Origin of the sequence: Sphingobacterium sp. DR205, assembly GCF_011064245.1 — a bacterium.
GTDB lineage: Bacteria > Bacteroidota > Bacteroidia > Sphingobacteriales > Sphingobacteriaceae > Sphingobacterium > Sphingobacterium athyrii.
In genome coordinates this window covers 1-57,671 of record NZ_CP049333.1, presented here as the reverse complement: position 1 = coordinate 57,671, position 57,671 = coordinate 1, and the positions used below count along the sequence as shown (strand labels likewise).

Below are 57,671 nucleotides of genomic sequence, written 5' to 3'. Positions count from 1 at the left end.
ATATATTGGCGAACTGATCACAAAATTAGGGGATTCGGCCCAATATCTAGCCGGTGGAGAGGAAAGTTATGGCTACCTCGTCGGTGACCTGGTCAGAGATAAAGATGCGCCTAATTCCTGTGCTTTCCTGGCTGAAATGACCGCATATTTTAAATCAAAAGGCAAGACTGTCTATGACGTATTGTTGGAGATCTATCAGGAATTTGGCTGCTATCAAGAAAAACTGATCTCCTTAACGAAAAAAGGAAAAGCCGGAGCCGAGGAAATTCAGGCTATGATGGCCGGCTTGCGTCAAAATTTACCAACGAAACTCGGCGGAATCGAAGTCAAGGAAATTCGGGACTATCAACTTTCCCAAGCTACTGACATGAAAACAGGAGATAAGAAAGAGATTACACTTCCCAAGTCGGACGTCCTGCAATTCATTACGACCGATGGTGACGTGATTTCGGCAAGACCTTCAGGTACGGAACCCAAAATCAAATTTTATTGCTCCGTTAAGGGGATACTTCAGGATAAAAAGGACTATCTGAATCTTCAACATATATTGGAAGAAAAAGTGGACCGCATGATGAAAGATATTGTTGGTTAAATGGAGAAGTGGAAACTACTATCATCTGAATATATCTGCAAAGAGCCCTGGGCGACATTACGGCGGGATACATGCGAACTGCCCGATGGACGCATCAACGACCATTATTACGTGCTGGAATATCCAGATTGGGTCAACATGGTCGGGATTACGGCACAAAACGAGTTATTGGTAATCAGGCAATACCGTCATGGAGCAGGGATCCTTTCTTTGGAAATTCCGGCTGGCACAATGGAGCCGGGTGAAAATCCCCAAGAAGCCGCTATACGGGAAATGCTCGAAGAAACAGGGTATCAGTTTGAAAAAATCGAAGAGATCGCTACGCTCTATGCCAATCCGGCAACAAGCGGAAATGTTACGTATACCTATCTCATGACCGGAGGACAGAAAGTTCAGGAACAGGAACTGGATGAACACGAGGAGATCGACGTTTTCCTTATACCGCTTAAGGAAGCAAAAGCCATGCTGCTGGACAACAAATTTAGCCAAGCCCTGCATAGCAGTGCATTGTTCTATGCTTTTAATAAATTAGGCTTGTTTTAAAACAAGCCTAATTTTATTCTGTTTTTTCCGTTCATACTTTAATTTTCACTAGACTTTTGATTTTTGTACCTTTGTGCCATGGCAAGAGAAATTTTTGAAACCAAGCGAAAGGCCCTGAAGATAAATCTAAACCCCGAGATTTACGGAACCTTCGCGGAGATCGGTGCTGGACAGGAAGTCGCACGTAACTTTTTCAATGCAGGCGCTGCATCAGGTACCATTGCGAAAACAATGTCAGCTTATGACATGGCATTCAGCGATGCCATATACGGTGAAGAAGAAGACGGCAGATATGTCAGCAGAACTCGTTTACAGAAGATGCTTTCCCATGAATTTGACTTGCTGACCCAACGATTGCACGGCGATAAGTATTGCAATAAAAAATTCTTTGCCTTTGCGGACACTGTCACCACGCTGAATTTCACCAAAACAAATGAACCCCATGGATGGATTGGTCTCCGTTTTCAGCACGAGGTCGGCGGGCCTACAAACGATATTATTGTTCACATCAGACTCTTGGATAGCGACAATCAGCTGCAACAAAAAGTATTGGGCATTATCGGTGTGAATTTGTTGTTTGCAGCCTACTATTATGCAGAAGATGTGCAGACCATGATTGAATCCCTGGTCGATAACTTATCCATAGGATCTGTCGAAATTGATCTGGTTAAGTTAAATGGCCCTCTTTTTGAAAATGTCAACCAACGCTTGATTAATTTATATCTCATTGCCAAAGGCTTCGCTAAGGCGGCTATTTTCCAACCCGATGGTAAAGCGGTACAGATCAAGGATTATTTATACAAAAAGAACATCATCTTACTCCGCACAAAATACCGTCAGAAATCACTTCCTAACTTCGACCTGTTTAACCTTGCCGTCGAACAGTTTAAGAAAAACACAGGGGCTACGGATAGTGACACCATTGTTTTGATCGAGGTTTTGATGGGGAATGTGCTAGAGGATACGCATGAAATTACAGATGAAGATCTCCAAGAATTCGCATCAAGAGCAGATGAGTTATGTGCCACAGGCAACAACATTATCGTCAGCAACTTCCGTAGAAATAATCATCTCGCTGAGTTTATAAGCAACTTTAAACCTAAGAATATCGGAATTGCGACAAACGTTTATAACTTAAAGAACATCTTTAATTCGGACAACTACAATAAAGAGCTGTACACCAATGAGCTATTATCGTACATATCCGGCATGTTCAATAAAAATGTAAAGCTTTACGCGTATCCTTACCTATTGAAAAAGGAAAATAAAATCATTACCACGCAAAATATGCCTGTTTCCGAAGAGGCAAAACCTCTATTTGATTTCTTGATCAAGAACGGATACATCATTGATATTGAAAATTACGACGAGAAATTTGTAAAAACCGTATAACATACACTTCGTTAAAAATTAATTTATTATATAGTCCAATTTAGTTAAATTGGACTATATTTATTTCCAGTCCTTATGAAGCAAGAAAATGTAATACTCGTTGATACTAATGATGCCGTGATTGGCAGCATGGAAAAATTTGAAGCCCATGAAAAGGGCTTGTTGCATCGGGCATTTAGTGTTTTTTTATTTAATGATCGGGATCAGCTTCTCCTACAGCAAAGGGCCCTGGATAAATACCATTGTGGCGGGCTTTGGACAAACAGCTGCTGTTCGCATCAACGCCTCGGGGAGAGCAATCTGGATGCTGCAGCGAGACGCCTGACAGAAGAGCTCCAGATTGAGGCAACGGCGCTATATGATGCCTTTTCATTTGTATACAGTGCCCGATTTGACAATGGCCTTACCGAACATGAATTTGATCATGTCCTGATTGGAAAATTCAGTGGAGAGCCTGATTTTAATCCGGCAGAAGTCGCCGCCGTACAGTATATGGGTCAACAGGAGATCGAAGACGAAATCACGCACTTCCCGGAGAAATTTACACCTTGGTTCAAGCTAATCTATCAACGTGTATTTGAAACCTATTTGGACAAATACAAAAAGTAAGATAACGCCCATACTCCATCAACGGCACGATAATAGTAGCGCTAGGGGCTGCTAGCCCTGCAAATAAAAAAGAGCAATTCTATCAAAAATTGCTCCCCTCATTTTATACTGTTCAAGAGATCACTATAGGTATTTCTTATAGATGGAATACAAAATCTTTAGATCGTTTTCGCCCAAAAATGCGGTATTCACATCCTGTTGGATATAGTGAATCTTAAATGCCTTTATTGCCGCGTCTAGATTACTGACATCATAACCAATAATACGTAAAGCCATTTTTGGGTTAAAGTCAACAGGAGGTGTTTCCAAAAATTCTTCATACCAATAGCCAAACCCCTGATCGGCCAGCCTTTTCCAAGGGAATCTTGACGGATCATTTTTACGTGTAGGGGCAAGATCCATATGACCGATGAAATTTGCCTGCGGAATGCTATAGGTATTCTTTAGATAAGTCAATAGCTGTATCAACGCATTTACCTGCGCATCCGTCCAGGGATCCGTTGTCCCATTATTATCCAGTTCAATACCTATGGATGAAGAATTCAGATCGGTATTATTTCCCCATTTACCCAGACCGGCATGATGCGCACGGTACAGATCATTCACCATCTGCACCACCTTACCGTCCCTACCGACAACATAATGTGAACTTACTCCTGCTTTTGCGGAATGAAAGGTACGAATGGTCTGCCCGAGAGAATCCTGAGCCGTGTGATGAATTACCACAAAATTAGGCTTCCGGATACCAAAATTGATGGAGGCAATCCACTGCTGATCTTTGACATTTACTTTTTCCAGCTGTCCCGTTACGGGAGAGGCGCGATATAAATTAGAGAACTCCTTTGCTTGATTTTTATATACTTTCTCGGTCTTCGCATATTTATTGCCCGCACAAGATGTAATCAATGCCGCAGCAACAAAAAGATTAAATGTTAATGTTATCCTCATATCGAAATGTTTCAACACAAATATACTTCCAAAATACGACTCTAGGGTAATTATAACTTAAATTGGTACAATAACTTTCCGTTCCTGTAGTACTTTTCACGAAATCATTCCTGATGCACACCCGGTTTGTTTCTACCATAATCTGATCATCAAAAAAGTCCGGACGGGATGTCCGGACTTTCTGCGATCTATAGAACTTATTTTATTTTATATTTTTTTAAGACGGTTACGCCTCAGCATATTCTTCGATCGAAGGACATGAGCAGATCAATGTACGGTCTCCCTGAGAATCGTTTACACGACCTACTGAAGGCCAGAACTTACGCTCTCTCACATATTCCAAAGGATAAGCAGCCGTTTGACGACTGTAAGGTCTATCCCACTCATCTGCGGTAACCACTGCCGCTGTATGCGGAGCATGCTTCAACACGTTGTTTGCCTGTTCAGCTTCTCCAGCCTCCACTGCAGCAATTTCCTGACGAATAGCAACTAATGCATCACAGAAACGATCCAATTCAGCTTTAGATTCTGACTCCGTTGGCTCAACCATCAATGTGCCTGCAACAGGGAAAGAAACTGTTGGTGCATGGAAACCGTAGTCCATCAAACGTTTTGCAATATCAGCAACTTCGATACCTACATTTTTGAAACCACGGCAATCAAGGATCATCTCGTGTGCACAACGTCCATTGCTACCTGAATAAAGTACTGGATAAGCATTTTCCAAACGCGCCTTAATATAGTTTGCATTTAGAATTGCCGTGCGTGTAGCATTGGTCAGGCCTTCACCACCCATCATCGAAATATAGGCATGGGAAATGATCAAGATTGATGCTGAACCAAATGGCGCAGCAGAAACTGCCGTAATTCCTTCTTCTCCGGATGTTGAAACAACTTGGTGATTAGGCAAGAAAGGCACTAAGTGTTTAGCAACGCCGATCGGTCCCATACCAGGGCCACCACCACCGTGAGGAATACAGAATGTTTTATGCAAGTTTAAGTGACAGACGTCAGCACCAATGTGGCCTGGGCTTGTCAAACCTACCTGCGCATTCATATTTGCGCCATCCATATATACTTGGCCACCATTGGCATGGATGATTTCACAAACTTCAATGATTGATTCTTCAAATACACCGTGCGTAGATGGATAAGTCACCATTAACGAGTTCAGATGAGCAGCATGCTCTTCCGCTTTTGCTCTTAGATCTGGAATATCAATGTTTCCAAGTTCATCACATTTTACCACGACCACTTTCAAACCAGCCATTGAAGCCGATGCAGGGTTAGTACCGTGTGCAGAAGCTGGAATCAAACAGATGTTACGACCATGATCGCCACGGCTCTCATGATAAGCACGGATAACCATTAGCCCTGCGTATTCACCCTGTGCTCCTGAATTCGGCTGGAAGCTCATTTTAGCAAAACCTGTGATCTCAGACAACCAATCGTTCAATTCACCGATCATCTGCATATAACCTGAAGTTTGATCTGCTGGTGCAAATGGATGTAATCCACCAAATCGCGCCCAGGTAACAGGGGTCATTTCAGCTGTGGCATTTAATTTCATGGTACATGAACCCAATGGGATCATCGAATGGCAAAGCGATAAATCTTTTGCTTCCAATGATTTAATATAGCGTAACATTTCATGTTCAGAATGGTAGCTATTAAAGTTTGGATGAGTTAAGTACGCTGAGGTACGAACCAATTCAGCAGGGATCGAAGAACCTAAGTTTTCTTCTAAGGTATCGAAATCTACATCGTTCAATGTTTTGCCCTGAATTTTTGCAAACACTTTTACGATTGTTTTGATATCTTCATAAGTTGTTGTCTCATCGATAGCAATGGAAACCTGTGAACCGTTGTAGTAGAAGTTCAACTCATTGTTCAACGCCTCAGATTTTAATGCGCCCGCATGTGCACCTAAATCCACACGGAGGGTATCAAAGTACGCTTTATTCAATTGGGCATAACCCAATGATTGTAATGCTTGATCCAATAAACTTGCTAAAGCATTGATACGGGATGCAATATTTTTAATTCCTTCGGGACCATGGTAAACAGCGTAGAAAGAGGCCATAATAGCCAATAAAGCCTGCGCCGTACAGATATTGGAAGAAGCTTTATCACGACGGATATGTTGCTCACGTGTCTGTAAAGCCATACGTAAGGCATACTTTCCATTGGAATCAGAAGTTACACCAATGATACGTCCGGGAATATTACGTTTGAAGCTATCACGTGTAGCAAAGAATGCCGCGTGTGGACCTCCGAATCCCATCGGCACACCAAAACGTTGTGAGTTACCGACAACAACATCTGCCCCCCATTCTCCCGGAGGAGTCAACAGCGCCAAGCTCATTAGATCGGCGGCAGCACATACCGTAATGTTTTTACCGTGTGCTGCATCAGCAAATGATTTGTAATCAACGATTGAACCGTCTGCCGCTGGATATTGCACGAATGCAGCAAAAACGTCGTCTGTCAATTCCGATTCTTGAATAGCTGTGATTTTCAGCTCGATACCGAAAGATAAGGCACGCGTTTTCAATACATCTATCGTCTGTGGATAGGCATTTTCAGAAACCAAGAATACATTTGCTTCTTTGTTTTTACGCGCTGAGTAAAGCATAAACATAGCTTCAGCTGCAGCCGTAGCTTCATCCAATAATGAAGCGTTTGCAATTTCCAATCCAGTAAAATCAGAAATAACGGTCTGGAAGTTTAACAGTGCCTGTAAACGACCTTGTGCAATTTCCGCCTGGTAAGGAGTATATTGCGTATACCATCCCGGATTTTCAAACACATTGCGTTGAATTACACCTGGAAGGATCACGTCATAGTATCCTTGACCAATAAAAGATTTAAAAACTTTATTTTTCTCTGCAATTTCCGCTATCCGCTTTAAATAGGCAACCTCAGACAATGCTTTTGGAAGATTTAAAGGTTTTGGGGCACGGATTTGAGAAGGGACCGTTTGGTCGATTAGCTGGTCAATTGACGTTACGCCCAATTTGGCCAACATTTCATTCGCTTCAACTGGACTTGGGCCATTGTGGCGACTTTCGAATTTTTCTTGGAAGTGTATATTGCTCATGTGTGCAAAAAGTTAACGCTTATAGACAGTTAGCGACATAATAATTAGGTAATTAACTCTCTTATAAACAGTCGTTTTTTGGATGAGCAAAGATAGCAAAATAAATGACTGAAAACGAAGCAAAAAAGTGTATAAAAAGTCAGTTTTAACAACGCGCAGATATGCAATCGATTGTCCTATATGCATTAAAATTCAAATAAAAACAAACAACCAAAGTTCATGTTGAAAATATACCAAACAAATCAAAGATAACTTAACAGAATAATAAAAAATGAAAGATTGAAGATATTCTTTTGCAATGGCGCCGATTTTTCAATACATTAGTATAAGTACCAATTGTAAAGCGATTTCTGACACTGTTCAATGATTCAAAGGGATTTCACGCATAGTGCAGCATTGCTGAAAATCGAAAAGAGAAATCGGGCTTTTACTGCAATGGGACTCATAAAACAAGCATATCATTCTTTTTAACAAATATAAACCAGCGAAGTAACGATTATAAATCATGAGAAAACAGGTAACAGACAGTGTACTCCTAGTAAGACCCTCTGTCTTCCGCAAAAATGAGCAGACCGCAGTCAATAATTTTTTTCAAAAGGACATTGAAAACTTAAGCGGTGAAGATGTAAATAGGGAGGCACAAAGTGAATTTGATGCCCTTGTCAATGAATTAAAATCACACGGCATTTTAGTGACGGTCATTCAGGACGATGAAAAATCGGAAAGCCCGGACAGTATATTTCCGAACAATATTGTCTCTTTCCACCAGGACGGAAAAATTATCTTTTATCCGATGTTTGCCCCCAACCGTCGAAAAGAGCATTTATTGGATTTTGAGGGTCCATTGAAACAAAACGGTTACTATGTAAAGTTGATTAAAGACTTAAGTGAGGCCGAAAATAACAGACAATATTTAGAAGGAACCGGGGCCCTTGTACTGGACCGAACACACCGTATTGCTTATTGTGCGCTGTCGGAACGCGCGGACCGCACCATGTTGGACGAATACTGCAGAACGGAAAATTACACCCCGATCGTCTTTCATGCATTTCAGACAGTCAATGGCGAACGCAGACCTATCTATCATACCAATGTGGTATTGGCAGTGGGAGAAGATTTTGCGATCTTATGCCCAGCTGCAATTGATGATTCATCTGAGCGCGAGGCACTCTTAAAGAAATTAAAAGAAACTGGAAAAGAAATCATCGAGATCAACGAAAACCAACTGGAAAATTTTGCGGCAAACTGCCTCCAGGTCAGAAATAAATATGGCAACCGTTTTATCGTATTAAGCGATAAAGCATTATCCTCATTGACCCTTTATCAAACGGCACAATTGGAAAAGCATGGAAAAATCATCCATCAGGATTTACATGTTATTGAAACCTGTGGCGGAGGTAGTGTCCGCCATATGATGGCAGAAGTATTCCTTCCAAAAGAAAAAGTGATGAATGCTTAAGGCATTCATCACTTTTTGAAACTCAAATTCCATCAGGATACAGCTATTGAATCTCTTTTTTTTCTAATTTGTTGATCTTCCTTGTATCTGAACCTGATATTACGTCAGACATTTGCCCCTTTATTGTTATTTTTTGATTCAATTTCAAAAGGTGCGGCTATCTAGTCAGACAGCCGTGTCCTGCTTTTCTAAACTATTTAGAAAGAATAACGTAAGCCCAGCTGGAATTGGTATGGATTGCCGGAGGGGGTAACGATACCAGAATTGTTTACATTGTAATTAAACTGCTGCTTGGCAACATCAAAAGGAATCAGCTTTTCCCCGGCAGCATCTTTGCCGCCTAACGCATATAGATTTTGATTGCCTAGAGACTCATTTATGCCCCAAGTTTTCTTAAACAAGTTGGCAACGTTGAAAAGATCGCCCGATATCTCCAATGCGTGGTTCTTATATAAATTGAATTTTTTAGCAATTCGGAGATCGATCAAACCATAAAAACCATTCACCCCACCATTACGTTCTGCTATTTTACCCTGATATTCCTTGATATAATCTTTAAGACTCTGACTCGCTTCTGGGTTATTCAACAGATTGTTGAGTCCGGTAACCAGCTGTTTTGAAGTGTTCGGGTTATTCGGGTCAAAGATAAAGGCCAAATCATTATCCCCGGCGACAAAGTCTCCATTAATGTTACCGCCTGCGAGTAAACTATACCGTGTCCCGCCGATACCTGAGTAGCGAACGCCGACACTAACCCCGTAAAATGTGGGCAAAGTTCCGTAAATAACTATCTTATTACGGAATTGATTGTTCGAATAGCTCATTTTGCTCAAATCGCGAGGATCATCTTTCACCGCTAGGGATAAGGTAGCCGTATTGGCCACATTCCCGTTGAAGGAAGTATTGTCTTTTGCATCGTTCCAGGTATAACTAACCGAGATCGTTCCATCCTTGTAATACTGATAGCTCGCATCTAGGACGACAGCAAACTGATTGACTTTGCCCTCAGAATTCAATTCCAAAACTCGGCCAAATTTATCTGAAATCCGTCCTTTTTTCCAATCCGGAGCCCCATCAACGATGGATGCCGCAGGAACGAATACGCCTCTATTATCCTCATTAGCTAATCTAAAGAAAGGATCCTGTACCATATTTCGATCTACGTACATATAGTTATTGCGTCCCAAATTCATATATCCCGAAACGCTCGCTTTTAATTTTTCTGTAAAAAAGTGTGTATAAGATACATTGGCTTTATACACGACCGGGATTTTGGCATCGGGACCATACGTATTGATGGTCGGTACTTGGAACTGAGCCAAAGTAGGCGCTAAAGAAGGATCTTTTCGGTAGTCAATAAAATTCGGTGTCGGTACATCAGCCCCACGAACATCAACAGTAGCAAAGTGTTTACCATCGAAAGTAAGGTTATTGATCGTCATATAGTTATTGATATCCGAAGCAAATATACCTCCCCCCACTCGGAAGAAATCTTTACGTTCTTCGTTTACATCCCATGTCATTTGAAAACGAGGCTGGATAACGAAAGACTTCAGTTTATGATCTGTACGTACTCCGACCTCTTTTAGCAATTCTTCGTTTAATGGAGAGGTTGGATAATGACCATAATCCAGTCGCAATCCAGCTACCAAATCCAATCCTTGTGCTAATTTAGTTTGTAATTGCCCGTACACACCGGCATTGAATATCTTACCGACCACTGCTGGATCACTCATCAAAGGAACTTCACGATAGTAAGCATATGGCTTCATGTCGTCAAAGTTCTGCATAGCCGTTTTTCCATCACTTGGTCTAAAATGGAAGCGACCATTGACCTCACTTCCGTAAATGGAATTTGCATGGGTATACATCAGGTCCACACCAAAAGTGTAATTGATATTGTCGGTGCTGTAATAGATGTTATCGACAAGCTGAAATACATTATTTTTAAAGGATTCCTGCGCAAAACGATGCCCGCCCAATTGCAATGTGGTCTTTTTATCTTCCCCGGCAACTTTGGAGATCGCATCTTCTACAATTGCACGTGGAATATTCTGGCCGGGTAAAAGGTCTCCCGGACTACTTTTCTGATAGGTATAAAGATGTTGTACTTTTAACTCATTGGTTACCTTAGGGGAAATAGTGGTACGCAAAGTAGCCAGTAGGCTATTGTCGATATTCTTGTCATTCCCGTAAGATTCATATAAAGTAATTGGTTTGTTGTCTTGAAGCCCAAGCTTATTGTTGTCACTTGTAAAGTTATTACGGATTGTCAATAAGTTATTATCATTGATTTGCCAGTCAATACGTCCAAAAATCGCATCGGAGCCTCTTTTCTTGTCAAAAGCACCATATTGGCGTTCGTTTCCTAATCCGTACTTTTTCCGCCCGATATTGACAAATTCATCCAATGTCGCGTTTGTAACATTAAATCTTTTTTCATCGGCTTCAGAGTTGATGTCAGCAATAATCAAGGGACGGGAGTCTTGCTGATGATCCCAGGCAACAAAATAATGGAGTTTGTCTTTTATAATGGGACCACCCAAAGTAAAGCCATATTGATAAGTGGAAAAATCGTTGCTTCGTTTGTTTCCCCGAATATCATAAGGACTCGACAACCAGTCTGCTCGCGAATATAACCAGGCACTACCCTGTGTCTTATTTGTTCCTTGTTTTGTCACGGCACTGACTGTACCCCCTCCGGCTCTCCCATAAGTCACATCATATTGATTGGTCACAACTTTAAACTCCCGTACTGCTTCAATAGAGATCGAAAAAGGCGCTCCACTCCGGCTTGTTGTCGAACCCGCAGAAGTCGGGTTTTTCGCGTTCATACCATCAATGGTAAAATTGGTAGAAGACCCGAGCTGACCACCGATATTATCGCCCTTGCTCAATGGAGATAGATCCATTAAAGACGTAAAATTACGGCCATTGACGGGTAGTTTCGCAATATCCCGGGCTGTAACCGCTGTTGCAGCACCCAAGTTCTCTATTTTATTCTTGAGGGTGCTTACACCAGTCAATTCAACTGTTTCCAGTACATTTGAAGCATTCTGAATCGGAATGTTTAACCGGATCATATCCCCTTGGTTTAGCGTAAAGCCCGAACGAACCTGCTCTCCATAACCGATATAAGTCACTTTAATGATGTACGGGCCTCCCAATGGAAGCTCCTTAAAATTGAAATCGCCATTGGCATTGGTCGATGTTTTGGTGGTAAAACCTGTCGATTCGTTACGAACCTCTACTGAAGCCCCATGAACGCCTTTGTTATTCTCGTCCGTAATCTTTCCGGAAAATCCTGCCTGGGTTGTTTGCGCATACAAACCTGTTCCTATCGCAATGGCACAAGTCGTAAGTAATATTTCTTTCATTTAGTTGTTGGTTGTAATATGGCAACAAAACTACTCTGACAGTATTAACAGAAGCTAAACGAAATATTATGAAATTATAAACAAAGCACCACAAAACGAATTAAGGAAAAATAACGAAGCAAAAAGAAAAGACAGAGGGGATTAATTATAAAAAAAGTCAGTGAAACACTGACTTTAATATAAGATTGTAAATTTAAAATCCAGGGGATTAAAGTATTTATAAAGATCTCGAAAGAGGTTATCACCATATTTTACATACAACAAGGCGAAGTTTTCCGATCGCTCCTGTAGTCCCCCTCCGGGAAAGAGCTTTTCTTTTACATTGTCTATATCTGCCAATGCATGCTGATGGTTTCGTTTTTCTGCTTTCATCAACTTTTTTTCCAGGTTGTTCATCGCCTTTTTCAAGCGAGCTTTTATCGCCTCGGTGCTGGGTCCCAGACTTGGATCGATTTTGTGAGTGCGCAATCTTATCTTTCCAAAGATCGCGTTCAGTTCCATCCATTCATCATTAAGGTTTAATCTTTCCTTGGTATGACGGCGTACATACTCCTTCTTCAAAACCTCTGCTGGCCGAAAGATGCTTTTGAAGGTTAGATCAACACGAAAAAGCTTCGCGGCCACATTATCTTCGGTAATCATCGCTGAATTTCGCGGAATCAGGATGGGAAAATCTATTTTGTACTGATCAAAATTAGATTTCAGTTGCATCCAATAGACCATTTCAGCTCCACCACCGATATAGGCTAAATTGGGAAGGATAACTTCCTGATACATTGGACGCATCACTACATTTGGACTAAAACGCTCAGGATGGGCATCTATTTCTTTTTCCAGCTCTTCCTTGGTAAAATATATATTTTGATGCAGCACCTCATATCGGCCGTCTGCAGTCAGAACCAAGCGTTCTCTAAATTCATCGGTCAGATAAAAGAAGTTGATTTCCCGCGCATGCACCTGTGTAGAAAAACCCTTTGATTCCAGTTCTTTAGACCTCTCCGTGATGGCTTTAAAGCTATTTTCGGATAAAATATCCGTTTTGATAATCGGTTTAAATAACTCCTTCAGTGCTTTATCATCTGCATCAATAATCAAAAGACCATAGGCTTTAAAAAGTTCGTTTACCATATAACGTGTTGCGTCAGCCAACCTCGAGTGTTTCAGGTATGCTTGCTCCACAATAGCTGTGAGCTTAGCAGAATTGTCAGAAAGACCAAGGATGTTAGTGTATTGCTTTACTGCATCGACAATTGAACTAGTATCCATCCGTCCTGTAGCCGATACCGCAGGTATTTCCCAGGCAATTTTCTTTCCGTAGACTTTCGTATGATTAATTTCTTCAAAATCATGATCCTCAGTAGCCATCCAATATACCGGTACAAAGTTTTTGTCCGGATGTTTGGCATGTAAGTCTTCGGACAGACGTATTGCCGTCATGATCTTAAATATAAAGTACAAGGGCCCCGTAAAGATATTCAGTTGGTGGCCCGTGGTAATCGTATAGGTATTCTCCTGCAACAACAAATCTATATTTTTGGCGACGGCGGGAGAACCCGGCAACAATGTCGTATATTGAGCTTTTAAGCGCTCCACGAGAATGCCACGGTGGTCAAAATGTTTTTTTTCGTGCAATTGCTTTTCAAAACCTTCAAATGTAGGCCAGTGTCCAACAAACGGTTTCAGCGCCTCGTCATGAGCCAGATAGGCCAACAATGTTTTGGAGAAACTATTTGTCTCACTATATTCGATATAAGTTGCTTTCATATATGCTTATTGTACGATATACAAATGTATTTAGTTTGAGCGGACAAAATACTGATTTTTAATAAAAAGCTCATTCCACTTTTAAATTATATCATTCTATTGACAAATGTCCAAATAAAACCCTGATACTTTCTCCGGCATCAACAGCGACATATCTCCACAGAAGATTCTCCCTAACCAATAATCCAAGCCTAGCAAGCTCATTGACGCCCCAATGAAAAATTACGAGTCAAAAAAAAGACTGTTTAAAAAAAGAGCCTCCCTTGTATTTCGGGAGGCTCCTGCATATATTCTTACTGACCTTTATCGGTCAACCGAGTATTATTTTTTGACAATTTCGCCATAGAGATCGAAATCTTCCGCACGGTCGATTTTTACCTGAACAAAATCACCGATCCGCGCATAGGAATCCGCCGCTGAAATCAAGACCTCATTGTCCACTTCCGGAGAATCATATTCTGTTCGCCCTATAAAATAATCTCCGTCCACACGATCGACTAATACCTTATATGTATTGCCCACTTTCGATTGATTAATATCATAAGAAATTCCTTGTTGAACCTCCATAATAGCCTCAACCCGTTCTTCTTTTATTTCTTGTGGAACATTGTCCTCCAAGGTATGCGCATGGGTCTTTTCCTCATGGGAATAGGTAAAACAGCCCAAACGGTCAAAACGAGTTTCCTCCACCCATTCCAACATCTCTTGAAAATCCTGCTCCGTCTCCTCGGGGTATCCACAGATTAATGTCGTACGCAGCGCGATATCAGGCACTTTATCCCGGATCGCATTGACAAGGTCGATCTGTTTCTGTTTGGTTGTCCCTCTGCGCATAGACTTCAACATTGGGTCTGAGATATGCTGCAATGGCATATCCAGGTAATTACAGATATTTGAACGCTCATTCATTGCATCCAAAATATCCATTGGAAAACCAGAAGGATAGGCATACTGTAAACGGATCCACTCAATACCATCTACATCGGACAAATGACGCATCAGGTCTGAAAGATTACGTTTCCCATAGATATCCAATCCATAATAGGTTAAATCTTGCGCTATTAAAATTAATTCCTTGGTTCCATTTGATGCCAAAAATTTCGCTTCCTTAACCAAGTCATCAATTGATTTGGAAACATGCTTACCGCGCATTAATGGGATTGCACAGAATGAACAAGGGCGGTTACAACCTTCTGCGATCTTAAAATAAGAAAAGTGGGAAGGAGTCGTCAATAAGCGTTCGCCCAATAATTCATGGCGATAGTCCGCTCCGATAGAAGCGAGTAAATCAGGCAAATCATTTGTCCCGAAATAGGCATCCACACTCGGAATTTCAGCTTGCAGTTCCGGTTTATAACGTTCCGAAAGACATCCGGTAACAATCACCTTATTGATCTTACCTTGGTCCTTTAATTCTGAATATTGTAAGATTGCATCAATAGACTCCTGTTTGGCATTGTCAATAAAGCCACAGGTATTGATGACAACAATGTCATTTTCCTGTATATTGGAGGCCTCATGGACAACTTCCATCTGATTACCTTTCAGTTGGCCCATCAGCACTTCACTATCGTGAATATTTTTCGAACAGCCCAAAGTAACGACGTTGACACGTGGTTTATTGATCAAAGGGACAGATTTCGTATATTTTGTCTTCATATGATTAGAAGGGTTTGTCGAGAAAAGAAAAGGGCTGATCAATCATTCCTAAGCAAAGGATGACAACCTTATTTCTGACAATAATTTTAATTTTCTATTTGAAAAGGGAGTCTACAAATTCCTTTTTATTAAATAATTGGAGATCGCCAATTTTTTCGCCTACACCAATGTATTTCACAGGAATCTTAAATTGATCAGATATCCCAATGACGACACCGCCTTTCGCTGTTCCGTCCAATTTCGTCAGCGCCAAAGCGTTTACGTCTGTCGCTTGTGTGAATTGGGTACATTGCTCTATGGCATTCTGACCTGTAGAAGCGTCTAAGACCAACAAAATTTCATGTGGAGCGCCGGGAACGACTTTTTGCATGACATTTTTAATTTTGGTCAATTCATTCATTAGACCAACCTTATTATGTAAACGCCCTGCGGTATCAATAATACAGACATCTTCCCCATTAGCAACAGCAGACTTAACCGTATCATAAGCGACCGAAGCGGGATCCGACCCCATTGCCTGTGCCACAACGCGCACTCCAACACGCTCGCCCCACAACTTAAGCTGATCCACTGCTGCGGCACGAAATGTATCTGCGGCGCCTAACACGACTTTACTTCCAGCTTGTTTGAGCTGGTGGGCAAGTTTGCCTATTGTTGTCGTCTTACCAACACCATTCACTCCGACGACCATAATGACATAAGGTTTATGATCTCCGTAATTGAAGTTTTCAAAATCTGAGCTGTTATTTTCGGCAAGTAAGGTCTGAATCTCTTCTTTCAGTAGATTGTTTAGCTCTGAAGTGGAGACATATTTATCTCGGGCAACACGCGCTTGAATGCGGTCTATGATTTTTAAAGTCGTCGTAACCCCCACATCAGAAGTAACCAAAACCTCCTCCAAATTATCAAGCACATCGTCATCTACAGTAGATTTACCCACTACAGCTTTCGTTATCTTGGAAAGAAATCCTTCTTTGGTTTTTTCCAACCCCTTGTCTAAGGCTTGCTCTTCTTCTTGTGTTTGCGGTTTTTTCTTAAAAAAATCAAATAATCCCATGGAGTGTTTAGTGAAAATTGATGTCCAAATATAAACAAATGTCCTCAACAAAAAAAGCCCTTTCGGTAGGATACCAAAACGGCTATTTTTATCGAATTCTTTTTAAAGAAAAACTTTAAAAAAGGAAAATGTTACTAGTTATTTTTTTGAGCTTCTGCAAGCACGTCTTTCACTTTATCGTTGTGAACCATACCTTCTTTGAAAGTATACGCGCCAGTTTTTGCAGATTTAGTAGTAACAATAACCTTTGTAAATTCTTTACCGCCACCTTTTTGTAACGATGCAACTGCTTTCTTTGCCATGGTATTTAAATATTTTTACTCAGCCCGCTATTTGCAAGTGCTAAGAATGGGTGAATTACTTAATTTCTTTATGAACAGTAACTTTTCTCAATACTGGATTGAATTTTTTCAACTCCAAACGCTCAGTTGTGTTCTTTTTGTTTTTAGTAGTGATGTAACGAGACATTCCCGGAAGACCACTTTCTTTGTGTTCAGTACATTCTAAGATAACTTGTACTCTATTTCCTTTTTTAGCCATTGTTTTACTTTATTTTGAATCCTAATATAGGATTGAAATTCATGAATAATCTTAATGTAACAGGCGATAAATCAATATTAAATTGATCCTTTAACGATAAATTTATTGATCGCAGCTGTAATGCCGTTCTTGTTGATGGTCTTGATAGCAGAAGTAGATACTTTCAACGTAATCCAACGATCTTCTTCTGGAATGTAAAAACGTTTAGTTTGTAAATTTGGATAGAATTTACGTTTAGTTTTAACGTTTGAGTGAGAAACGTTATTTCCTGTTAACGCCGCTTTGCCTGTTAAATCACAAATTCTTGACATGATATTATCTTTTTTGTTGTCTTTATTACAATATGTTAATCCTTTGCACTCTCTGCAAAGAGTTTGCAAATATCTATATTTTTTTTTAGATAAGCAACAACATTATGGGAATTATTTTTAAAAATAGTTCTACACAGGAACGGTATGGGCAAAAATAAAGCATTTTATTGTATTATATTTGCTCTGTAAACAAAAATAGTTTTCAACAATTCACATTTATGAACAAATATCTTCGCAAGGGCCTAAGAGAAATAATCATCGGCACGTTGTTCGTTATCCTAGGTTATTACCTCATGGAGCAACGATCTAACTGGTACAAGTTAGCCATGATCATCGGAGTTATTACATTCGGTATTGGTATCCTGACATTAATCTATCGAATGATTCGGAAAGTGGACCGCGATGCACTTATTGAAATGCGTGAAGAGGCTCATAAGGAGGAAATTCATAAAAAAGAAAAGGAAGGGGATGCTGAACAAAACTAGAGGTATCGTCTTAAAAACAACGAATTATTCGGAAAGCAGCCTCGTTGCACAGATATATACCGAATCCTTTGGTATGCAATCATACCTTATTGCCGGCGCACGTAAGCCAAAGGCCAAAATCAAAGCCAATATCTTACAGCCTCTGCATCTACTTGAAATTATAGCAACGCATAAGGACAATGGCTCACTACAGCGTATTTCCGAAGCCCGGCAGACACCAGTATTACAGGAAATACCTTACGATATTATAAAAAGTTCATTAGCTCTTTTCTTAAATGAAATATTGTACAAAATATTGAAAGAACAAGAAAGTGATCCTTATCTATTTGAATTCATCCATCAGTCTGTCCGCTGGTTAGACGAAACACATCTCAACCTGGCCAATTTTCACTTGGTATTTTTAATCAAACTAACGCGATTCCTTGGATTTTATCCAACGGTTTCCAAACGAGCTCTTCCTTATTTTAACCTACATGAAGCAACGTTTTCAAATCTACTGCCGGAACATCCATTCGTGCTTCAGGAACCCCACACATCAATTTTTCGGAGCCTGACTGAAGCTGAATATTCAAATTGTGACCGTATCAGAATGTCCAGTACAGACAGGCAATTTTTATTGGAAAAATTATTGGATTTCTACCGCCTTCATCGCACAAATTTCAAGGAGATAAAGTCGCTGTATATTCTGGAAGAGATTTTTAGATAAAACATCTGTCCTTAGATTCTCCTTCGAAATAGCTGTCTATTTCTTACTCAGAACCGATTAACAGGCATTTTCACCTAAATAAATACTTGTTGCTTGTTCAAGTTTCGACAAAGACGCTATTTTCAGACACTTATATAGCTATAATAATTGTTTTCCCAGATAAATTCTTGGTACATTTATTGTAACATAATTGTGTTAACAATTGATTTACTAACACATATTTTTCACCTAAAATTCTTAAAATTATGGAATTGAAAGAAATTTTTTTAAAAGTTGTTCGAGACAACTATGCTAATTTTGAGGGTAGGGCTCGCCGTAAAGAATACTGGATGTTTATACTAGCAGTGATTGTTTTAATGCTTGCACTCGGCATTGTTGGAGCCATTCTATCTGCGATCAGTGATATATTGGGGGGTCTAGTGTACGGCATTATGGGACTCGTCTATTTGGCGCTATTGATCCCTGCCTTAGCTGTTACCGTAAGAAGACTTCATGATACCAACAAATCCGGCTGGTTTATATTTGTATCATTAATCCCATTTGTAGGTGGAATCTACCTATTCTATTTAGAGATTTTAGAAGGTGACAAAGGTCCCAATCAATATGGTCCGGATCCAAAGGCCGTTGAAAGCGGGACAAACCATCCATTCAATCAGCCACAAGATCCATTTGGTTCTTCACAACCGAATAACTCCTTTGGAAGTTCACAACCAGCACAAAATACGGGGAACAATGATCCGTTTGGAAATTCACAAACGCCTCCTGCACCTTCAACACCTCCTGCAGATAAAGATCCATTTGCATAGGTCGTTCTAACGGAACAAAAAAAGAGCTTTCATGGTAATGAAAGCTCTTTTTTTGTCTTGTGATTGCGAAATTTTCAGCGAAAGTGAAATTCAGCGAGATCAATGTCTATGTTTCTTTTTCTTCTGTTGTCCCGGAGCAAAATCTTTAGCTGATTGTTCTCCATAATATTTTTTTGCCTGACCTGGAGGCATACCTTTTGGTCCACGCCCATGTCTATGCCCATGATGGGTGGAATAACATGCGGACATTGAAATTGCCATCACCACAGAAAGGATTACTATTAAAGTACGTTTCATGTTAAACATCTATTTGAAACATTTATGCAATTATCAGTCCAAATTTTATTTCAATAAAAAAGCCCATGCTTATCGCATGGGCCTTTTCACAATAAATATATCTTGAATCTAATTAGATAACTCTTACATTTACCGCATTAAGACCTTTACGGCCTTGTTCAACTTCGTAAGATACATTGTCATTCTCACGAACTTTGTCAATTAATCCAGAAACGTGAACAAAAATCTCGCTCTCGCCTGAATTAGGGATGATGAAACCGAAACCTTTGGTCTCATTAAAGAATTTTACTTTACCTTCTTGCATGGCACTATTTTATTAATTTCCCTAAAGGTATAGAAATAAAATCAAAAATCTTAACGTTTTTATTTTTTTTATCCGTTAAACTTTTTTGTCTACTTTGGCTCCAATCTTGTAGCAATGCGACAATAGCAATCGTATTATTATAAAACTTTAAGATAGTAAAACATGAAAAAAATATTATTAGGACTGGCTTTTTTAGGTTTGATGACAAAACTAAACGCTCAACAAATGGTAAATAAAGAATTTGTATCCACAGTGGGTCGCGCAGAAGAAGAAGTAACCCCGGACATCATCTATATAGATGTTACACTGAAGGAATTTTATGACAATGGAAACACCAAGAAAAAGGTTGCCATAGACAAGTTAGAAAAAGATCTCTTCGACTCTGCAACAAAAGCCGGTGTTAAAAAAGAAGATTTTACGATCCAGAATATCTGGAGTTACAATACACCTGAAAAAAAGAAAAAGGATACCGATATTCTGCTTTCCAGACAATACCGCATTAAGGTCACTAACCTAAACAATTTAGACCAATTGTTGGATGGTGTTGACAGAGCAGGCATTCAGAACACTTACATCAGTGAATACGATTACTCGAAGAAAAAAGAACTTGAAAAGACCTTAAAAACGAAAGCTGTATTGGATGCGAAGGCGAATGCGCAGATTCTTGCCGAAGCAGCTGGACAAAAAATCGGTAAAGCGATCGTACTTTCGGAAACACCGCAACAGATTATCTTTGGCGTCCAGCCTATGATGCGTAATGCAATGTATAAAGGTGCCATGGCCGAAGCAGCCGATGTTGCCAGTGATGGTGGTCTTGATCTCAATATCAGACCAATGAAAGTAACGAGCGAAATCAGCGCCTCATTCGAGTTATTATAATCATGCAGCGGGAATTATCTCCAGAAGATAAAAAGAAACAAATTGACCAGGATTTCGGTTGGATAGACCGAATATCCTGGCTAATGGATAATCAATTCAAGATTGGTAACTTTCGTTTCGGACTAGACCCTATTTTGAACCTGATTCCTTTGGGCGGAGCTATTGCCGGTTTCGGCACCTCGTTAGTCCTGGTCATCGCCATGTGGCGAAATGGGGCTAGCCCCAAATTAGTTATCCGTATGCTACTTAATATCAGCCTCGACGCAATATTAGGGAGCATCCCTTTCCTTGGTAATATTTTCGACTTTTACAGTAAAGCCAATGAAAAGAACATCAAACTGCTGCGTGAGCACTATTACGAGGGTCGGCACAAAGGTTCGGGAATCGGTATTATCTTAATAATCGTATTGATCCTATTTATCTTAATAGCTGCTACTTGTTACCTGATCTGGACTTTCTTCTCCTGGGCATTTTCACTGTTCAATGGGATTTCTTTCTAAGATCCAGCCCTTTTTATCCCACCTTTCTTTTGCAGCACAACTTTGATATAAAACAATTGTGCATATCTAATATCTATTTAATAATTTTGATAGCGGTAGATCCAGTTGTGACACGGTCTCTCAACACTAATTTAAGCATTAAAAAATGAGCAAAAAAAGAATATTTGCCCTGCTTCTGATTGTCATCATGCTGGCGGCTATACTGACAAACCCGAGCAAAGAGGAACATGAAAAAATTGTCCGTGCAAAGGCTGAGCAATTACTAAAAAGTCAGCTTCATGCAAAAGACCAAGCTTTTTTCGGATTGGGAATGCAACTTTTCGGCAACAAATTAGTGGACAATTTTGTCCAGAATTCCGTTGTTATAGACAATTATTATCTTTTTTCCCTTACCAAGATCAAATGGCAAGGCACAGAACAGATTATCGGTGGTGGCGCGTTTAAACAGATCTGGCTGAGCCCCAAGATTGATGAAAAAGCAGATGAAATTATTGCTGCATTGAAAAAAATCTAATATGTCCTTAGAAATTCTTTACGAAGATGAATCCATTGTGGCGATCAATAAGCCGCATGGTCTTTTGGTACATCGTTCATCCATTGCGCGTGACACGTCCGAATTTGCCCTTCAACTACTACGTGACCAGCTGGGCAAAACCGTATACCCTGCTCATCGCCTGGACCGTAAAACTGGCGGGGTTCTTTTGTTTTCGCTGAACAAAGAAACGGATCAATACCTGCAAAAAAGCTTTCAGGAACATCAAATTGATAAAAAATACCTTGCCGTGCTCCGAGGATTTGCGCCTGAGGAAGGGGTTATCGACTATCCTTTGAAAAAGGAAAATGGCACATTACAAGATGCACAGACATCATTCAGACTATTGGCCAAGAGTGAACTCGATATCCCTTTCGGGAAATTTCCAACGTCAAGGTACAGTCTTGTTGAAGCCAATCCACTTACAGGTCGTATGCATCAATTACGGCGTCACTTTGCCCATATCTTTTACCCCATTATCGGCGATCGTCCGCATGGCTGCAATAAGCAAAACAAATTCTGGAAAGAGAACTACCAGATGGATACCATGCTATTGCATGCCTCGGAAGTGACCTTCAAACACCCTTTGTCGGGCGAGACCATCCATGTAACCGCTCCGGTCCAATCCGATTTCCAGAAAGTACTTGGAATCTTAAACATACACGAATGATGTTAAAATTAATTCTCGAAGCATTTATTAGCATATCTGGTATCACGGCGGCATCTGGTATTGTCTACCATAATGATGAGCTTCATATTGTCTCGGACAACAGCAATTACCTGTATAGCTACAACCTCGCTCAGCAACGCTTATCCAAAACAGCCTTATTGGAAGCTGAGCCCATGGAAAATATCAGCAAAGCGAATAAAATGGATCTTGAATCCATTACTTTCGATGGCAACCGTTACTACCTCTATGGATCGGGGTCCACTGAAAAAAGAAACAATCGTTTTATTTGGGATGGAAACGAGGTTGTAAAGGAAGACTACAGCAAAATCTACGCGCATTTAATGCAGAAATTTAAGATCAGTAAAGATGACTTTAACATAGAGGGGGTGGTTCATATTGATGACCGGATATTGTTGTTTAATCGGGGCAATGGCCCACAAGGAATCAATGCAATTTTAGAATACAACGGTAAAGCTGAAGATAAATCGCGGTGTATTCCAGTCGAATTACCGACGATAAAGGGAATCAGTACCGGTTTTTCGGATGCCGCACTGGTCGGTGAAGACATTTATTTCATCGCGACCGCGGAGGATGCGAAATCGACCTATCTTGACGGCGAGATCGCTGGGTCATTACTTGGAAAAATATCAGCTGATCTGTCTTCCGGGCCGGAAGTATTCCAGATCCCCGGAAATCATAAATTTGAGGGCATTACCTTCAAGGAGAAAACTGATAAGGGTTTAATTTTCCTGCTATGCGAAGATACGGATACAGAAGACGCTGAACTGACTGTTTATTCGTTGAATGTAACGAATTAAATCGTTTGTTCTAAAATAGATTCAAAGCTAGGAATCACGTATATTTTATTAAATTTGCAACTGATTAAAACTTAATTTTTATGTTAAAAAATACTGCCCTTTCGGAGACGCACATTGCTTTAGGAGCAAAGATGGTTCCCTTCGCAGGCTTCAACATGCCAGTACAATATACCGGTATCAATGATGAGCACGAAACAGTTCGTACAGGTGTGGGAGTTTTTGATGTAAGCCACATGGGTGAATTCATCCTCAAAGGTGAAAAGGCCCTAGACCTTCTTCAAAAAATCTCATCAAACGACGTGTCGAAATTATATGACGGTAAAGTCCAATATGCTTATATTCCAAACGAAACTGGCGGTGTAGTAGACGATTTTCTAACATACCGAATCGACGATAATACCTATTTTTTGGTTGTCAATGCGTCCAATATTGAGAAAGACTGGAACTGGATTTCCAAATACAATACCGATGGTGTGGAAATGAAAAATATTTCTGACCAGACTTCTTTATTTGCCGTTCAGGGCCCTAAAGCAGCGGATGCCTTACAATCGCTGACAGATATCGAGCTTGCGCCAATGGAATACTATACTTTTGCCAAAGGTACTTTTGCGGGGGTAGATAACGTATTGGTATCCGCTACAGGATATACCGGTGCCGGTGGTTTCGAGATTTACGTGGCCAATGAAGATGCACAAAAAGTTTGGGACGCTATTTTTGAAGCCGGAAAAGCTTACGGAATCAAACCGATCGGATTGGGTGCGCGCGATACTTTACGGTTAGAAATGGGTTTCTGCCTTTATGGAAATGACATCGACGACAATACTTCGCCTTTAGAGGCTGGGTTAGGTTGGGTAACGAAGTTCACGAAAGACTTTGTCAACTCCGCTGCACTTAAAGCCGAAAAAGAAGCCGGACTTAAAAAGAAACTGGTTGGCTTTGAAATGATCGACAGAGGTATCCCGCGTCACGATTATGAGATCGTAGATGCTGATGGCAATGTGATTGGCCGTGTTACTTCCGGAACGCAATCTCCGACGTTGAAAAAATCGGTTGGTCTGGGTTACGTAGATACAGCCTTCGCAAAAGATGGTGCAGATATTTTTATCCATATCCGTAATCAAAAAGTAAAAGCTAAAGTAACAAAACCACCGTTTGTAAAATAATAGTAGAGACTAATAAATAAAAAAGAGCAGATAACGATCGTTTTCTGCTCTTTTTTATGTGTTATAAGTAAGAAACTCGCTCCTATTTACTTTTCCCTTTAGTCTGCTTAGCGGCATATTGCTGCTTTTTCTCGCGATCTTTCTCCTGAATCACAACTTTTATGCGTTTGCTTAAGACAACCTTAAGGTAAATAAGTACCACCAAAAATGCAATAGACAATCCCGTCACCAGCATATTTCCGGCTTTATATCCTTCAAATCCACAATACGCCAAAAATACAATGGCCAAGTTCAATACAATATTCAGTATAAAATATTTTGTCATATTATTTTTTTGTTAATCCCAATACCCGTTGTCTCCATCCACCAAAGAAATAGAAAGCTCCACCGATAATATTGAGCAGTACGATAGCCAGTGCCATCAACATCCGCTCACTATTGGGAATTGTCCTGGAAAGCATAATTTCACGTAAGACCAATATCACCCACAAAAGGGATAATAGAATAGAAAGGCTGCCTAATATGGGGAAAATACCTAAGCTAAATAGCCGGGCGAATAGGGCTACGATATAAAAAGCAAGACTAAACAAGAAAGCCTGTTTAGTCTGATGCTCCAAATTTTTCATATTAATAAACGTCTAACTCTGGATCGATTTCCTCTTTCCAGGCCAAAATGCCGCCTTTTAAATTTGCAAGATTATCAAAACCTTGTTGTTCCAATAACATAATTGCCTGCGCTGAACGTTTTCCAGAACGACATTGAACGATAACAGGTTTGTCTTTGGCGATTTTATCTGCCTCGATCAGGATCCCTGATAGTGGAATATTCAAACCGTTCAAATTTGAAACCTCATATTCAAATGACTCACGCACATCAATCAATTGAAAATCTTCATTGTTATCGATCTTATTCTTTAATTCCTGTACAGATACTTCTTTCATTGTCAAAAAATTTATAATCAAATATACTACATTTTTTTCTGAATTGTCTGTCTTCAAAGGCCATCAGGAACATTCGTGTCTGTTGCTCATTCAAGAGAACCACGAAAGCGCTATTGAATGCATCTTTTTACTAAAAGACTGACAACTGCATTTCAACTTTTATCGTCCTAAGGGTAAAGATAATAAGCCTTAGTTGGCGGATAGCACGAATTTCCACAAAAATTACGGGCGAAATCAGTATCTTCATCCGAACATTACTAACGTTATGAATTCAGTACCCAAAATATTTCTAACATTCGCATTAGTTGCCTTATCTTCCATTGCTTTTGGACAGCAAGTAATTTCTGAACAACAGCGTCTCGATGTGGGCCGTATCTTAAATACCTTGGCATCGGATGATATGCGTGGACGATCGGCTCTGACAAAGGACATTGAGCCAGCGGCAGATTTTATCGCAGGGGAGATGCAAAAAATAGGCCTCAAGCCTTATGCCGAAACGTCTTTCAGACAAACATTCGAGCTGGACAAGCTCTCGCCCAAAAGCAACGTCGCGACGATCAATAAAAAGGCTGTCCCCGCTGAGCATATCATATCATTGGGTAACCACGTCGCGCTCAAATGGGATGAAAAAAGTCCTGTAAAAGTGGTTTATATTGCATCCGGCGCAGATTTCTCCCAAGCCTTTCGGGAGCATTCCCTATCCAAAGAAAACACGCTTGTACTGGTAGACCCTTCTTTTGAAGCCTCTTTTGTCCGTTTTGGGCAAATGCTCAACAAGCCTAAATTTATTGAAGATCCGAACATACAAAAACCTTCGATAGTCTATCTGTTAAGCGCAGAAACACCAAAAACATTTCAAGTCCATATCGAACGGGATCTTGAGCACTTCCCGCTTTTTAACATTGCCGGCGTTATCCCCGGAAAGAGCAAACCCGATGAGTACGTCATCTTTTCCGGGCATTATGACCATATTGGTATATTGCCAGCCGTAGGACAAGATTCAATTGCCAACGGAGCCGATGACGATGCATCCGGAGTAACGGCGATGTTGACCCTCGCAGACTACTATAAAAAGAAAAACAGCAATGAAAGGACACTTATTTTTGTGGCATTTACAGCCGAAGAACTCGGCATGTATGGTTCAAAATATTTTTCCAACCATATCAATGCGGATCAGGTCGTGGCAATGATCAACATGGAAATGATCGGAAAAGATTCAAAATTTGGTCCTAATACGGTCTATATAACGGGATATGATCAATCCGACTTAGGTAAATTAATGCAGGAAAACCTAAAGAATACAACCTTCAAATTTTATCCTGATCCGTATACAAAACAAAATTTATTCTATCGCAGTGATAATGCTGTGTTAGCGGCAAAGGGTGTGCCCGCACATTCATTTTCTACATCCCAAATGGACAAGGATGAATATTACCATACGGTAAAGGATGAAGTCGCCACGTTAAACGTTCAAAATATTATTTCCAGCATCGAGGCAATCGCTATCGGCACTTCGGGCATTGTGGAAGGCAAACAAACGCCTTCACGCGTGGAAAAATTAAAAGATTAAGAAGCGGCTGTACGATCTATTGCCCGTTGCATGACATAGTCATTCAATACGAAGTCATAATAGGGAATATCAACAGTTTCGACAACCTGAAAGCCCTGCTTTAAATAGAAATGATAAGCAGGGTTATTTCTATTGACATTGAGTTCCAAAATATCCTTGCCTTTGTTTTTTGCTTTGTCCACGGCAAAATCAATCAACGCCTTCCCGAAACCTTTCCCCTGTACATTGGGCATCAAATACAGCTTTTCAATCCGGAGTTTATCTGCAAAAGTTTTCAGTGCAATAAAACCCTGACCGATACCATCTTCCTTCAAAATATAAAAAAACTGCCCATTTACCATTCCCTCAGCTAATCCTTCAACGGTATAGCTTTTCTCCAGCATAAAATCAATCTGTTCTTTTGAAAGTATTTCTCCATAAGCGTCCGGCCATATGATATAGGCCATATTGGAAATACTACGGATGTCTGTCTGTTCGGCCAATTCTATCGTTATCATGCGATCGTCTCTCCTATTAAAATATATTTTGATTCTGAAAATCCGAGCTTAAATAAGCCGTCTTTCTCGGTTTCATAAAGATTTTCATCTATTTTCCGAAGTCCTTCTGTCACAATTTCTTCGCCTTGGCTGTCTATTTTTAGCTGCTCCCCGCCCACTTTCCATTTTGTAAAACCGGTAGTAACAAAATAGTAGCGCATTCCTCGGGCCAATAATACCACATTGATCAGATCCAGGTAGCGCTGGTAGTGCGCAAGACTTATTTGATCCGTAATAATATTGACCGCCTTATACTGATGTTCAACAAGATATTCGATGGCGGACTGTAAAAAATTATCACGATATGGGATGACTTTTAAATTTTCCTGGAGCGGCTCTATATGATTCTGCGCAAAAACAACATCAAACTTGTACCCTCTCGCATCCAGCTGATCAACCAGATTATTTTCGATGACAATAGATGGGCTCCATTCCAGCAGTTGCCCCAAATCTTCTTCTTCGATCAGAAAAAGATCTTCAATCAGCAGAGCAGGTTCCTGGTTCTCTCGAACGATATGATGTGATGACATTTCGAAAGATTTAAAAACCTAATCTGCGCAAGGTGATGTAAGCCATCAACCCCGTACTGATTTCCAATGCGGATTCATCGACATCGAATGTAGGCGTATGCACCGCAGAAGCTATTCCTTTCTCCTTATTTCCTGTACCTAAACGGTAGAAACAAGCATTGATCTCCTGCGAGTAGTACGAGAAATCTTCCGCAGCCGGCCAAAGGTCCAAATCAACGACATTTTCCTTTCCGAGATACTCCTCCGCAAAAGCACGTGCATTCTTGGTAAGTTCAGGGGCGTTAATCAAAAATGGATAGCCTTTACGCACTTCAAAGTCACAGGTAGCCCCCATACTTTCGGCGATTCCGACAGCCATTTTCACCATCGCCTCATGTGCTTCTGTGCGCCATTGCTCATCGAATGTGCGGAATGTACCCTCGAGATAAACCTGATCAGGAATAATATTTGTCGCACCATTAGCGATGATTTTGCCAAAAGACAGAACAGTCGGTGTACGCGGATCCGCAAAACGGCTTGCTATCTGCTGTAAAGCGGTAATAATATGCGCTGTGATCACAATCGGATCGATATTCTGATGCGGATGTGCTCCATGCCCCCCTCTTCCTTTTACGGTCATAAACAACTCATCACAGGAAGCCATGTATTTACCTTCACGAAATCCGACTTTGCCCGTTTCGATAAACGGCATTACATGTTGACCTATGATAGCGGAAGGTGCCGGATTTTGTAGTGCTCCTTCTTTGATCATAATGGACGCTCCGCCGGGCAAACGCTCTTCCCCGGGCTGAAAGATTAATTTCACCGTGCCACCAAATTCAGCTTTCAGGCTATGTAATATCTTTGCGGTTCCCAACAACGAGGACGTGTGTACATCATGGCCACAAGCATGCATGACCCCCGGAGTATTGGATCCATAAGGTCGGCCTTCAACTTCTTGAATAGGCAATGCATCCATATCCGCACGCAAGGCGATTACTTCATCCGAAGGGAGTTCACCCTGAATTAAGGCCACAATACCTGTGTCTGCTTTTGCTTCGTAAGGGATTCCTAATTGATCCAGCTGTACCTTTACAAATGCCGAGGTATTATATTCTTCAAAGGAAAGTTCAGGATTTTGATGAAGATGTCTGCGGTTAGCAACTGTATCTTCAAAATATTGATGGGCTAAGGCCAGGACTTTTTCTTTCGTACTTGCCATGAGGTTGTTTGATTTATTGATAAACAAAAACGCTTTCTGAAAATACGAAAACGTTACTAAAATATTGCCGCAGCTCACGCATAAACGCATTTGCTTCGGAACGACTTCTAAAGTCGCCCACCTTCACCCGATAATTGGGTTCATCATAAGTGATATAGGTATCAACATCTTTATACATTCCCCGAAAACGAGTTTGCTCCGAAAAAGCTTGGTTTCGACTGGCTCCGGCAAAGATCTGCACGCGAAAACCTCTCACCTTGACGCGTGTTGCAGCAGATCGTACAACAGGTTTCGAAGGGACTGTTGTGGTTTTGCTTTCGACAGGATTGATTCCCATTGCTGCCCTAAAATTTTGAAGCTGTGTAATCAAAGAATCTTTGGTTACAATAACTCCACCCTTTTCCTGTGCTTTTACATGAACGATCGTAAATAGCACAAATGCATGTATGAAAATCAATCCTCTCTTCAGCATAGTTTAACCTTTCTTATCGATTAGTTATTTGCGCCGTGGCAATTTTTATATTTTTTACCGGAACCACAAGGACATTCGTCATTGCGTCCCACTGTATTCTCGTTACGAACAGGTTCTTTTGGACCATCATTCATATCCTCTTCACTGACACCTGTTGGGGAAGCCAACTCTGCTTTTGTTTCAACCGTTTTTACAGGTGCTTGGGTTACTTGTCTAGCCTGTAATGAGGTTGTTTCCTGCCCTGGGATCTCACCTTTGAAAATAAAGCTCACGACGTCCTTGTTCATAGAAGCCAACATAGACTTGAACAAATTAAAGGCTTCCATTTTATAGATAATGATTGGATCCTTTTGTTCATAAACAGCATTTTGAACAGATTGTTTTAGATCATCCATTTCACGTAAATGCTCTTTCCATGCTTCGTCGATCAAAGCCAATACAATGCCTTTTTCAAAGGATTTGAAAACCTCTTTACCATTGCTATCAATCGCTTTCTTCAGATTCGCAGAAACTTGAATACCACGGATACCATCTGTAAATGGAATTACCACGTTTTCAACAATCTGTCCTCGTTCAGCATACACATTATTCAATACAGGAACTGTTAATGCACCAATCGCTTCTATTTTATGATGATATGCTCTGCTTGCTTGATCAAAAAGACGATCTGTCAACCCTTCGATCTTTCCTTGGGCAAATTCTTCTGCCGTGATTTCTGGTGTGATGGCAAAAATACGGATGACCTCAATTTGAAAGTCTTCGTAATTTCCTTGCTCCTTCGCTTCAGCGACAATCTCCTCAGCAACGTCAAAGATCATATTATTCAAATCCACATCCAAACGTTCACCAAACAATGCATTTTTACGCTTCGTATAGATTACAGTACGTTGTGAGTTCATTACGTCATCGTATTCCAATAGACGCTTACGAATTCCAAAGTTGTTCTCCTCAACCTTACGTTGTGCTCGTTCGATAGATTTGGTCAACATGCTATGTTGCATCACTTCACCCTCTTCGACCCCCATTTTCACCATGATATTGGAGATTCTTTCAGAAGCAAACAAACGCATTAAGTTGTCTTCTAACGATACGAAGAATTGTGATGATCCCGGATCTCCCTGACGACCAGCACGACCACGTAGCTGACGGTCGACACGACGGGATTCATGTCTTTCAGTACCGATAATTGCAAGACCACCAGCATTTTTTACTTCTTCAGTCAATTTAATATCCGTACCACGACCCGCCATATTCGTCGCGATAGTCACTTGTCCGGGACGTCCGGCTTCAGCAACGATATCGGCTTCTTTTTGGTGAAGCTTTGCATTCAATACATTATGTCTGATCTTACGTAATTGAAGCATACGGCTCAATAGCTCGGAAATTTCTACCGATGTTGTACCGACTAGCACAGGGCGTCCCTGATCTGTCAACCGTTGAATTTCTTCGGCTACTGCGTTGTATTTTTCGCGTGCAGTACGGTAAATCAGATCCTGACGGTCTTCCCGTTGGGCAACACGATTGGTAGGAATTTCTACTACATCCAATTTATAAATTTCCCAAAGCTCTCCGGCTTCTGTTGAAGCAGTACCTGTCATACCCGAAAGTTTATGGTACATACGGAAGTAGTTCTGCAAGGTAATCGTCGCGTAAGTTTGTGTCGCATCTTCGACTTTCACATTCTCTTTTGCTTCGATCGCTTGGTGCAAACCGTCTGAGTAGCGACGACCATCCATGATACGGCCTGTTTGCTCATCGACAATTTTCACTTTACCCTCATCCACGATATATTCCACATCGTTCTCAAACAGGGTATATGCTTTCAATAGTTGATTAATGGAGTGGATACGATCTGCTTTAATCGAGTAATCACGCAATAGATCTTCTTTCTGAGCAGCTTTTTCTTCCAAGGTCAACGAAGACTTTTCAATTTCCGCAATTTCAGTACCTACATCAGGTAGAATAAAGAATGACGGATCCTCTCCTGTCGCTGTGATTAATTCAATACCTTTTTCAGTCAGTTCGACCTGATTGTTCTTCTCATCAATGACAAAATAAAGCTCTGCATCAACTTTAGGCATATTTTTATTTTGCTCTTGCATATAGTAGTTTTCTACTTTTTGCAAGATAGAACGATTGGCACCTTCACTCAAGAATTTGATCAAGGCTTTATTTTTAGGTAAACCCCTGTACGCTCTCAATAAAGCTAGACCACCACCTTCTACATCAGAATCACCTGCAGCCAATGCCTTTTTAGCATCATTTAATACGGTATTGATATAAGCTTTTTGAACATGTACCAAACGCTCAATACGTGGTTTTAATTGATAGAATTCATGTTGATCGCCACGCGGGATCGGACCTGAAATAATCAATGGCGTACGGGCATCGTCAATTAAAACGGAGTCAACCTCATCGACCATGGCAAAATGCAATTTTCCTTGCACCAATGCATCAGGCGTCTGAACCATATTATCGCGTAAATAGTCGAAACCAAATTCGTTGTTCGTACCATATACGATATCCGATTGGTAAGCCTTACGACGTTGTGGCGAGTTTGGTTGGTGTTTATCAATACAATCTACGGATAGGCCATGGAATTCAAATAAAGGTGCGTTCCATTCGGAGTCACGACGGGCAAGATAGTCATTGACGGTCACGATATGTACCCCTTGTCCGGAAAGTGCGTTTAGATAAGTTGGCAAGGTTCCGACCAATGTCTTACCCTCACCGGTCGCCATCTCAGCAATCTTTCCGCTATGCAGTACAATACCACCGATCAACTGTACATCATAATGTATCATATTCCAGGTTACCTCAGTACCTGCTGCCATCCACTTGTTTTTCCAGATCGCTTTATCACCATTGATAATAACGTTTGGCTTGTAGACAGCAAGTTCTCGGTCAAAATCGCTGGCAGTAACTTCCAATTCTTCGTTTTCTGTCAAACGTCTTGAAGTTTCCTTCACCACAGCAAACGCCTCGGGCAAAATATCCTTCAATATCTCTTCCAACTTCTTATCACGATCTTTCGACAATTTGTCCACTTGTTCGTAAATAGAAGTCTTTTTAGCCATATCGTCCTCATCTTGATCCGCTTCAGCTTTTAGCGTATCTATTTCTTGGTCAATATCTGCGAGGTAATTTTTAATTCTTTCTTTGAAGTCAGCGGTCTTGGCACGTAACTCGTCATTGGTTAGATTTGAAAGTTTATCATATTCAGCTTTGATTTGCTCTACAACCGGCTGAATCCCCTTGATATCTCTTTCGGATTTACTTCCAAATAATTTACTTAAAAACTTTAACATAATTTTTTTTCTATCTCAACTAAAGATTTTGTACAATAATGACTCCAAAGTAAAATTGCAGACAATTTGACACTAATCGGGCAAATTTAGTTATTAGATATGATATCTAACAGCTTACCACTATTTTTTTTGCGTTATTTTTTTCAATCGGATGCGCATCTTATTTTACCAACCGGTAGCGCTGCTGCACGAGCCTCCTGCTATTGCGGCCACCAAATCGTAAAACGGTGTTATGAAAGAAACAATTTTTTATCCGAATGCGGGATAAAGCCCATCTCCTGCGCCTTTTGAAACATTTTAGTAATTGCATTCCGTCCTTCAATGCCCAATTCAACTGAATATTTATTGACATAAAGTTCAATATGCTTATACATCACTTCCTCACTCATCTCCTGCGCATGGCTACGGATAAATTCCAATCCAGACTTTGGATTTGCAAAAGCAAACTCGACACTCTCTTTTAAAATTGCATTAAGCGTTTCTTTCACATCCTTCGGCAACGAACGTTTTACGACAATACCACCCAGCGGAATCGGAAATTTTGTCGTACTTTCCCAATATTCACCCAAATCGACGACTTTATACAGCCCTTTTTCTGCATAGGTAAACCGATTTTCATGAATAATAAGCCCCAAATCAATTGAACCATCCAATAGTGCGCCTTCTATATCAGAAAAAACCAGTTCTATTTTATTGGTTAATTCCGGAAATGCCAAGCCCAACAGAAAATTTGCAGTCGTAAACTTCCCTGGATATCCCACCTTTAACTTATCAAATTCGCCTAGACCGTCAGCATTTTTTAGCTTCTCCTGGAGCACTTCTGCCAAAGCAGCATCTTTAGTGATCAGCATCGGCCCTACGCCAAAGCCCAAGGCGCTGCCCGCATCCAACAGTTCGTAATCTTCAACGGCATAAGCAAAAGCATGATAGCTCAATTTGGTGATATCCAGTTCTCCCTGAAAAGCCTTTAAATTCAATGTCTCAACGTCCTGATAAGCTACGTCAAAATCCAACCCTTTGGTATCTATTTTATGATGGATCAAGGCATCAAAAATAAATGTATCGTTCGGACAGGGAGAAAACCCCAATGTTAATTTCATTTTATTCTTCTTTAAAAAATGGACAGATAAAACATTTTAAACAATCCGCTGTGGTATAGCCACAGTGAATTTACATTTTTGTTTTATACAGTCACTTTATGTGTAATTAAATATAATATCATGGCCAAAAATGTCATGATGATAATTCCTTTCCCTATGTGATCATTTCCTGAGCGATAAGCAAACCTTAAAAAAATCAAATTGATCAATACGGCAATGGTATATGTTGCCATTGGCTTCTCGGGCAGAAAATGAAGTTCAAGATCGGTGAAACGCACCAGCAAAAATGCGAGTAAGGGAAATATAAGGCCTATGCCCAGGCCTATCCAAAGATTATTTTTCACGCTTGCTGTATTTGTTCATACCATCCAAATGATCAAAACTCCATGAATTCAGTTCCGGAATAGCATGATGTGCGGTCATGTCAAATTGTGTAGGAACAACGGATACATAGCCATTTGCTAATGCAAAACTATCCGTATCTTCTCCACGGTCTTGCAAGACAAATTTTCCTGTCGTCCAATAATAGTCACGGTTATGCGGATCAATACGTTCATCAAATTCCTCTACCCAGTGCCCTCCAGCCTGTCTGCAAATTTTAATACCTTTAAATCCTTGTGTTTGCGGAAAATTGACATTGAGCAATGTATTTTTAGGTAGGCCGTTGGCCAAAACTTGTTCCGTTATGGAAATCACATAAGGTCTACAGTAACTAAAGTCCGCATCATGGGAAAAATTGTCCAGCGAAAAACCTACAGAAGGAATTCCTTCGATAGCTCCTTCGACCGCAGCAGACATTGTTCCAGAGTATAAAACATTAATTGAATTATTGAGCCCGTGATTAATACCGGACACACAGATATCCGGTCTTTGCCCTTTGAAAACTTTATTTACGGCAAGCTTGACACAATCTACCGGTGTTCCCGAACATTGATACATTTCAACCCCTTCATAAAGATTGATCTTATCTAATCGCAGCGGCCTACCGAGCGTGATCGCATGTCCCATCCCCGATTGAGCGGAGTCCGGTGCCACGACAACGACATTTCCGATTTTTTGCATTTCCTCCAACAGCACCTTAATTCCCGGAGCTGTAATACCATCGTCATTAACAACTAAAATATTCGGTTTTTTCTTTACCATATACGAAGTTAATAAATCTAAAACCGAGAAGTAAAAAATATGATAATTACTGCGAGACCAGCTCGCTTATCTGAGCAGCGGTGCCCGGGTCTCAGGACGGAAAGAATCAGGTATGAGCTTCCCAGAATGGCCGGAGTACCTGAGCCGATTTTGTAAGTGCTGCCATTTTATGAACTGTCTCTCCATAGCCCTTATGTAGCTCATGGTACGCTACAAAATATTTTTCCAGTAGGTCATATACACTTGATAATACGGATAAAAAATCCTCCAGATCGATACTTAGCGATTCTATATCAACATTCATATCACTAGAAAATTCAAATACATCATCCAGCACGTTAAATTTTAACGGATCGAGTGGTTTGTCATACCTATAATACGTATCTACGATATCATTATACTCTTGTTCACGCAAGGCAATACGATCATAGAATTTTATGGTATTGCGATGTGCTGCCTCGATCTTGAGGTAACAGTCGCGCAGTTCGATCTGTAATTTGATATCCACCTCGACCAAAGGCAATTCCTTGTTCAAAGCACCTGTATCGCTGTACCAATCTAACATAGCTACTAATTCGGTAATCTCGGCATCTAGATCTGACAGCGCTATGGATTCCAGCAGGGCATTTCCCTGCTCCTGTTCAAAGCGGATTTTCATAAACCAAGCTTGGTCGTGTGCTTTCCGGTAATTCAATAAAGCCTGTTCTTCCAGATTACTTGGAAAACCAATATCTTTTGTCAGGTAATTTATACTCCGCAGTGGATGATTGATTGTGATGCTCTTAAGATCCATGGTTATGCTTAAATTGGTCATTGTTTTTTAAAGCTAATAAAGAAAAAAATATTTTCCGTAAAAAAGAGCGGTAATTTTCCGTGCCTTTGATCTTAGCTACGGAAAATCACCGCTCCTATAGGTTACACGATATAACAGCGAACAACGTCACTGTAGACCGGTGTCGGATCAGGCCCCAGGTAGGTTACACGAAACTCGTACTCTTTGAGGTGCTCCAAGTCCTTAATCGTTATCTTTGATTTTGGACTAATGACCGTGGTCCAAGGAACGGTACCGACCGCGCGGTATTCAAATTGATAAAATCGGGCTCCTTTCCACGATTTGACCGTCATTTCGGCGATCAGCAATCCTTGCACAGCCAGCTGTACAACCAGTCCGTTTGGCTTCGGAGAAAGTCCATAGTAGCTACCGCTTACCTTGGTCTTCGATGGGATAAATCCCGCAGCCAAAATCAGATTGGCATCGCCATTTGCTACAAGTTCCACGTGTAGAGAAAGATGGTATAAGGCCTGTTTTAGCCGGGATCCATATTGATTTTTGATCACGACCTGACGTTTGTCGCGATAATTCGCTTCGGTAATACCGTCCCGGAAAAGCTCGAGTACGACACCGAGTTCTGCCAAAAGTGCTGTGGCTTCTGGAAATAGATTGGCGTTTTCAGTAGATTTTTTGAAAACATTTTCAGCATACTTAAGCAATGTTGCTTCTGTCTTGATTTGGTTTGATAATGTTGGCTTTGCCATAATTGAAATAATTAAAAATGTAACTAATTTTGTTAATGGCTCAAATCTACGACAGCGGGCTGACGAACTAGGGGGCAAAATCGGCCAACTTTCCGGCAGGACAGGACTTTTTGTTGCCGATTTTGACACCTAGCAATTAAAATCAGGCAAAAATCAAGGTCTACACCCTTTTAAAGACAGATTTTAGGGGTAAGCAAACACTTACCGTTGCTAAGGAGAGATGAACAAAACGTCCTTGACATTTCATCAAACGTCCTTAGCATTTTACCAAACGTCCTTAGCATTTTACCAAACGTCCTTAACATTTCATCAAATGTCCTTAGCGTTTTACCAAACGTCCTTAGCATTTCACTAAATGTCCTTGACATTTTACCAAACGTCCTTAACATTTCATCAAATGTCCTTATCATTTAACCAAACGTCCTTAGCATTTTACTAAACGTCCTTAGCATTTCACCAAACGTCCTTAACATTTTACTAAACGTCCTTAACATTTTACTAAACGTCCTTAACATTTCATCAAATGTCCTTAACATTTTACTAAACGTCCTTAACATTTCATCAAATGTCCTTAACAATACGCCGCCGCCGAGCTCATTTATACAAATGATTGGCGTATTACAGTTGACGCTGATCTTTCAGAACCCAAATTTTTCAAGCAATACACAAGCACAGCGCTACTTGTCACCATAAGTTGACAGCAGAGCGACGAACTGAACATCGTCTAAATGAATATGGATTAAAGGCTGTCGGCTAGGTAATGAAAAATGTGATGACGCGCTAAGACTGGGGATATGATCGCTTAACAAAGGATTCCTTGTTACGACGTTGCGCTCTAAACTCATTGGGACCAATTCCAAACCGCTTTTTAAACGCCCGGGCAAAATGTTTGGGACAAGCAAAATTCAATGCGAAAGCTATCCCTGCCAGAGAATCATCCGAATGAATTAGGTATTCCCTCGCATCCATCAATCTATATTCGAGTATCATACCAACAACCGTGAACGATTTTCCCTGAAAACTACGGGACAGCTTACGGGGGCTGACGTTCATTGCTTCCGCAATTTTTGCGACAGACATATCTTCGTCGTCGTAATGCCGACGGATATACATGACAGCTTTCTGATAGAGCAGGGAATCACTATGATCTCCGGCAGGCTGCTGATTAGGTTTTAGGTCCTGAAATAGCTGCTGGAATAAGCGCAAGTTCCAATTTGCGAGTTGAAAGGCTGTTCCAAAAGAACGAAATTCAAAGCGTCGCAGCGATTCCAAAACATTATAGAGCTTACTCTGAATCGGCGTATATCCGAGATAAGATTGCGGACGCTGATTACCGTCGGCCATTAACTCCTTCAATTTCGGATAGTCAACCATTAAACTGTCTAGATGTTTTCCCGCAACCCCAAGGATCAGAAACCATGATTTTCCTTCATCGAGGAGCAATTCTGGCTCCCCTTCATTTAAATGGTAGCAATGGGCCTGCCCCGAAGACATCAGCAATGATTCGGTCAGCTTCAGTTTTCCCTGTCCAATGAAATGGAGATGAAGCCAAAGCGAATAATCCCCTATCTCAATGGTCGTGGAACGTGGTGTATCGATACCATTTTCCTTACATTCGATCCATACGAAATCACTTGTCTGGAATATGCGCTGACTTGCCAGTGCTACGGGAAACAACTGTCGCTCGCCCTCGGGCAAAAATGCCAGATAGCCGTCGTATTGCCTAGGGGTATTTGATCGTGTATATAGCGATTGAACAAAATTGGTTTTGAGCATGCTAATAATTGGTGTATTGTTTTAAAGTTAATAACTTTATTGCTAATAACAAAGCATGGGTGATCCTATTACGATCGCAATAATTTTCCATTCTATTGGTAATATACCAACCATCAACTACGCAAATTTCAAATTTACTTTGAGATTTGCATAGTTTCCAATCAATTTTGTATTTTTGTTATTTATAGAAATAATGATCTAAAATGTTTTTACCTCGGATAAACGGACAGGATATACTTGATGCGATACGGCATTTTCCGGTAACAGCAATTATTGGTCCTCGCCAATGTGGCAAATCCACATTGGTAAAGCATTTAATGGCGGATTATCCATCCGAAACCCTATATCTGGATTTGGAGCGTCCTTCGGATCTAGAAAAGCTGAATGATGCGGAATGGTTTCTTTCAAATCAGAAAGACAAGCTAATTTGCATTGATGAAATTCAGCGAAAGCCAGAACTTTTTCCCCTTCTCAGGAGTTTGGTCGACGAATGGAATAAGCCAAGCTGCTTTGTAGTTTTAGGGTCGGCTTCTCGGGACTTATTAATGCAGAGTTCTGAATCACTTGCAGGACGGATTATTTACAAGCAATTAACACCTCTTTTATGGTCTGAATTACCGGATATTCCTATCGAAAAATATTTTGAAAGAGGAGGTTTCCCTCGAAGTATGCTAGCAATAAGTGATCGCGTTTCTTTTGAGTGGCTTAATAGTTTTATTGCTACTTTTTTGGAGCGCGACCTGTTGCAATGGGTCAATTTCACTCCTGCCACAATGAGGCGTTTGTGGCAGATGCTTGCACACGTAAATGGACAGACCGTCAATTATTCCACTTTGGGCAATTCATTGGGAGTAAGCAATCAAACTGTAAAAAATTATATTGACTTGCTGAAAAGTACCTATATGGTGGATGTAGTAGAACCATATATTTCAAATATGGGTAAGCGCTTGGTAAAAGCACCAAAAGTATATATTTCTGATTCAGGTATTGTATCGGCACTTCTGAGTATTCGTTCTTTTGAAGAGCTTTCAGGACATCCGGCTTTTGGTGCTATTTGGGAAACGATTGTACTCGCCAATTTACGAGGTACATTTCCCGAAGCGGAAATCTGTTTTTACCGAACAGCAGGCGGTGCCGAGATTGATTTTGTGATACAGCTCAATCGCCAAATTATTGCCATTGAATGTAAAGCTTCCTATTCGCCAACCTTGTCCAAAGGCAATCATATAGCTATTAAAGATATTCAACCCAAGCATACTTTTGTGGTAATTCCTTCATCCGAAAGCTGGGCTATGAGCAAGGGCATCGAGGTAGTTTCTTTAAGTGTTTTAATCAAAAATTTAAATAAATACGTCGATTAATAACTATGCAAATTTCAAATTTACTTTGAGATTTGCTTCCCAATATGCCCACAAAGTAAGTTCAGTTCTTAGAATGATAGGCGGATTTAAAATAAAGTAATGAAGATCCTACATAACTTTGATAACTAATATAACTTTAAAATCCAACTAATGTATCTGGTTTTCATTAAACCGATGTATTTAACATTCTACCGAAATTCAATTACGACATCGATTGCGTAAGATTATCTCGTTATTGACAAATATTAGCCCTAAATTTAACATTCAAACAAAGAAAATAATTCAGTTATGAGCATCAATTTTGAATCCCGCTATGCTATCGGGCCTAAAGAATACAAAACCTTAGATACACAAGGGCTAAGAGATAATTTTCTCATTGAAAAAGTTTTTGAAACCGACAAAATCAATTTTGTCTACACGCACTATGACCGTTATATGGCCGGCGGTGCAATGCCAGTAAATACAAAAATCAAACTAGATACCATTCCGGAGCTACTAAAAGAACCTTACTTCCTTTCGAGAAGAGAATTGGGTATCATCAATGTCGGCGGCAATGGCCAGGTCGAAGTGGATGGTGTTACTTACGACCTAAATACCAAAGAAGCACTCTATATTGGACAGGGGGCTCAAGAAGTTTATTTTGCAAGCAAAGACGCCGCCAATCCGGCAAAATTTTATTTAAACTCAACCCCGGCTCACCATAGTTATCCGACTAAAAAGGTGACCAAGGAAGATGCCAATAAAATAGAATTAGGATCACTGGAAACAGCCAACCATCGTACCATTAACCAAATGCTGCTGAATAAGGTTGTACAAACCTGTCAATTACAAATGGGAATGACGGAACTAAAGCCAGGATCGGTATGGAACACCATGCCTTCGCATACACATGATCGTCGTATGGAGGTTTATTTTTACTTTGAATTGCCGGAAGGTCAGGCGGTATCTCATTTTATGGGACCAATAGATGAAACACGTCATATCTGGATGCATAATGATCAAGCGGTCATTTCTCCGCCTTGGTCAATTCACTCGGGGGCAGGAACTTCCAATTATACATTTATCTGGGGTATGGCGGGTGAAAACCTGGACTACGATGACATGGACAAATGTGCTATCACTGAGCTTAAGTAGTATTTTGGAGATATGAGATTGGAGATATTAGATTGGAGATTCTTTAACAAAAGTACCAAATGAAAAAAACATTCATATTAAGTTTGACGCTCGGGCTTTCAAGTATCGCCTTTGCCCAAAACAATAAGACGATCACAATAAATAATCCCTCAGCGGTAACCAGAACGGAGCTGATCAGTATTCCTTATACAAGGTTCGAAAAACATTTCGAACTGAAGAAAAATGTCTTTACGATTGTCAGTAGCAAGGATAACGCTGAACTGGCTTACCAATTGGAGAAATTGGGACAGCCGAAACCGCAAAATGTACTGATACAGGTATCTATTGCCCCTAAAAGCTCGTTAACTTTTGGCGTAACCGGAAACAATCCACAAGCCGTTACTCCAAAGGCTTATGCACGTTATGTCCCTGAACGTAAGGATGACTTTGCCTGGGAAAATGACATTGCCGCATTCAGAGCTTATGGAAAAGCTTTGGAAGGTAGCTCTGAGGATGCCCAGGGATTTGATTTTTGGGCTAAACGTAGTAACGACCTTGTTATTGACGAATGGTATAAAACAGGAGATTACCATGCCGATCACGGTAAAGGTTTAGATTATTATTCGGTAGGTCAGACCCTAGGAGTAGGAGATGCAACTCCATTTATTGACCAGCAAGTCGTCTATCATAAACATTATCGTCAATATGAAGTATTGGACAATGGTCCTTTACGCACTACATTTAAACTTACTTATGAACCGGAAAATGTAAAAGGACAACAGTTACAAGTCGAAAAAACAATTTCTCTGGATGCTGGAAGTCAGCTCAACAAAATAAGTTATGCAGTCAAAAATACAAGTGCAAGCAGCACCCCTATAGTCGTTGGTCTTGCCAAACGAAAAGAGGACCAACCGCAACTCTTAAACGACCCAAAAAATGGTGTTTTGGCATATTGGGAGCCTGCTGAAGGAGATAAAATCACCGGAACAGCCCTGATCTTACCGAAAGTAAACTATGTATTCAAAGATAGTCCAAAACAGTTTTTGCTGGCGACTACAGTAAAAAACAACCAACCTTTGGTTTATTTTGCCGGAGCAGCATTTAATAAGGCGGGTAAAATAACCAGTTTTGATCAATGGCAATCCTACATCAAAGAATTCAGAAATAACTTAAATCAACCATTAACGATAAAATACGCAAAATAATGTCTATACTGCAATCTTTTGATCTGACCGGAAAGGTCGCTTTGGTAACCGGCTGTAAAAGGGGAATAGGTAAGGCTATAGCGGAAGCATTAGCGGAAGCGGGAGCGGATATCATCGGTGTTTCGGCATCGTTGGAGGCCACGGGCTCCGCAGTGGAAAGATCTATCCAGGCATTAGGCCGCAACTTTTATGCGTACCAATGTGATTTTTCAAAAAGAACGGAATTATATAAGTTTATTGAAAAAGTAAAATCGGAGCATCCAACCATAGACATCCTATTCAACAATGCCGGAAATATCCTTCGTAAACCGGCCGCAGAACACCCCGATGAATACTGGGATGAAATCATTGAAATCAATCAGAATGCACAATTCATTCTGACAAGAGAAATTGGAAAAGATATGATTTCACGTGGAACTGGCAAAATTGTATTCACGGCATCGTTATTGACTTTTCAAGGCGGTATCAATGTTCCGGGGTATGCTGCATCCAAAGGTGCGATAGGATCATTGGTCAAGGCTTTTGCCAACGAATGGGCCTCCAAAGGCGTGAATGTAAATGGTTTTGCGCCAGGTTATATCGCAACGGATAATACGGAAGCACTGCGAGATGATCCCGAACGTTCGAAATCCATTTTGGACCGTATCCCCGCAGGACGCTGGGGTACTCCGGAAGACTTTAAAGGACCGGCAGTATTCCTCGCCTCAAAAGCGGCAGATTATGTACACGGCACTATCCTTACTGTCGATGGTGGATGGATGGGAAGATAAAAAATCAATCTTTTAAGATTTCTTGTTTTAAAAGTCTTTATCCTTTGGGATAAAGGCTTTTTTTACGACCCTAAATCCAAGATTGCTGAAGGACGCGTTTGGGCTGACAGAGCCGATATAAACCGTATTGAAGGCCGAACAGCTCCTTTTGCTGCACCACCATGAGCCACCTCTTGCATGAGCCACAGCGCGCTCCCCATCCCTATTTAGTTTGCCCGAACAGAATTCAAATACATTACCAAATACATCGTAAAGCCCCCATGGATTTGGTTTAAAAGTCCCTACCGGAGAAGTATACATATGCCCATCCGAATAGTCTGCTTTAAGATGATCGCTACCATGCCATATATTCGCGTATTGCCCTATATTTTCTTTATTCACCCCTTCAAAATAACGACCGTCATCACCCGCTCGCGCAGCGACTTCCCACTCCTCCAAAGTAGGTAATCTGCAATCAGCCCAAGCACAATAGGCCAATACATCTTTAAAAGATAGACAGGTAACGGGATGATCCATTTTGTCCTGTATACCGCCACGGCTTATGCCATTCGGAAAACGCCAATAAGCGGTGCTGTCCTGCAGCCACCTGAACTCCGCAAGCCCGGGCTCAAATACCATGGCATTATGATAGCGTTCGGCCAAGGTCCGGTAATTCGTCGCCTGTACAAATTTTTCAAATTCGGCATTGGTCAGTTCGTATTGAGCAATCCAAAAAGGTTCAATTTGTACTGTTCTTTTCGGATTATCCAGACTCATCGTATCCCCCACTTGATAATCCCCCCCGGGGATTAAAACATATCCCTTCTCCTGGCCTACTAATGATATATAGCTCAAGAGAAACAAGATCAATATGGATAATGCTTTCCTCACTGATTTTGACGTTTTTTATAGCAGCCCCCTAATTTATCTACCTTTTTTCTCATTGTAATATCCAATTGCTCTACGATATATTAACGCTTCATTCTCCTTATTATAATCTAAATAGGAGTAGTAATTACTCGTCTCTCCATATAGCTTTTTGAAGGATGTGGACTTCATAAATTCGCTATACTCGCCACGTTTCATTAGTAACAGCAACAAAGTCAACGCATCCTTATCTTTCGGGGTTTTCTTTGCATATTCAATGATAAATGGAATCATTTGCCAGCCATTGATCTGTTCGATCGCCTCTTTATAATTCACGCCCATTCGTTTGCTTCTCAAAACAGATTCCTGGATCAGTTTCATGACCGAATCCCTGTTTTCCTCCAGAAAATCAGTCTGTCTTTCTGACCACCAGGCTTCATTAAAACCACCGAGCAACTTACCAAATATTTTTTGATCTATAGCCTTCTGATTTTCTGGTATATCGCAATTCTGGGCATATACCTCAGCATGAATCATGGTATACGTAAATTTTTCACGTAAACTTAAATTCTTAAAATCCGTCGCTGAGAGTGCCAGTAACCCAGTATCTGAACCGTCTTTATCTTCCACCGGTGCCAACTTGGCGATCATTGCTTTCACCTTTGCCAAACCATATGGAGGTATCGTCATCTTTGTTCTGAATTCAATGGCAGCGGGGTCCATGATATAATCACTTCCCGTCTCATCTCCTGTCTGTGCAAAGCCACAGGTCCAATGGCTTAGGCAGATAAATAATAAAATTAAACTCCTCATATCGTATACATAATGCTATTTAAAAGTAAAGAAATTATTCTTACCAAAAACAATTCCATTTGTTAAATCCAAAACCACAGATTATATTAAGCCTGATGTATAGCTATTCAAAATCAGGGCCTCTCCAATAAGCTTTCCAACCATAGGAAAACAAAAAATCCCTGAATCTCTTATGAAATCCAGGGAGTAAACTCTTCTTAAGAATATGGCCTTTTAGGAATAAAGGCCCTTTTTGTCTATAAAATCAATCACTTTTTGCGGTGTGAAAAACTGAATATTCTTATTTTCTTTGATTGCCTTTCGTAAAAACGTTGAAGAAAGCTCCATTAATGGCGTATCAGTCATGGTTATAGCCGGATGATCCTTTAGTTTCCCTCCGTCGTAGCCCGGCCGAGGATACACATAAATATGATAATCACGCAAAATAATCTCGGCATTCTTCCATTTTTCCAATGATTCTAAGATATCCTCCCCCATCAGAAGCACAAATTCTCTAGTTGGATATTTTTCCTTCAGATGCGTTAAGGTGTCTATGGTATAGGATGGTACCGGCAAATGGAATTCGATATCGCTCACGCGCAAATGTTCGCAATCCTCAACTGCTAGATTGAGCATTTCCAAACGATCATAGGGATCCGCTAAAGTTGATTTTTTCTTAAATGGATTCTGTGGAGATACCACAAACCATACTTCATCCAGCCCGGTAAAATTGGCCATGTAATTTGCTATAATCAAATGCCCGACATGCACCGGATTAAAAGAACCAAAGAACAAACCAATCTTTTTCATTTAGCTTTTTATTTATTGATGAAACCCATTACAATTTCTTCTGCTTCAGCGCAAGCTGTTGCTAGATCAAAATTATTCAAGATCACATCAAACTTATTCGCATAGGTAAGCTCCAGTTCCGCTTTGGCAAATCTTTCCTGCAACTTTTCTTCTGAATCTGTGCCACGTCCGGTAAGGCGTTCTTTCAGCACTTCTAATGAAGGTGGCTGTACAAATATAGAGATTGCCTGATCCGGAAATTTAGATTTCAGGCGTAATCCTCCGACGACATCAATATCGAAAATAACATTTTTACCCTCTTTCCAGATACGTTCGATCTCGGAACGCAACGTACCATAAAATGTACCCGAATAGACTTCTTCAAATTCGATAAACTCCTGTTTGGCAACTTTATGCAAAAATTCTTCTTTGGACATAAAATAGTAGTCTTTTCCATCGACCTCCTGCCCCCTTGGATCGCGGGTACTCGCAGAAATAGAAAATTCTATTTTATCCCCATGTTTACTTAAAAGGTCTCTTACTATAGTTGTTTTTCCCGCTCCTGATGGTGCCGAGAAAATAATTAATTTACCGCTCATCCTTATAATACGTTGAGCAACTGCTCTTTTATTTTTTCTAGTTCTTCTTTCATTCTAACCACGATCTGTTGTATTCCGGCATGATTAGCTTTGGATCCCAAGGTATTGATTTCACGGCCCATCTCTTGGGAGATAAACCCTAATTTCTTACCATTGGAATCGGCAGAATCAAAGGCTTTCAGGAAATAATTGCAGTGGGAACGCAACCTAACTTTCTCTTCAGTGACATCTAATTTGTCTATATAGTAAACAAGCTCCTGTTCAAAACGATTCTGATCCACGTTCTCTTTACCCACACTATCATTGAGAAATTGTTCTATACGCTGTCTGATCAAGGGGATACGCTCAACTTCCAGACCTTCGACCTCACTCAAATAAATCAAAATCAGCTCAGCTCGCTTTTTTAGATCTTGAGCCAATACATTTCCTTCGTCCTCACGGAATGTATTGAAATGTTGGACCGCATCATAAAAAGCATCCATCAATACGCTCGATTCTTCATCATCAACGGTATCGTCGTTGTTGGTGACAACTTCGGGCATATTTAACGCCAATTCAAATAGATTGACATGCGTATCATTTAGCTCATTTGCGATCTGCTGCAATTGACCGTAATATTTTTTCAGTAAATCAGCGTTGATAGATGAGGCCTTGGCTGTTTGATCAGTATATTCTACGGTTACGTTCAGATTAACTTTGCCGCGTTCAAGAAGCTTACTGCACTCTGTGCGCAAGGTCAGCTCTTTGTCCGAAACTACTTTGGGCAGACGAAGATTTAATTCAAGAAATTTTGAATTTAAGGACTTTATTTCGACACTATATTTGACTTTACCGTTCTCTTTGGAAGCCGTGCCATATCCTGTCATGGATTTTATCATATGCAAAGGTATGATTTTTCATTTTCTTTACCAATCATGCTTTGCAATAATAACAACGAGATAGCTTTCATAAGGTTTGGCCCCCTTACACTTAACATAACCGATTCCAATATCATACAGCGATGCGTTCCATCGATCCATCCCTAGCAGATGCGTACGGTGATGATAACCGGGTGCTTCTTTTCCTATGATTAACGCTTTTATCGCATCAGTCGCACTGGCGCGATTAGCAGCAATGGATTCAAAGTTATTGGCGCTCCTTTTTTTTAGCCAAGACTGATTTAACTCGTATCCGGCTTCTTCAATAAAATAATTGGGTCCATAGCCCTCCGGAGAAACATGATCAAAATAAGACCGTTTAGCCATATCCTTGGCCCGGTATTCCGCTACCTCGGCAAGCTGTTTATTCCAATTAAGCTTTGTTCGGGTAATCTTATGTAAATTAAAAAGCTTCAGTTCCTTTTTATATCGCTCTGGATTTGTTCGAATTTTATTCAACAGATCAAAGGCTTCTTTTGCCTGATGACGATCGACTTTGACACGTTGTGCCAATGTAAGCTGCGCGACAAATAAGGTAAACGCTAAAATGAAATATTTCATACCAATCCTTTAACCTTAAAAGACTGAATTTAGTATTTAACGTTTAATCTTTTTTTGACCTTTTAACGGCTAAAAACTGTATCAACATGGGTATTAGACTGATAAATATGATCGCTAATACAACCCAGGAAAAGTTATTCCTGAAAAAAGGAATCTGTCCAAAAAGGTAACCCGCCAGAATAAATAAGGATACCCACACTATGCCTCCTAGTATATTATATTTACCGAAAATGCTGTATGGCATCTTGCCAATACCCGCTACAAAAGGGGCAAAGGTCCTGACAATGGGGACAAAACGCGCATAAACAATGGTCTTAGTACCATATTTAGCATAGAAATCCTGCGTCTTCAGAAGATAGGATGGTTTAAAAATTTTTGAGTCAGGTTTAAAAACCCGGATTCCAAAATATTTGCCGATCTCATAATTAACAAAATCGCCAGAAATCGCCGCACAGATAAGAATAAATAAGAAAAGGGACAGTGAAAGATTGCTTTCCGGTCGCGCAATAATGGCACCTAAAGCAAATAAAACTGAATCTCCCGGAAGGAACGGTGTAACAACAAATCCTGTTTCAGCAAAGATAATCAAGAATAGAATGAAATAAGTCCATCCTGCATAGGTATTGACGATCTGCAACAAGTGTTGATCAATATGCAGGATAAAATCGACCAGTTGAGAAACGACTTCCATAGGCAACAAATTAAAAAGGGAATCCTATTGGATCCCCTTCTTTGTTTTTATTTTCTCTTTTACCAACTCAAATATAATAGGTAATACCGATAGGAAAATGATCAGCAGTACCACCTTCGAAAAGTTATCTCTAATAATTGGGATATTGCCCAAAAAATAGCCCGCTAGTGTAATACCTCCTACCCATAATATTGCTCCAACAACATTGTATGTAATGAAAGTACCATAATTCATCTTTCCGATACCACCAACAAATGGTGCTAATGTGCGTACAATAGGTACAAAACGAGCAATTACAATTGTTTTACTACCATACTTTTCATAAAAAGCGTGTGTTTTGGCAATCTGCTCATCTTTGACAACCTGTTTGCCAAAAAGCTTGAATTTGGTCAATCGCATTCCAAAATGCTTTCCGATGGAGTAGTTGAGTGAATCACCGGTTACCGCAGCGATCAATAAAATCAATATCATTAGCCAGACATTCAATTCATTTGGCTGTGCGGCTAGCATTCCCGCAGCAAACAATAAGGAATCTCCGGGTAAGAAAGGCATGACAACCACCCCTGTTTCAACAAAAATGATCAGAAACAGAATAAGGTATGTCCATAACTGATAGTCATTGACAATCTCAACCAAATGTTTATCAATATGGAGAATAAAGTCAAGAAGATGTGTAATTAGTTCCAAAGCTGATCAGAAGATTAAGCGTTATTCAACATTACAGGCATAACCAGCATCAAAATATCTTCATGATCCTCTGAAGTAGCAGGAATCAACAAGCCTGCACGATTTGGCGTACTCATTTCGATAACGACCTCTTCACTTTCAAGGTTGTTTAACATCTCAACCAAAAACTTGGCATTAAAACCTATTTCCATATCATCCCCTTCAAACTGACAGGACAAACGCTCATGTGCTTCGTTGGAGAAATCCAGATCTTCAGCCGAGATATTCAATTCACTACCTGATATCTTCAACCGTACCTGGTGTGTGGTTTTATTGGCGAAAATAACAACCCTTCTTAATGTATTTAAGAAAAGCAATCTATCAACCGTCAGTTTGTTCGGATTGAGCTGGGGAATCACCGCAGCATAATCAGGATAGCGCTCATCGATCAAACGGCAGATCAGATTGATATTGCCAAAACTAAAAAATGCATTGGTCTGATTATACTCAATAGATACTTTTGTATCATCCGAAGGCAATGACGATTTTAGTAAAGAAAGTGCCTTCTTAGGTAAAATAAGTGAAGCTGGTTTTTCAGCACTGATATCCGATCTGGTGTAACGTACCAGTTTATGTGCATCTGTCGAGACAAAAGTCACATTTTTCTCAGCCAATTGAACCAAAACTCCAGACATCGCCGGTCTTAATTCATCATTACTTACCGCAAAGATGGTCTTGCTGATCGCTTCAGAAAGTACTGGAGCTGGCATCTGGATAATAGATCCATTGTCAATCGAAGGAATTTTAGGAAAATCATCTGCATTTTCTCCGCTCAATTTATATTTACCATCACCTGCACTGATCTCAATAGCCAATGTATTCATGTCTACCGAAAAAGCAACAGGCTGATCGGGAAGAGTTTTTAATGTTTCTATCAAGATCTTTGAAGGCATAGCTACTCTTCCTTCTTCTTTTGCCTCAATCGGTAAAGAAGTAACCATACTTGTCTGTAGATCCGTAGCAGAAATAGTCAAGTTATTGTCTTTTATTTCAAAAAGAAAGTTTTCCAGAATTGGTAAAACAGTACTTGTACTAGATGCTCCATTGATAGCTTGTAACTGCTTTAATAAAATTGATGTTGATACAATGAATCTCATTTCCTAATTACTAATTATTATGTGCAATAATACACAAATTAATCAATATTTTTCCGTTTTGTAAACGCCTTTCTTTCCACAAACACAGATTTAGAGCACTTAATTAAGCAATTGTATTTCAATTAATAAGCACGCTTTCAAAAGTATAGAAAACAAATACGCCCTGATAAATCACAATATTTATTACATTTGTATAATAGCAGTAGTGTATGCAGTTTAAAGATATCATTGGGCATAAAGACATCAAAGAACATCTTGTTCATACGGTTCATGAAAACCGTGTGAGCCATGCGCAATTATTTTTAGGCCCAGAGGGTTCAGGAAGCCTTGCACTGGCCTATGCCTATGCTCAATTTTTAAACTGTGAAAATAAACACGCTACGGATAGTTGCGGCGAATGTCCATCTTGTCGAAAATATAGCAAGCTGATTCATCCGGATTTGCATATGTCTTATCCCTTTATTGCCAAACACAAAGAAGATACAGCAGCTGATTACGCTGAAAACTGGCGAAAGTCCTTTTTGACTAATCCTTACATGGGATTGGAATACTGGCGCAATCAACTGGATGCAGACAATAAGCAGGTCAATATCAATATTGCCGAAGCACATGGTATCATCAAGAAATTGAGCCTTAAAGCATTTGAGGCTGAATATAAAGTGTTGATCATGTGGTTGCCTGAATACTTGGATGCCCAAGGCAATGCCTTATTGAAATTGATTGAAGAACCGCCCGAAAAAACGTTGTTTATTCTGGTGGCTGAAAACCAGGATAAAATTTTAAACACCATTATCTCACGGACACAGCTGGTCAAAATAAAAAAACTGGACCATGCCGAAGTCGCACAATATTTGAAAACAACGCATCACCTGTCCGATCAGGAAGCCTCCGAAATAGCTTTTATAGCAGATGGCAACTTGCAGGAAGCGCTTAATCAGTTGAATACACAAACCAATAATCATTTTGGTATTTTGGTAAACTGGCTGCGATTTATCGTATCGGATGCTGGCACAAATATGATCTCTTTAGTGGAAGAGGATTTATCCAAAATGGGCCGTGAAAATCAAAAGACCTTTCTTTTTTATGCCATCAACATGATGCGCCAGATTATTTTGATTAAGGAAGGCCTCTCCAGTCTTGTCTTTTTACCTGCAAAAGAATTGGATTTTGTCCAAAAATTTGCAGTACATTACACAGTAGAACAAATTGAAGCAACAATAAATCTATTTGAGGAAACGCATTATTTTGTAGAAAGAAATGCAAATCCCAAAATATTATTTTTAGATTTATCTTTGCAGTTAACATTAATATACAAATACAAAACGTTTCCGAAAGGAACTCAATATATATAAATAGAAAACTATGGGATGTGGCAGTTGCTCATCCGGCGGAGGTTGCGGTACGACCACAGCAAGTGGAACACCGGCAGGATGCCAAAATAATGGCTCTTGCATGACTAGCGGATGTAATAAATTAGATGTATATGACTGGCTTTCCGATATGGATATGCCATCAAACTATAAACCATTCAATATCGTAGAAATACGATTTAAGGGATCTCGAAAAGATTTCTTTATTAATGTAGACAACTTATACCTTGAAATGGGAGAGATGGTCGTTGTAGAGCCCTCAACGGGAGGATATGACGTTGGCCATGTTTCTTTGACGGGTGAATTGGTCAGGCTGCAATTGAAAAAGAACAATGTTACCGCAGAATCGGTCACAAAAAAGATCTATCGGAAGCCAAATGAAGTGGATGTAGAAAAGTATAATGCCGCAAAAGATCTGGAATGGGAAACCATGCATAAGGCACGTAAGCTTGCTTTGGATCTGGGCTTATCCATGAAAATTTCTGATGTAGACTATCAGGGCGATAAAACAAAAGCGACGTTTTATTATACTGCCGAAGGTCGTGTGGATTTTCGTGAATTGATCAAGAAGATGGCCGAAGCATTCCGTATACGGATAGAAATGCGCCAGATCGGAATGCGCCAGGAGGCAAGCCGCCTTGGCGGTATCGGATCCTGTGGCCGTGAACTTTGTTGCTCTACCTGGCTGACGGATTTTAAAACCGTATCCACTTCAGCAGCGCGCTATCAGAATCTATCGTTAAATACGTTAAAGCTAGCCGGGCAATGCGGTAAATTGAAATGCTGTCTCAATTATGAATTGGACAGCTACATGGATGCGCTGAAAGACATTCCTAACAATATTGACCGTATTGAAACACTAAAAGGTGTGGCTTATTTACAGAAAACCGATATCTTCAAAAAAATGATGTGGTTTTCTTTCCCCGGAGCAGAAAACTGGATTGCAATGCCAGTTCAACAAGTCAAAGAACTTGTCGAAATGAATAAGCAGGGTATCAAACCTGAGGCCATATCAAGCGCAATAGAGACCGAAGATATCCGGGAGGAGAAGATTGTCAACTACGATTACGAAAATGTAGTCGGCCAGGATAGCTTAACACGCCTAGATGACCGTAACAAGAGAAAGAAAAAGCGGAAAACTAAAAGCAATAGTAACGCTAAACCGGAAAATAAGAATGGTCAGAAAAGCGATAAAGCTGAACAAAATCCACCAAAACAGGCCGTAGCTAAACAGCAGAACAATCCGGATAGTGCTGTTACGGCAACGGGTGGCAAAGAGAATAAAGAAGGGCAAAATAATAGACCTAAAAAACGCTTTAATCGGCATAGAAATAAAAACAGAGGCAATAACAACACTTCCTCAAAAACAGAATAAAACAAATATGCCTAATCTTAAAATGTTAGGCATATTCTATTTTTATAGATTTAAAATGAAACTAAAGGCTTTTCTTTTTGGAACTTTAAGTATTGGTTTATGGGCATCTTGTGACCAAACTGCCATTCTAAATGAAAATAAACCCATCGAAAATAAGACATGGCTGTATACCTCACATCCTAGTTTTCAATTCCATATTAGTGACAATACGAAGAAATACGATGTATATATGGATGTACGTCATACACCAGAATATGCTTTTTCCAATCTCTTTGTGTTGATTTACCAACAGGGTCCCAATAAGAAAACATATACCTTCCGTAAGGAAGTTAAATTGGCAAAATCCGATGGAAAGTGGACCGGAAAATCATCGGGTAGTCTTTACAATCAGCAGGCTATTCTCCATAAAGATTATATATTTCCGGACACCGGATTATATACAATATCCATTGAACAGAATATGCGAGATAATCCTTTAAAAGAAATTACAGATATTGGATTGACAGTAATACCAAAATAATGTGGCTTTTTCTACGATATCTTCTTCTTCCTTTTTCGCTGATCTATGGGTCAGTCGTATGGTTACGAAATCGGCTCTATGATTTTCAGTTGCTACCGGCTCGATCTTTCCAAATTCCTACCATCGTAATCGGTAATTTAGCTGTTGGCGGTACCGGTAAAAGCCCCATGACCGAATTTGTTGTCTCCTATCTTAGCAAGCAGTACAACGTAGCTATCCTCAGCAGAGGTTATGGTCGAAAAACAAAAGGATTCCGGATGGTGCAAATAGATTCTTTGGCGACAGATGTAGGTGATGAACCTTTACAGTTCAAAAACAAGCTTCCAAATGTCACTGTAGCAGTATGCGAAGATCGTTGTACGGGCATAGAAAAACTTCAGGGGGATCATCAGCTTATTATTTTGGATGATGCTTATCAACATCGAAAATTATCGCCTTTATTTAGTATCCTCTTATTCGATTTCCGGTCCTTTTCACAACCGATGTTTGTATTTCCCGCCGGAAATTTCAGAGACTTACTTATGGAATCCAAACGGGCGCAAATCATAGTCATTACAAAATGTCCCGCCAATATTTCTAATGAAGACAAAATACGTATAGAAAAAAAAATGCGCCGTTATAACAGAACAGCCCCGATCACATTTAGCCATATAACTTATTTTGAACCAGTGAATGCCAATGGAAAACAGATTGATATCGAAAATAAAGATGTCGTCCTGGTGACAGGGATTGCCAAACCACAACCGTTGGTAGACCATATTACCCAAAAAGCCAAATCAGTCCATCATATTTCTTTTGGGGATCACCATGCATTTGACGAGGCAGACATTGACCGCATCTTAAAAACATTCCAATCCCTAAATAGTGACAATAAAATCCTATTGACAACGGAGAAGGACTATCAACGGCTGAAACCATATAATGTGCTATTTGATACGGTAGAACTTGTTTATCTGCCAATAGGGATTAAATTTAATGACTTAGGGCAAAGTACCCAGTTTTGTAATATTTTAAGTGATACTGTTGCTTCAAGTGTTAATCAACCTTAAATTTTGTTAAGGGCTAATATTTTAGTAAACTTTTTCGTCAAATTTATATTCAAAATAGAAGTAAACTTAAAATATAAGGCGATGAAAAAGAAAACTTTAATGGCAATAAGTGGCCTACTTTTGGCTACAACCGTAGCTTTTGCGCAGCAGCGTCAACAACGGACTCCAGAAGAACATGCGAAGATGCGTGTAGAACATCTGGACAAACTACTTACACTTAATCAAGTGCAAAAAGATTCCATCTATAACCTTACATTAGCCAATGCCCAACAGCGTGCAGCGCTAAAAAATGATGGTGGAGACCGCAAAGCCAATATGGAAAAATTCAAACAGCTCCAAGAAGCGCAGGCGACCAAAATAAAGTCTTGGCTCACTCCTGACCAAGTCAAATTATTTGATGAGCAGCAAGAAAAAATGAAGGATAGGATGTCTAAACGTTCTTCAAACTAATTGCATAGAAAGGTCGGTTATTTATAATCGACCTTTTTTTATAGTGTTAATATATGACATAAACACAGTTATTATTTTCTGTTATTCAATTGCCCCTATTACTTAGCCATACATACCATTATAAAGCTTTCCAGCATTATTTATCTATCCAAGCAAACATTTCCTCAAGTTTAGACTGAACATCTTTCCTAGCCCTTTATTTGAACAAAACAATAGCAGGTCTATGTTATACTACGCCAAAAACACCTATTAAACTGATAATAAACACCATACACCCACATTTAGCGTTAAAAATTTGTTAAAGTAACATACTTGATACAATATAAATTGACTTTGACAGTTTTTATAGCAAGACATCATAGTTGTAACTTTTTAAATACAATAGATATGAAAAAGCTAATTTTAACAGGTATAGGGATGTGTCTGGCACTTAGCCTAACATTTGCCCAACAGGTCACACCAGAAGAAACTGCGGCAAAAGCCACTACCGAGCTGGTACAGAAGCTGAATCTGAACGATGAGCAGAAGACTGCCATATCCTCCATTCTATTGGATCAAGCAAAAGCAGAAGAAACAATTTTAAAAGACAGTACTTCCACTGCGGCTGCGAAAGGTGAAACCCTCAATAAACTTCAAACAGAAGTAGACGGCAAAGTGAGTCAATTACTGACGGAAGATCAAAAAACCATCTATCAGAAGGTAATTGCCGAACGCCCGGCAAAAGCTGTCCCTACGCCTACTGAACCTTCTAAAACAGAATCCAGTACGAATTAAACAAAAAAAAACAGACGTTAATAAATTCATTGAATAATTTCATTTAAAATTAAACATCATGAAAAAGTTATTTTTAACCGGTCTAGGATTTTTCCTGGCAATGAGTCTAACCTTCGCACAGCAAGCGACTCCAGAAGAAAATGCAACCAAAGTTGTGACCGAATTGGTCACCAAGCTTACGCTGAATGATGAACAAAAAACAGCCGTATCAACAATTGTATTGGATCAAGAAAAGGCAGTAGCGGCGCTTATACAGGATTCTACCACAACTCCTGAGGTAAAAAAAGAAAGCATTACAAAACTCCAGGGTGAATCAGATAGCAAGATTGCGCTATTATTGACTGATGAGCAAAAAGCAGCCTTTCAAAAATATATTGAAGAGCGGCCAGCGGTAGAAATTCCCGCAACCCCAACACCAGCAACAGAACAAAAGGAAAATAATAACGAAAACAGCAATCAACAACAATAATCATTCTACTCAATGAGAGGAATGTATTAAACCTCTGGATATGCTTAGGCATATTCAGAGGTTTTTTTATTATATCGTACTCCATGGGTACAAAAAAAGGCTGTCTAGATAGACAACCTTTTTACTTTAACTCGATATCAAGCTACATTAAGATTTCAATTTCTTCATAATGTCGCTGACATAAGTTTTAAATTTCTTGTCAGTTTCAATTAAATCCTCAACGGTTTGACAGGCATAGATGACTGTTGAATGATCTCTTCCTCCGAAGAATGCACCGATTGATTTAAGTGAAGATTTTGTGTGGGCTTTTGCTAAGTACATCGAAATTTGCCTGGCCTGCACGATTTCACGTTTTCTGACCTTTGACTTTACCATATCCACAGGAACTTCAAAGTATTCACAAACTAATTTCTGAATAAAATCCATTGAAATTTCCTTATGTGTATTTTTCACAAAATTCTTCAACATCGATTTTGCCAGTCCCAAATCAATTTCCTTTTTGTTCAATGTTGATTGAGCCAATAGCGAAACCATTGCCCCTTCCAATTCACGAACACTGTTATCGATCTGTGTGGCTACATACTCCACGACATTTTCAGGTAACTCAATGCCGTCAGAATACATTTTTTTCTTCAAAATCGCCATTCTTGTTTCAAGATCCGGAATTTGAATATCTGCAGATAATCCCCATTTAAAACGACTGAGCAAACGTTCCTCTAAACCAGCTAAATCTTTAGGTGCCTTATCGGAAGTTAAAATGATTTGCTTTCCAGATTGATGCAAATGATTGAATATATGGAAGAAGATATCCTGTGTTTTCTCTTTACCGGCAAAATTGTGCACATCATCCATGATGATTACATCCATTGCCTGATAAAAATTTACGAAATCATTGATGGTGTTATTTTTCAATGAATCCACAAACTGCTGACAGAATTTCTCACAGGACACATAAATGACCAACTTATCGGGAAGATTTCTTTTGATTTCATTACCGATAGCCTGGGCAAGGTGTGTCTTTCCCAAACCTACATCACCATAGATCATTAAAGGGTTGAATGAAGTACCTCCTGGTTTGTTTGCTACGGCATAACCTGCAGAACGAGCAAGACGGTTACATTCACCTTCAATAAAATTCTCAAATGTGTAGTTTTGATTCAATTGCGGGTCAACCTGCAATTTCTTTAATCCAGGAATAACAAATGGATTTTTGATATCTCTATTCAAAGATACCGGCACAGGAATGGATTGTCTCTTACCCTCTGCCCCATTGCCATTCGATGGAAGATTAGTCGTATAGGGATGAGAAGCCGATGACTTCTCAACTACAATATTGTATTCCAATCTACCTTGCTCTCCCAGAAACTTCTTTACGGTCTTGCGAAGAATACCTACATAGTGTTCTTCCAACCACTCGTAAAAAAATAAGCTAGGAACTTGAATAGTCAAAACGTCACCCTCCAAACGGACTGCTTTCACAGGTTCAAACCAGGTCTTGAAACTTTGCGCTGGTATATTATCTTTGATAATCGAAAGACAATTATTCCAGACACTTGAATACGTTTTTTCCAT

Annotated in this window: 61 protein-coding genes (1 of these 61 running past the window's edge); 26 read left to right on the top strand and 35 right to left on the bottom strand. The window is 40.0% G+C overall.

Annotated features, from left to right (window positions below; genetic code table 11):
• The 4 genes from G6053_RS00305 to idi form a co-directional block, all read left to right on the top strand.
• A protein-coding gene (locus G6053_RS00305) for a phospho-sugar mutase (RefSeq protein ID WP_165305150.1) crosses the window boundary here: on the top strand, positions 1 to 592 show its final stretch. 1,145 nt of this gene lie to the left of the window's left edge; only the last 592 of its 1,737 coding nucleotides appear in the window; its start codon lies off the left edge, out of view; the stop codon is at positions 590 to 592.
• Positions 593 to 1,135: an NUDIX hydrolase gene (locus tag G6053_RS00300; protein ID WP_108635367.1), complete on the top strand. Its 543-nt coding sequence runs from the start codon at positions 593 to 595 to the stop codon at positions 1,133 to 1,135.
• Positions 1,136 to 1,213: 78 nt separating this feature from the next.
• A complete protein-coding gene (locus tag G6053_RS00295) occupies positions 1,214 to 2,527 on the top strand; it encodes a nicotinamide mononucleotide adenylyltransferase (RefSeq protein WP_108635368.1) in 1,314 nt (437 codons plus the stop codon).
• 75 nt (positions 2,528 to 2,602) lie between these two features.
• Positions 2,603 to 3,136, top strand: a complete 534-nt coding sequence (gene idi / locus G6053_RS00290) for an isopentenyl-diphosphate Delta-isomerase (RefSeq protein ID WP_165305149.1) — start codon at positions 2,603 to 2,605, stop codon at positions 3,134 to 3,136.
• Positions 3,137 to 3,259: 123 nt separating this feature from the next.
• Here idi and G6053_RS00285 read toward each other — a convergent pair whose 3' ends face one another.
• A complete protein-coding gene (locus G6053_RS00285; protein WP_165305148.1) occupies positions 3,260 to 4,084 on the bottom strand; it encodes an N-acetylmuramoyl-L-alanine amidase in 825 nt (274 codons plus the stop codon).
• 226 nt (positions 4,085 to 4,310) lie between these two features.
• On the bottom strand, positions 4,311 to 7,184 hold the full coding sequence (gene gcvP, locus G6053_RS00280) for an aminomethyl-transferring glycine dehydrogenase (RefSeq protein WP_165305147.1): 2,874 nt from the start codon (positions 7,182 to 7,184) through the stop codon (positions 4,311 to 4,313).
• Between the two features lie 505 nt (positions 7,185 to 7,689).
• Here gcvP and G6053_RS00275 point away from each other — a divergent pair.
• Entirely contained in the window at positions 7,690 to 8,643 is a 954-nt protein-coding gene (locus G6053_RS00275) for an arginine deiminase-related protein (RefSeq protein ID WP_165305146.1), read from the top strand.
• 197 nt (positions 8,644 to 8,840) lie between these two features.
• Here the strand turns inward: G6053_RS00275 and G6053_RS00270 are convergent, their stop codons facing one another.
• The 7 genes from G6053_RS00270 to rpmB all read right to left on the bottom strand — a co-directional run bounded on the left by G6053_RS00270 (position 8,841) and on the right by rpmB (position 17,351).
• On the bottom strand, positions 8,841 to 12,020 hold the full coding sequence (locus tag G6053_RS00270; RefSeq protein ID WP_165305145.1) for a carboxypeptidase regulatory-like domain-containing protein: 3,180 nt from the start codon (positions 12,018 to 12,020) through the stop codon (positions 8,841 to 8,843).
• A gap of 174 nt (positions 12,021 to 12,194) precedes the next feature.
• Positions 12,195 to 13,784 carry a bacillithiol biosynthesis cysteine-adding enzyme BshC gene (gene bshC / locus G6053_RS00265; protein ID WP_165305144.1) on the bottom strand — a complete coding sequence of 530 codons (1,590 nt, stop codon included), beginning with the start codon at positions 13,782 to 13,784 and terminating at the stop codon, positions 12,195 to 12,197.
• A 321-nt stretch (positions 13,785 to 14,105) separates the two neighbouring features.
• On the bottom strand, positions 14,106 to 15,443 hold the full coding sequence (gene rimO, locus G6053_RS00260) for a 30S ribosomal protein S12 methylthiotransferase RimO (RefSeq protein ID WP_108635375.1): 1,338 nt from the start codon (positions 15,441 to 15,443) through the stop codon (positions 14,106 to 14,108).
• Positions 15,444 to 15,537: 94 nt separating this feature from the next.
• Positions 15,538 to 16,500: a signal recognition particle-docking protein FtsY gene (gene ftsY, locus G6053_RS00255; protein WP_077436836.1), complete on the bottom strand. Its 963-nt coding sequence runs from the start codon at positions 16,498 to 16,500 to the stop codon at positions 15,538 to 15,540.
• Positions 16,501 to 16,634: 134 nt separating this feature from the next.
• Positions 16,635 to 16,802 carry a DUF4295 domain-containing protein gene (locus G6053_RS00250; RefSeq protein WP_104384714.1) on the bottom strand — a complete coding sequence of 56 codons (168 nt, stop codon included), beginning with the start codon at positions 16,800 to 16,802 and terminating at the stop codon, positions 16,635 to 16,637.
• Between the two features lie 55 nt (positions 16,803 to 16,857).
• Positions 16,858 to 17,040 carry a 50S ribosomal protein L33 gene (gene rpmG, locus G6053_RS00245; RefSeq protein WP_002998409.1) on the bottom strand — a complete coding sequence of 61 codons (183 nt, stop codon included), beginning with the start codon at positions 17,038 to 17,040 and terminating at the stop codon, positions 16,858 to 16,860.
• 77 nt (positions 17,041 to 17,117) lie between these two features.
• Positions 17,118 to 17,351, bottom strand: coding sequence for a 50S ribosomal protein L28 (gene rpmB, locus G6053_RS00240; RefSeq protein ID WP_046672597.1), 234 nt, complete (start codon positions 17,349 to 17,351; stop codon positions 17,118 to 17,120).
• A gap of 293 nt (positions 17,352 to 17,644) precedes the next feature.
• On the opposite strand from rpmB, the gene G6053_RS00235 reads away from it, so the two are divergent.
• From G6053_RS00235 to G6053_RS00225, 3 genes are all read left to right on the top strand, one after another.
• Positions 17,645 to 17,836, top strand: a complete 192-nt coding sequence (locus tag G6053_RS00235; RefSeq protein ID WP_165305143.1) for a hypothetical protein — start codon at positions 17,645 to 17,647, stop codon at positions 17,834 to 17,836.
• Positions 17,820 to 18,542, top strand: a complete 723-nt coding sequence (gene recO, locus G6053_RS00230; protein WP_108635377.1) for a DNA repair protein RecO — start codon at positions 17,820 to 17,822, stop codon at positions 18,540 to 18,542. Before G6053_RS00235 ends, recO begins: the two co-directional genes overlap by 17 nt.
• Positions 18,543 to 18,787: 245 nt before the next feature.
• Positions 18,788 to 19,348 carry a DUF805 domain-containing protein gene (locus G6053_RS00225; protein ID WP_165305142.1) on the top strand — a complete coding sequence of 187 codons (561 nt, stop codon included), beginning with the start codon at positions 18,788 to 18,790 and terminating at the stop codon, positions 19,346 to 19,348.
• Between the two features lie 99 nt (positions 19,349 to 19,447).
• Here the strand turns inward: G6053_RS00225 and G6053_RS00220 are convergent, their stop codons facing one another.
• Together G6053_RS00220 and G6053_RS00215 are read right to left on the bottom strand one after the other, a co-directional pair.
• The gene (locus tag G6053_RS00220) at positions 19,448 to 19,645 is read right to left on the bottom strand and encodes a quinol oxidase subunit 4 (protein ID WP_108635502.1); all 198 of its coding nucleotides are present in this window, start codon (positions 19,643 to 19,645) and stop codon (positions 19,448 to 19,450) included.
• A 112-nt stretch (positions 19,646 to 19,757) separates the two neighbouring features.
• A complete protein-coding gene (locus tag G6053_RS00215) occupies positions 19,758 to 19,949 on the bottom strand; it encodes a cold-shock protein (protein WP_104384719.1) in 192 nt (63 codons plus the stop codon).
• 162 nt (positions 19,950 to 20,111) lie between these two features.
• Here G6053_RS00215 and G6053_RS00210 point away from each other — a divergent pair, with 162 nt between their 5' ends.
• The 6 genes from G6053_RS00210 to gcvT all read left to right on the top strand — a co-directional run bounded on the left by G6053_RS00210 (position 20,112) and on the right by gcvT (position 24,511).
• A complete protein-coding gene (locus G6053_RS00210) occupies positions 20,112 to 20,828 on the top strand; it encodes an SIMPL domain-containing protein (RefSeq protein ID WP_165305141.1) in 717 nt (238 codons plus the stop codon).
• Positions 20,829 to 20,830: 2 nt separating this feature from the next.
• Positions 20,831 to 21,328: a DUF4112 domain-containing protein gene (locus G6053_RS00205; RefSeq protein ID WP_165305140.1), complete on the top strand. Its 498-nt coding sequence runs from the start codon at positions 20,831 to 20,833 to the stop codon at positions 21,326 to 21,328.
• A 145-nt stretch (positions 21,329 to 21,473) separates the two neighbouring features.
• Positions 21,474 to 21,842 (top strand): DUF4359 domain-containing protein, encoded by a 369-nt coding sequence (locus G6053_RS00200; protein ID WP_165305139.1) that lies wholly within the window; start codon positions 21,474 to 21,476, stop codon positions 21,840 to 21,842.
• A 1-nt stretch (position 21,843) separates the two neighbouring features.
• Positions 21,844 to 22,530 carry a pseudouridine synthase gene (locus G6053_RS00195; protein WP_108635382.1) on the top strand — a complete coding sequence of 229 codons (687 nt, stop codon included), beginning with the start codon at positions 21,844 to 21,846 and terminating at the stop codon, positions 22,528 to 22,530.
• Positions 22,527 to 23,348 carry a hypothetical protein gene (locus tag G6053_RS00190; RefSeq protein ID WP_165305138.1) on the top strand — a complete coding sequence of 274 codons (822 nt, stop codon included), beginning with the start codon at positions 22,527 to 22,529 and terminating at the stop codon, positions 23,346 to 23,348. Before G6053_RS00195 ends, G6053_RS00190 begins: the two co-directional genes overlap by 4 nt.
• Before the next feature lie 80 nt (positions 23,349 to 23,428).
• Positions 23,429 to 24,511: a glycine cleavage system aminomethyltransferase GcvT gene (gcvT, locus tag G6053_RS00185; protein WP_108635384.1), complete on the top strand. Its 1,083-nt coding sequence runs from the start codon at positions 23,429 to 23,431 to the stop codon at positions 24,509 to 24,511.
• A gap of 82 nt (positions 24,512 to 24,593) precedes the next feature.
• On the opposite strand, the gene G6053_RS00180 is transcribed toward gcvT, so the two are convergent.
• Genes G6053_RS00180 through G6053_RS00170 form a run of 3 tightly spaced genes read right to left on the bottom strand, consistent with a single transcriptional unit; the run spans position 24,594 to position 25,453 of the window.
• Entirely contained in the window at positions 24,594 to 24,836 is a 243-nt protein-coding gene (locus G6053_RS00180) for a DUF6358 family protein (RefSeq protein ID WP_108635385.1), read from the bottom strand.
• 1 nt (position 24,837) lies between these two features.
• Positions 24,838 to 25,137: a hypothetical protein gene (locus G6053_RS00175; RefSeq protein WP_108635386.1), complete on the bottom strand. Its 300-nt coding sequence runs from the start codon at positions 25,135 to 25,137 to the stop codon at positions 24,838 to 24,840.
• A gap of 1 nt (position 25,138) precedes the next feature.
• Positions 25,139 to 25,453: a rhodanese-like domain-containing protein gene (locus G6053_RS00170; protein ID WP_070562591.1), complete on the bottom strand. Its 315-nt coding sequence runs from the start codon at positions 25,451 to 25,453 to the stop codon at positions 25,139 to 25,141.
• A gap of 265 nt (positions 25,454 to 25,718) precedes the next feature.
• Between G6053_RS00170 and G6053_RS00165 the strand changes: the two genes are divergently transcribed.
• The gene (locus tag G6053_RS00165; protein ID WP_108635387.1) at positions 25,719 to 27,023 is read left to right on the top strand and encodes a M20/M25/M40 family metallo-hydrolase; all 1,305 of its coding nucleotides are present in this window, start codon (positions 25,719 to 25,721) and stop codon (positions 27,021 to 27,023) included.
• Here G6053_RS00165 and G6053_RS00160 read toward each other — a convergent pair.
• The 11 genes from G6053_RS00160 to G6053_RS00110 form a co-directional block, all read right to left on the bottom strand.
• Complete coding sequence (locus tag G6053_RS00160; protein ID WP_165305137.1) at positions 27,020 to 27,520, bottom strand: GNAT family N-acetyltransferase; 501 nt, start codon at positions 27,518 to 27,520, stop codon at positions 27,020 to 27,022. The genes G6053_RS00165 and G6053_RS00160 overlap by 4 nt on opposite strands.
• Positions 27,517 to 28,089 carry a thiamine diphosphokinase gene (locus G6053_RS00155; RefSeq protein WP_165305136.1) on the bottom strand — a complete coding sequence of 191 codons (573 nt, stop codon included), beginning with the start codon at positions 28,087 to 28,089 and terminating at the stop codon, positions 27,517 to 27,519. Before G6053_RS00155 ends, G6053_RS00160 begins: the two co-directional genes overlap by 4 nt.
• A 10-nt stretch (positions 28,090 to 28,099) precedes the next feature.
• Positions 28,100 to 29,290, bottom strand: coding sequence for a M20 family metallopeptidase (locus G6053_RS00150; RefSeq protein WP_165305135.1), 1,191 nt, complete (start codon positions 29,288 to 29,290; stop codon positions 28,100 to 28,102).
• A 13-nt stretch (positions 29,291 to 29,303) separates the two neighbouring features.
• The gene (locus G6053_RS00145; RefSeq protein WP_108635390.1) at positions 29,304 to 29,762 is read right to left on the bottom strand and encodes an SPOR domain-containing protein; all 459 of its coding nucleotides are present in this window, start codon (positions 29,760 to 29,762) and stop codon (positions 29,304 to 29,306) included.
• Between the two features lie 20 nt (positions 29,763 to 29,782).
• Entirely contained in the window at positions 29,783 to 33,070 is a 3,288-nt protein-coding gene (secA, locus tag G6053_RS00140) for a preprotein translocase subunit SecA (protein WP_165305134.1), read from the bottom strand.
• Between the two features lie 230 nt (positions 33,071 to 33,300).
• A complete protein-coding gene (locus G6053_RS00135) occupies positions 33,301 to 34,170 on the bottom strand; it encodes a 1,4-dihydroxy-6-naphthoate synthase (RefSeq protein ID WP_165305133.1) in 870 nt (289 codons plus the stop codon).
• 83 nt (positions 34,171 to 34,253) lie between these two features.
• Entirely contained in the window at positions 34,254 to 34,514 is a 261-nt protein-coding gene (locus G6053_RS00130) for a hypothetical protein (RefSeq protein WP_165305132.1), read from the bottom strand.
• Positions 34,504 to 35,313, bottom strand: a complete 810-nt coding sequence (gene surE, locus G6053_RS00125; RefSeq protein ID WP_165305131.1) for a 5'/3'-nucleotidase SurE — start codon at positions 35,311 to 35,313, stop codon at positions 34,504 to 34,506. Before surE ends, G6053_RS00130 begins: the two co-directional genes overlap by 11 nt.
• A 106-nt stretch (positions 35,314 to 35,419) precedes the next feature.
• On the bottom strand, positions 35,420 to 36,127 hold the full coding sequence (locus G6053_RS00120; protein WP_165305130.1) for a hypothetical protein: 708 nt from the start codon (positions 36,125 to 36,127) through the stop codon (positions 35,420 to 35,422).
• 101 nt (positions 36,128 to 36,228) lie between these two features.
• Positions 36,229 to 36,849: a hypothetical protein gene (locus G6053_RS00115; RefSeq protein WP_108635396.1), complete on the bottom strand. Its 621-nt coding sequence runs from the start codon at positions 36,847 to 36,849 to the stop codon at positions 36,229 to 36,231.
• 780 nt (positions 36,850 to 37,629) lie between these two features.
• Positions 37,630 to 38,625, bottom strand: a complete 996-nt coding sequence (locus G6053_RS00110; RefSeq protein WP_165305129.1) for an AraC family transcriptional regulator — start codon at positions 38,623 to 38,625, stop codon at positions 37,630 to 37,632.
• 203 nt (positions 38,626 to 38,828) lie between these two features.
• Here G6053_RS00110 and G6053_RS00105 point away from each other — a divergent pair, with 203 nt between their 5' ends.
• The 4 genes from G6053_RS00105 to G6053_RS00090 all read left to right on the top strand — a co-directional run bounded on the left by G6053_RS00105 (position 38,829) and on the right by G6053_RS00090 (position 43,074).
• Positions 38,829 to 39,986 carry an ATP-binding protein gene (locus tag G6053_RS00105; RefSeq protein WP_108635399.1) on the top strand — a complete coding sequence of 386 codons (1,158 nt, stop codon included), beginning with the start codon at positions 38,829 to 38,831 and terminating at the stop codon, positions 39,984 to 39,986.
• A gap of 288 nt (positions 39,987 to 40,274) precedes the next feature.
• Positions 40,275 to 41,120, top strand: a complete 846-nt coding sequence (kduI, locus tag G6053_RS00100; protein WP_165305128.1) for a 5-dehydro-4-deoxy-D-glucuronate isomerase — start codon at positions 40,275 to 40,277, stop codon at positions 41,118 to 41,120.
• Positions 41,121 to 41,179: 59 nt separating this feature from the next.
• Positions 41,180 to 42,304, top strand: coding sequence for a DUF4861 family protein (locus G6053_RS00095; RefSeq protein ID WP_108635401.1), 1,125 nt, complete (start codon positions 41,180 to 41,182; stop codon positions 42,302 to 42,304).
• A 5-nt stretch (positions 42,305 to 42,309) separates the two neighbouring features.
• The gene (locus tag G6053_RS00090) at positions 42,310 to 43,074 is read left to right on the top strand and encodes an SDR family oxidoreductase (RefSeq protein ID WP_206531958.1); all 765 of its coding nucleotides are present in this window, start codon (positions 42,310 to 42,312) and stop codon (positions 43,072 to 43,074) included.
• A 27-nt stretch (positions 43,075 to 43,101) separates the two neighbouring features.
• Here the strand turns inward: G6053_RS00090 and G6053_RS00085 are convergent, their stop codons facing one another.
• From G6053_RS00085 to dnaN, 9 genes are all read right to left on the bottom strand, one after another.
• Positions 43,102 to 43,944 carry an SUMF1/EgtB/PvdO family nonheme iron enzyme gene (locus G6053_RS00085; RefSeq protein WP_206531841.1) on the bottom strand — a complete coding sequence of 281 codons (843 nt, stop codon included), beginning with the start codon at positions 43,942 to 43,944 and terminating at the stop codon, positions 43,102 to 43,104.
• A 33-nt stretch (positions 43,945 to 43,977) separates the two neighbouring features.
• On the bottom strand, positions 43,978 to 44,733 hold the full coding sequence (locus G6053_RS00080) for a hypothetical protein (protein ID WP_165305126.1): 756 nt from the start codon (positions 44,731 to 44,733) through the stop codon (positions 43,978 to 43,980).
• Positions 44,734 to 44,946: 213 nt separating this feature from the next.
• Entirely contained in the window at positions 44,947 to 45,522 is a 576-nt protein-coding gene (gene nadD, locus G6053_RS00075; protein ID WP_104384741.1) for a nicotinate (nicotinamide) nucleotide adenylyltransferase, read from the bottom strand.
• 8 nt (positions 45,523 to 45,530) lie between these two features.
• Positions 45,531 to 46,100, bottom strand: coding sequence for a guanylate kinase (gene gmk, locus G6053_RS00070; protein ID WP_108635404.1), 570 nt, complete (start codon positions 46,098 to 46,100; stop codon positions 45,531 to 45,533).
• 2 nt (positions 46,101 to 46,102) lie between these two features.
• Positions 46,103 to 46,978, bottom strand: coding sequence for a YicC/YloC family endoribonuclease (locus G6053_RS00065; protein ID WP_108635405.1), 876 nt, complete (start codon positions 46,976 to 46,978; stop codon positions 46,103 to 46,105).
• A 27-nt stretch (positions 46,979 to 47,005) separates the two neighbouring features.
• Positions 47,006 to 47,578, bottom strand: coding sequence for a CAP domain-containing protein (locus G6053_RS00060; protein ID WP_108635406.1), 573 nt, complete (start codon positions 47,576 to 47,578; stop codon positions 47,006 to 47,008).
• A gap of 43 nt (positions 47,579 to 47,621) precedes the next feature.
• The gene (locus G6053_RS00055) at positions 47,622 to 48,269 is read right to left on the bottom strand and encodes a DedA family protein (protein WP_165305125.1); all 648 of its coding nucleotides are present in this window, start codon (positions 48,267 to 48,269) and stop codon (positions 47,622 to 47,624) included.
• 24 nt (positions 48,270 to 48,293) lie between these two features.
• Complete coding sequence (locus G6053_RS00050; RefSeq protein WP_108635408.1) at positions 48,294 to 48,956, bottom strand: DedA family protein; 663 nt, start codon at positions 48,954 to 48,956, stop codon at positions 48,294 to 48,296.
• Positions 48,957 to 48,970: 14 nt separating this feature from the next.
• Entirely contained in the window at positions 48,971 to 50,092 is a 1,122-nt protein-coding gene (dnaN, locus tag G6053_RS00045) for a DNA polymerase III subunit beta (protein WP_108635409.1), read from the bottom strand.
• 209 nt (positions 50,093 to 50,301) lie between these two features.
• Here dnaN and G6053_RS00040 point away from each other — a divergent pair, with 209 nt between their 5' ends.
• The 7 genes from G6053_RS00040 (at position 50,302) to G6053_RS00010 (ending at position 56,099) form a co-directional block, all read left to right on the top strand.
• A complete protein-coding gene (locus G6053_RS00040) occupies positions 50,302 to 51,444 on the top strand; it encodes a hypothetical protein (RefSeq protein WP_165305124.1) in 1,143 nt (380 codons plus the stop codon).
• A 10-nt stretch (positions 51,445 to 51,454) separates the two neighbouring features.
• On the top strand, positions 51,455 to 52,837 hold the full coding sequence (ricT, locus tag G6053_RS00035) for a regulatory iron-sulfur-containing complex subunit RicT (RefSeq protein WP_181390621.1): 1,383 nt from the start codon (positions 51,455 to 51,457) through the stop codon (positions 52,835 to 52,837).
• 55 nt (positions 52,838 to 52,892) lie between these two features.
• Positions 52,893 to 53,357, top strand: a complete 465-nt coding sequence (locus G6053_RS00030; RefSeq protein ID WP_165305123.1) for a gliding motility lipoprotein GldH — start codon at positions 52,893 to 52,895, stop codon at positions 53,355 to 53,357.
• Complete coding sequence (gene lpxK, locus G6053_RS00025; protein ID WP_165305122.1) at positions 53,357 to 54,406, top strand: tetraacyldisaccharide 4'-kinase; 1,050 nt, start codon at positions 53,357 to 53,359, stop codon at positions 54,404 to 54,406. The genes G6053_RS00030 and lpxK overlap by 1 nt, the downstream gene beginning before the upstream one ends.
• Positions 54,407 to 54,487: 81 nt before the next feature.
• The gene (locus G6053_RS00020; RefSeq protein ID WP_165305121.1) at positions 54,488 to 54,856 is read left to right on the top strand and encodes a hypothetical protein; all 369 of its coding nucleotides are present in this window, start codon (positions 54,488 to 54,490) and stop codon (positions 54,854 to 54,856) included.
• A 387-nt stretch (positions 54,857 to 55,243) separates the two neighbouring features.
• Positions 55,244 to 55,630, top strand: a complete 387-nt coding sequence (locus tag G6053_RS00015; RefSeq protein WP_165305120.1) for a hypothetical protein — start codon at positions 55,244 to 55,246, stop codon at positions 55,628 to 55,630.
• Between the two features lie 58 nt (positions 55,631 to 55,688).
• Positions 55,689 to 56,099, top strand: a complete 411-nt coding sequence (locus G6053_RS00010) for a hypothetical protein (protein ID WP_108635416.1) — start codon at positions 55,689 to 55,691, stop codon at positions 56,097 to 56,099.
• A 147-nt stretch (positions 56,100 to 56,246) separates the two neighbouring features.
• Here G6053_RS00010 and dnaA read toward each other — a convergent pair whose 3' ends face one another.
• A complete protein-coding gene (dnaA, locus tag G6053_RS00005; RefSeq protein WP_104384755.1) occupies positions 56,247 to 57,671 on the bottom strand; it encodes a chromosomal replication initiator protein DnaA in 1,425 nt (474 codons plus the stop codon).

Bases quoted from the DNA above. Each gene is read 5' to 3' on its own strand.
- G6053_RS00190 (WP_165305138.1), top strand. From the start codon at position 22,527: ATGATGTTAAAATTAATTCTCGAAGCATTTATTAGCATATCTGGTATC.
- nadD (WP_104384741.1), bottom strand. From the start codon at position 45,522: ATGAAAAAGATTGGTTTGTTCTTTGGTTCTTTTAATCCGGTGCATGTC.
- bshC (WP_165305144.1), bottom strand. From the start codon at position 13,784: ATGAAAGCAACTTATATCGAATATAGTGAGACAAATAGTTTCTCCAAA.
- G6053_RS00015 (WP_165305120.1), top strand. From the start codon at position 55,244: ATGAAAAAGCTAATTTTAACAGGTATAGGGATGTGTCTGGCACTTAGC.
- G6053_RS00020 (WP_165305121.1), top strand. From the start codon at position 54,488: ATGAAAAAGAAAACTTTAATGGCAATAAGTGGCCTACTTTTGGCTACA.
- G6053_RS00200 (WP_165305139.1), top strand. From the start codon at position 21,474: ATGAGCAAAAAAAGAATATTTGCCCTGCTTCTGATTGTCATCATGCTG.
- G6053_RS00250 (WP_104384714.1), bottom strand. From the start codon at position 16,802: ATGGCAAAGAAAGCAGTTGCATCGTTACAAAAAGGTGGCGGTAAAGAA.
- G6053_RS00150 (WP_165305135.1), bottom strand. From the start codon at position 29,290: ATGGCAAGTACGAAAGAAAAAGTCCTGGCCTTAGCCCATCAATATTTT.
- G6053_RS00030 (WP_165305123.1), top strand. From the start codon at position 52,893: ATGAAACTAAAGGCTTTTCTTTTTGGAACTTTAAGTATTGGTTTATGG.
- G6053_RS00010 (WP_108635416.1), top strand. From the start codon at position 55,689: ATGAAAAAGTTATTTTTAACCGGTCTAGGATTTTTCCTGGCAATGAGT.
- G6053_RS00300 (WP_108635367.1), top strand. From the start codon at position 593: ATGGAGAAGTGGAAACTACTATCATCTGAATATATCTGCAAAGAGCCC.
- G6053_RS00120 (WP_165305130.1), bottom strand. From the start codon at position 36,127: ATGACCAATTTAAGCATAACCATGGATCTTAAGAGCATCACAATCAAT.
- idi (WP_165305149.1), top strand. From the start codon at position 2,603: ATGAAGCAAGAAAATGTAATACTCGTTGATACTAATGATGCCGTGATT.
- ricT (WP_181390621.1), top strand. From the start codon at position 51,455: ATGGGATGTGGCAGTTGCTCATCCGGCGGAGGTTGCGGTACGACCACA.
- rpmB (WP_046672597.1), bottom strand. From the start codon at position 17,351: ATGTCAAGAATTTGTGATTTAACAGGCAAAGCGGCGTTAACAGGAAAT.
- G6053_RS00145 (WP_108635390.1), bottom strand. From the start codon at position 29,762: ATGCTGAAGAGAGGATTGATTTTCATACATGCATTTGTGCTATTTACG.
- gcvP (WP_165305147.1), bottom strand. From the start codon at position 7,184: ATGAGCAATATACACTTCCAAGAAAAATTCGAAAGTCGCCACAATGGC.
- rimO (WP_108635375.1), bottom strand. From the start codon at position 15,443: ATGAAGACAAAATATACGAAATCTGTCCCTTTGATCAATAAACCACGT.
- G6053_RS00160 (WP_165305137.1), bottom strand. From the start codon at position 27,520: ATGATAACGATAGAATTGGCCGAACAGACAGACATCCGTAGTATTTCC.
- G6053_RS00170 (WP_070562591.1), bottom strand. From the start codon at position 25,453: ATGAAAGAAGTATCTGTACAGGAATTAAAGAATAAGATCGATAACAAT.
- G6053_RS00065 (WP_108635405.1), bottom strand. From the start codon at position 46,978: ATGATAAAATCCATGACAGGATATGGCACGGCTTCCAAAGAGAACGGT.
- gcvT (WP_108635384.1), top strand. From the start codon at position 23,429: ATGTTAAAAAATACTGCCCTTTCGGAGACGCACATTGCTTTAGGAGCA.
- gmk (WP_108635404.1), bottom strand. From the start codon at position 46,100: ATGAGCGGTAAATTAATTATTTTCTCGGCACCATCAGGAGCGGGAAAA.
- G6053_RS00195 (WP_108635382.1), top strand. From the start codon at position 21,844: ATGTCCTTAGAAATTCTTTACGAAGATGAATCCATTGTGGCGATCAAT.
- G6053_RS00105 (WP_108635399.1), top strand. From the start codon at position 38,829: ATGTTTTTACCTCGGATAAACGGACAGGATATACTTGATGCGATACGG.
- G6053_RS00060 (WP_108635406.1), bottom strand. From the start codon at position 47,578: ATGAAATATTTCATTTTAGCGTTTACCTTATTTGTCGCGCAGCTTACA.
- G6053_RS00270 (WP_165305145.1), bottom strand. From the start codon at position 12,020: ATGAAAGAAATATTACTTACGACTTGTGCCATTGCGATAGGAACAGGT.
- G6053_RS00220 (WP_108635502.1), bottom strand. From the start codon at position 19,645: ATGAAACGTACTTTAATAGTAATCCTTTCTGTGGTGATGGCAATTTCA.
- G6053_RS00285 (WP_165305148.1), bottom strand. From the start codon at position 4,084: ATGAGGATAACATTAACATTTAATCTTTTTGTTGCTGCGGCATTGATT.
- dnaN (WP_108635409.1), bottom strand. From the start codon at position 50,092: ATGAGATTCATTGTATCAACATCAATTTTATTAAAGCAGTTACAAGCT.
- lpxK (WP_165305122.1), top strand. From the start codon at position 53,357: ATGTGGCTTTTTCTACGATATCTTCTTCTTCCTTTTTCGCTGATCTAT.
- G6053_RS00295 (WP_108635368.1), top strand. From the start codon at position 1,214: ATGGCAAGAGAAATTTTTGAAACCAAGCGAAAGGCCCTGAAGATAAAT.
- secA (WP_165305134.1), bottom strand. From the start codon at position 33,070: ATGTTAAAGTTTTTAAGTAAATTATTTGGAAGTAAATCCGAAAGAGAT.
- G6053_RS00110 (WP_165305129.1), bottom strand. From the start codon at position 38,625: ATGCTCAAAACCAATTTTGTTCAATCGCTATATACACGATCAAATACC.
- rpmG (WP_002998409.1), bottom strand. From the start codon at position 17,040: ATGGCTAAAAAAGGAAATAGAGTACAAGTTATCTTAGAATGTACTGAA.
- G6053_RS00180 (WP_108635385.1), bottom strand. From the start codon at position 24,836: ATGACAAAATATTTTATACTGAATATTGTATTGAACTTGGCCATTGTA.
- dnaA (WP_104384755.1), bottom strand. From the start codon at position 57,671: ATGGAAAAAACGTATTCAAGTGTCTGGAATAATTGTCTTTCGATTATC.
- G6053_RS00115 (WP_108635396.1), bottom strand. From the start codon at position 36,849: ATGGCAAAGCCAACATTATCAAACCAAATCAAGACAGAAGCAACATTG.
- G6053_RS00205 (WP_165305140.1), top strand. From the start codon at position 20,831: ATGCAGCGGGAATTATCTCCAGAAGATAAAAAGAAACAAATTGACCAG.
- G6053_RS00055 (WP_165305125.1), bottom strand. From the start codon at position 48,269: ATGGAAGTCGTTTCTCAACTGGTCGATTTTATCCTGCATATTGATCAA.
- G6053_RS00135 (WP_165305133.1), bottom strand. From the start codon at position 34,170: ATGAAATTAACATTGGGGTTTTCTCCCTGTCCGAACGATACATTTATT.
- recO (WP_108635377.1), top strand. From the start codon at position 17,820: ATGCTGAACAAAACTAGAGGTATCGTCTTAAAAACAACGAATTATTCG.
- G6053_RS00210 (WP_165305141.1), top strand. From the start codon at position 20,112: ATGAAAAAAATATTATTAGGACTGGCTTTTTTAGGTTTGATGACAAAA.
- G6053_RS00040 (WP_165305124.1), top strand. From the start codon at position 50,302: ATGCAGTTTAAAGATATCATTGGGCATAAAGACATCAAAGAACATCTT.
- G6053_RS00275 (WP_165305146.1), top strand. From the start codon at position 7,690: ATGAGAAAACAGGTAACAGACAGTGTACTCCTAGTAAGACCCTCTGTC.
- G6053_RS00165 (WP_108635387.1), top strand. From the start codon at position 25,719: ATGAATTCAGTACCCAAAATATTTCTAACATTCGCATTAGTTGCCTTA.
- surE (WP_165305131.1), bottom strand. From the start codon at position 35,313: ATGGTAAAGAAAAAACCGAATATTTTAGTTGTTAATGACGATGGTATT.
- ftsY (WP_077436836.1), bottom strand. From the start codon at position 16,500: ATGGGATTATTTGATTTTTTTAAGAAAAAACCGCAAACACAAGAAGAA.
- G6053_RS00155 (WP_165305136.1), bottom strand. From the start codon at position 28,089: ATGTCATCACATCATATCGTTCGAGAGAACCAGGAACCTGCTCTGCTG.
- G6053_RS00215 (WP_104384719.1), bottom strand. From the start codon at position 19,949: ATGCAAGAAGGTAAAGTAAAATTCTTTAATGAGACCAAAGGTTTCGGT.
- G6053_RS00225 (WP_165305142.1), top strand. From the start codon at position 18,788: ATGGAATTGAAAGAAATTTTTTTAAAAGTTGTTCGAGACAACTATGCT.
- G6053_RS00095 (WP_108635401.1), top strand. From the start codon at position 41,180: ATGAAAAAAACATTCATATTAAGTTTGACGCTCGGGCTTTCAAGTATC.
- G6053_RS00080 (WP_165305126.1), bottom strand. From the start codon at position 44,733: ATGAGGAGTTTAATTTTATTATTTATCTGCCTAAGCCATTGGACCTGT.
- kduI (WP_165305128.1), top strand. From the start codon at position 40,275: ATGAGCATCAATTTTGAATCCCGCTATGCTATCGGGCCTAAAGAATAC.
- G6053_RS00175 (WP_108635386.1), bottom strand. From the start codon at position 25,137: ATGAAAAATTTGGAGCATCAGACTAAACAGGCTTTCTTGTTTAGTCTT.
- G6053_RS00235 (WP_165305143.1), top strand. From the start codon at position 17,645: ATGGAGCAACGATCTAACTGGTACAAGTTAGCCATGATCATCGGAGTT.